The sequence below is a fragment of the Acidovorax sp. LjRoot204 genome (assembly GCF_056175785.1).
Map to the genome: position 1 here is coordinate 1 of NZ_JBGFFF010000025.1, position 40,383 is coordinate 40,383.

Genomic DNA, 40,383 nt, shown 5'->3' on the forward strand with positions numbered 1-40,383 from the left:
GTCTTGATATCGCGCCGGATATTGATCATGCGCTCCACGTGCTCCGCGGCTTCGCCCAGCATGCGGTCCAGAGTACCTGTCTGGTCCCCGATGGAGATGAGGTTACGCACCGTCTCAGGGAACACATTGGGGTGCCGGTTGAAAGCTTCGGTCATGCCCACACCCGCGTTCAGGTCGTCCAGCATGTTGCGTGCAACGGACGCCATGGCAGGGTTGCCAACACTATGGCTTTCTTCCACCAGGGTGGTCAGCGCATCGAGGGCGGGAACGCCTGCGCGCATCATGAGGCCCAGGTCGCGAAGGAAGCCCGCAAGGTCTTCGCCACGCACTTGCTTTCGGAACAGATGCAACAGCGCATCGGCCACCACTGCAAGCCAGGCAGGAAAACGCCAGAGGCTGATCACCGTGCCGTCAGTGTCGGCCTCCAGCCGCATGCGAGCCGATAAGTCGCGCTTGACTGCCAGGCGCAACAGACCCGAGCGCACCCCGCCATGGGGCAGCAGTACGCGGTAGTAATAAGTGTTGAGATTGGCCATGCAATGCTTCCGCCAAAGCGGCTCAGTCCTCGCCCACGGTGCGGAGGATTTCCTCCATCGTGGTCTCACCTGCCAACACGCGGTGTCGCGCCAACGTCAAGATGGGGCGCATGCCCGCTGCCAGTGCGCGTTGCCGCATTTCGGCCCGCGTGGCATCAGAGGCGATGGCGTCCGCCAGATCACGGTTGACCACCAGCATTTCGTACACCGGCAGGCGGCCCAGATACCCCGTGTCGCGGCAGTGATGGCAGCCGGCACCATGGAACACCTGCAGCATTTCGCCCGCAGCGCCCTGCCCCAGCCAGCGGCGCTCATCGTCAGTCGCAAGACGTGGCTTGGCGCAGTGTGGACAAATGCGGCGCACAAGGCGCTGGTTGATCACTGCCACCAGGTTTTCGGCAATCGTTTCCGTGTCCACGCCCAGCAGCTTGAGGCGAGGCATCACCCCAAAAATGCTGCCCACGTGCAAGGTCGACAACACCAGGTGACCTGTAGAGGAAGCGTCCAACGCAGCACGAGCAGTCTCAGAGTCCCGGATTTCGCCCACCAGGATGATGTCGGGGTCATGCCGAAGAAAGTGCCGCATGGCATTGGCGAACTCATAGCCCGCACGGCGGTTCACTTCGGTCTGGCAGGCGACCGGGACGCGGTACTCCACCGGGTCCTCCACGGTCAGCACATTGCGCTCAATCAAGGGCTGCATGCGCAGCGCGGCATGCAGCGTCGTGCTCTTGCCTGAGCCGGTAGGGCCCGTGATCAGGATGAGGCCGTGCGGACGCGAGAACGCCTTGGCCATGACAGCAACATCCTCCTCCAGAAAACCGAGGTCTGCCAGCTTGTCCAGGTTGCTGCGTTCGGGCAAAAGGCGCAGCACCATGCGCTCGCCAAATTCAGAGATCAAGGTGGAGACACGGATGGTGAAGTTGTGCTCCATCACCTGTGCCGTAAAGCTACCGTCCTGGGGCAGGCGCTGTTCGCTGGCATCCATGTCGGCCTGCAGCTTGACGTAGACCACCAGGCGGTCCAGGGCCGGCGAGAGCGCGAACACCGGACGCAAAACACCGTCTACGCGCAGCAGCACCGAACGGCTACGCGCCGTGGGCGCCAGATGGATATCCGTCGCCCGTTCGCGCACCGCCAGGTGGAGCATGTGTTCCAGCAAACGGGCGGGGCTGTAAGCACGATCTACGTCGGCTTCAAGCTTGCGGACCTCGCTCTCTATCAGGCGTGCCGGCGGGTGCTCTGCGAAGTAATAGTGCTGCTGGATGGCCTGGGCAACACTATCGAATTCACCTTGGAAAAAATGGCATCCCTTGCCCAGCTTGCGCTGCACAAGTTCGGTCACCGTATCAGGCTGTGCGTCGCCAAGCACTACCTCGATCAGGCCCTCGTCGTTTTCCCGCACAGGCAGGAAGCCATAAGTCAGGCACAACGATCGGTTAAAGATGCCGGCTACGGCCGTATCGGGCTCCGGCATTTCATCGGCGTTGACAAAGCGCAGTCCGCGCTGGCCAGCAAGCTGGCGTGCGACCTCGTTGGCACTTGCGAAACCCAGCTCCACCAGAAGGTTGCCCATAGGCACCTTCTCGATCTTCTGTTTTTGCAACACATAGTCGATGGCGACTGCAGACACAAGGCCGGCATTGACCAATGCAGCGCCCAGGGAAGGACTCTTGTCACGCAGCACCGCCAGGCGATCCTCGGCCGTAGGGCCTGCGGGCTGCAACTGGCCCGAGGCCTCTAGCAATGATTCAGCGGGGGGATGCATCCTGATGCTCCAGAAGTAAGAAGGTCAGTTCGTCGGGCTTGCCAGTCGGCGGCAGACCCTGCTGCAGTTGAAAGCGGGCGAACGCCTCTCCAGTCTTCGAACCAAAAAAACCGTCGTCAGGCTCACGCTTGTCCAGAAGGCCCATGCCCTTGAGCTTGCCCTGCACCTTGCGCGTGACCTGCTCGGCGGCCTCGATATTGCGCGTGTTGTTGCGACTCAGCCATGCGACCCAGGACTCCTTGTCCACATTGAAGCGGCACAGGCGAGTCGACGGTTTCAGGCTGTCGGCCATGCCATCGGGCAGGCGGTAAACATGCACCACCTCGTCAGCAGCAGCTGCCGCCTTGAGCTGGTTTTCACAGGCTTGGCGAGCAGGTACCGCAGCCGCAGGCTGCGCCTTGGGTGTCGGTGCAGTCGCCACGAAGGCGGTCGCAGAGCTGCCATTGGGCGGTAATGCTGAGGCCTCGCCCGACACCGTTGGCCGAACTACCTCGGGGGCGGGAGCTGCCACCACGGGGGCTGCTGGCGATACATGCTCGCTGGGTTGGGTAGCCAACCCCCAGCTGGCCAACGCGACTGTTGCTGTCGTGCCCGCCAGCAGGCCAGCGAGCACCCAGGCCTTGCGACCGCGATGGCCACCAGTCACCTTGGCGATCACTGCGGCTTCATCCCCCAATGCAGGCAGATCGGCCACCGCACGCTGAACAAGGGGCTCGGTCACCACAGATGCCCTGGTACTCGCCAAACCGTACAGACAACGGTCCAGCACCAAGTGAATGCGTCGCAGGTTTCCCTGCGTGGCCCGGTGCAAAACGTCCGCAGCTGCAGGTTCGATGGAGAGGCGCCCCTCTGCGCCCGCAGCGTTCACGCGAAAGTCGAAGTAACGGGTGACTTCATCCTTTTGCAGACCCGACAGCCGAGCGTGTTTGATGATGCGACTCTTGAGCTGACGCAACTCCGGCGTCGCCAGGGTTTCCTCAAGCTCGGGCTGTCCGACCAGCAGGATCTGCAACAGCTTTTCCTGGCCGGTTTCCAGATTGCACAACAAGCGCACCAGCTCGAGCGATTCCACACTGAGGTTCTGCGCATCATCGATCACCAGCAAGCTGATCTCGCCTGCCTGATGCCCCGCGATTAGGAACTCGGTCAGTCGCGCCAGTCCCTGCTCCACGGAGTCCGAGGGTGGCAAACCGAAGTCCGACTGTATGGCCGACAACAGAGCGCTGTCTTGCAAAAAGGTGTTCAGGATCAGCGCTGAGTGGCAGTTCTTGCCACTGAGGGTGTCCAGCAGGCGCCGCACCAAAGTGCTCTTGCCCAGCCCCACTTCTCCTGTCAGAAGAACAAAGCCCTTGCGCGCCTCGATGCAGTGCACGATCTCCGCGAAATCCTCCTCCAGCCGAGGCGTGAAGAAGTACGAACCCGCATCCGGCGTCGGCGGAAACGGGTTGCGTGACAACCCCAGCGTGGCATAGATGGAATTGGCCGTCATTGGCGTGCAGCAGGGGTGAACTGGGCCAATGCGGCCCGCAACGCAGCCGAATCTGGTTGCAGTCGCGATGCGGCATCAAGGGTTGCGCGGGCTTCTTCAGTCTTTTGCTGGCGCGACTGGATGCTGGCCAGGTTGATGGCAGCTTCTTCATCGCCTGGCAGCCGCTCAAGGATGGCGCGATAACCGTCTGCAGCAGCAGCATCGCGGCCGGCGCGCAGGTCAAACCAGGCTTGCGCGCGCAACAGTCCCAAAGACCCTGCCGGCAGACGCTCCTTCAACGCAGCTAATTCACGTTCAGCATCGGCCGTACGCGACTCTTTCATGGCGGCGACGAAACGGGCAAAGCGCAGCTCCACCGGAGTGTCATCCACGGCCGGGGCCGTCGCCACTGCGGGCGCAGCCGGCGTACTGGAGCGGTTGGCACCATGCGCCTGTCGCGTCGCACTGCTGCGGGTCACCGCGGCGGGTGCGGGCGTAGCAGCATCACTGCGTGGGCTGGTCGCCACGACCATCTTGGGCGCAGCAGGCTCCATGGCAACTGCCGGAGCGGGAGTCGCTGACTGCACGGGCGCAGCTGCGGGAGCCGCCACAGCGACTGCGGGAACTGGCACGGCAACAGGCGCAGGAACTACCGGTGCAGGAGCAGCAGCCATGGCAGAGTTGGCGGCCGCAGCAGGGTCAGCAGCGGATACCGTCACTGGCGTTGGCAATGCCGCAGCAGGCGCAGCCGTTTCAGCGACGGGCGAAGCGACCGCCACCGGGGCTGGCGTTGCAGCGGGGGCCGGACTTGGCGCAGCAGCCATCGGCGGCGGCAGTGCCTTGGGCTTCATCTGGGTCTGCCAGACAAACCACCCCAGAATCCCCGCCCCCAATACGACGGCGAAAGCCAGCATGGCATCCAGCCATGCAGGACGGCCACGCACCGCCGCCTTGGAAGCCCTTGCCATGGCAGGCTTGGAATCTTGAGGCGCATCCATGGATTTCAGCGCGTCGTGGATGAGGCTCATAGCACACGCACCCGCAAGACGATCACCAGCTCACGGCTTCCGTGCACTTTGTTCTCATTGCCGAACAGCTTGCCCAGCAAAGGCACGTCAGACACCCCAGGTGCTCCACGGTCGTTATTGGAGCTGCGCTGGTCGATCAACCCCCCGACCACCACCACGTCGCCATCGCCCACGTTCAAGGTCGTGGTCAGCCCCTTGTAGCTCACCTTGGGAAGAGAGACGAGATTGTCTCCCCCCACAGCCACCAGTTGCAGGCTGGCAGGGTCGACATCGCTCTGCATGGGATTCAGCAACAGCTCGATGCGGCCATCGTCACGGACCATGGGCAGCACCCCCACCATGACACCGGAGAACACGGTGTCAGTCTGTACGCTGGAAGATGTAGTGGACGCACCGCCACCAGGAACGGTTTGCGTGGATGCGGACTGCGACACGTAGCGCGAGCTAGTGCCAACGGACAGCAATGCAGGCGTGCCGTTGCGCACTTGCACGTTGGGATTGGACAGTACCTTCAGATTTCCGTAGGAGCGCAGTGCATTGATCACAATGCCATAGTTGCTGCCTTGGTAAGACACGCCCAGTGCAGGCCCAGCCACGCTACCGATCAGCGCTGCGGGGATGGAAATGGCCCGCGAAGGGTAGCCCGTGCCGGCATTCGGCAACGTACCCGAGCTGCCACCCAGCTGCATGGGCGACGAACCAAAGCCTGCCGCCAGACGGCTGCGCAAGGACGTCCAGTCCACACCAAACTCGAAGTTGTCAGACAGCTGTACATCGATCAGCTGAGCCTCGACATACACCTGCTTGCCCAGCACCTTGTGCACCTGGGCCAACATCTTCTCGACGGCGCGCATCTTGGAGGGACGGGCTTTCACGTACAGCGTGCCAGTCATCTTGTTCAATGTGAAGCCGCTGTCTTCATTCATCGTGGCCAAGGGCGCCTGCGGCAACTGGGCGGGACGTGTTGGGTTAGCCCCACTCCCAATCCAAGGCGACGAGGACGAGCCCGGGGTCGTCATGGTCAGGTTCTGCTGCTGCATTTGCTGCTGCTGGGCCAGGCGGTCTTGGTGCGAGTCACCCAATACCGACTTGAGGGCGGTTTCGATTTCCAGGTACGGATCCGTACTTCCGCCGCCAGAGCCCGACATGGTCAGGCTGCCCTGTTGGGCACCCGATCCGCCGCCCCCGCTGCTTCCACTCCCGCTTCCGCCCCCGCCGCCCGAATTGGAGSTGCCGAAAACGTTACCGCCAGAGCCCATCTGGATGCTGGTCTTGGTATTGAGAAAGTTCAATGAAAAGAACTTCTCCTCGGTAAGGTTCACGCGCAGCGTATTGCCGCGGAATTCGCCAGCCACGTCATAGGTGCGCAGCACTTCGTTGAAGCCTTCACGCAGTGTCACCTGGCGCAAGTGCATGTCGGCAAGCTGCCCGCCCTTCAGCACATTGGGATCAACGATCAGGTTCAGGTTTCCTGCGTCGGCAAACGCACTCAAGATCTGGCTGATGCTGGCTCGGGACATGGCCACATTGATCAGCTTGCCTTCCAGAGGATCGAACACCGGGGCCACCGGAGCGATGACAGGTGCCGCTGCCGTCTTGTTGATTTCGGCCAGCAACATCTGCTGATGTACCAGCAAACGCTGGGCCTCTTGCGCAGCGTGCTCGCGCATCTGGTCTGCTGCAGTGGTATCTGGCGGCGGGAGGCTGGAAGCGCTGCGGGGCGAAGGGCTGGCGCAACCAGCCAGCACCAGGGCGGCACATACCAGCGCCAATGGCTTGAAAAATGGAGGATTGTTCATGTCGCTGTCCTTGGCGCTACTAGCGTGATTTCTTGAAATGGTCATGAGGAGAAGCCAACGGGAGCCCACAACGCGATGCACGCGTCGAGCCGCGAGTCACGTTGTCTGTCTGCTGCCGGCGGGCCTTCGTGGTCATGGCAAGCTCTTGATAGGGCCAGGTTGTCCGCCCGGCAGACCCGAGCGGAACTCCTGGGTATTAATGCTTGCCAGCGATCCGTCGGGCCAGCGCAGCGTTCCCACCCGCAGTTCCCCCTGAGGCAGCGTCAAAGTCTGACGACCCAGCCGCTCGGTAACCACCGCCTCGCTGGGGCGCACCTGCACAACACGCCCACCGCCCTCCAGCCGTGCACCCTGGCGTGCCAGTTGGCCGTCAATCACCACAGACTGCCGCTCAGAGGCCAGATCGTCCAAATGCAATGACAGGGAGCGGCGCGGCATTTGCACACTGCCCACCACATCACTGCCAGGCACTGGCAGCGCGATCAGACGCTGCGGATCGGTGCCTGCCGCCATCGTCTGCGCCTGGATGCGAGACATGGCGCCAAAGGCCTCGGTCACGCGCTCCTGATCCGTGCGCAAAGCGGCTGGCAAGGGCGCCAGCTCCACGGTCATGGGACGCATCGACGGAGTGCGCGCTTGAGTGAGCTGAAACACGCCATAGAGCCCCCAGCCGAGCAAAAGAATGGCAAGCCCATTGAGAAGTAAAGCCGCGTATTTCATGGTTTCACATTTCCTGGAGCAGCTGCATTGGCCACCAGCTCATACGAGAAAGAACCTGGCAGCGTGAAGGTGGGATCCACTGCCCGGAGCGTCCAGCCAGCCGCTGCCATCTGGGAGACCCAGCGTGTCACAGAAGCCGAGGCACCGGGTGCGACCACGCCGTCTACACGGAAGGCTTTTTTACCGGGTTGTGCACTCCCTAAAGAGCTCGTCGTTTCCAGACGTACTCGCTGAATCCGAATGTCCTTGTTGGAGGCAGCTTTCAACACTGCCATGAACGCCACTGGGTCATGGCGCGCGCCCTCATCCAGCGTGCGCGAGAACTCGGCCACCGGCAGCAGCTTCCCCGGAGCTTYCACCAACGACACCGCCTGGATTCGGCTTTGCAGCGCCTCCAGCTCAGCGCGCTGGTTCATTCCCGCATTGCGCTGCTGATCCGCCAGTTGCCCGACCAGCACGCCCACGATGGCCAGAACGATGCCGACGAGCGCGGTTACCACGGTGATAGGAGCCACCCAGCGCTCGGCACGCCACGCCACCCGCTCCAGACTAGGATTCAGTGCATGGCGGCCTGCAGCCTTGCGCGCCAATGTCGGCATCACGGTATGTACCCGCTCAGCAGCCAGCGTCATCTCTTGCGCATGCATGACCACTGGCGCCCCGCCCACTACGCTGCGTACAGCTGCGAGGCAGGTGTCCACATCCGCAGGCTGCGTAGACCACAGCGTGCACCACTCCACAGCCTCCGCACCCAGCCGCATCAACAAGGTACTGTGGTTGCTGGTCAGCACCTGGGCCGCACTGGCCATGGCAGATGGCCCAGAACCCAGCGCCTGGGTTGAGCCAAAAACCATGCCTTCTTCGGATTGCACAAAACACATCAGCCGCCGCTGGGACAGCACGACGCGCGCACTGCCAGACGCCACGCCGTCACACAGGAGCCCGCCAGCCATCATCACCAGGCAATGGTCGTCCTGCTCCTTGGCCCATTGCGTGCAACGCTGCCACAGATCCAGCGAAATCGCCGAGAAGAACACCTGAAAGCCGCCCGGCAATTTGACCAGCCGGTGCACCACGACATGGGCCGCGCCTTCGACGAGGCCTTGCGTACGCACACGCTTTTCAACCAAAGCGGCTGCGTATTCGGTCTTGCCCTCGAAACGCCAGACGTCGGTATAGACGTCGTCCATGTCCAACACCACCAGCGCGCTGTGGGTCAGACGCGGCCATGCAGGAACTTCTTCGACCTGATGCCCGTGGCAGTGCAACCAGCCGGAGCTGGCGACGCGATACACATGTTCTGCACTCATGGAGTCACCTTCGGCGATGGAGAGACAGACGCCGTCTGAAAGTGCAGCGTGCCCGTGACACCCAGCAAAAGCCCTTGGTCGCCGGGCATCGGGGGTTGGAACAGGCTGGCTTCAGGCGACACAGTAGCGATCTCGAAAACATCAGCCACGAATATCTGCCCTGCTCCGCCACGGCCCAGTTCACCCAGGAACTGAGCAGCCTCGACCCGCGTCGCGGGGGCTACGGCCCGGCGTAAGCGACGTTCACCCCATTGGGACGGGTCAAAGCCCATGCGTTCCACCTGTTGGGAAACGTCTTTGATAGAACGCACCAGTTGCTCGCGCCGCTGCACTTCAGGCACAAGACTGCGGGCGCTTTCGAGCCCCTGTTGCAACTGAGCGAATTGCTGGCGCTCCCAAGCCAGTTGCTTGAGACCGCGCTGCGCCAACCAGGCTCCACCGCCGAGCAGGGCAGTGGCCAGTGCCAGACAGGCCAGCTTGAGCGTACGGGTGCCGTTCAATTACTGCTCCATGATCCAGTGGGCGGTCAGCAAGATGACCTGGTCTTCGTCGAAGGTGCGGCCTCCAGCCGTGCCTCCCGCGTTCCCAGCGGCATTGACTACGGGCGAGCGCGCATCACTGGTGTTCATCTGAGTGCTGTTGCCGCCCACATTGATGGCAACGCCCTGCGTGTTGTTGGCCTCCCACTGGGTGCCGGGTGCATTGGCTTCGGTGGATGCCGTCTGCTGGGGGCGGCCCTGGATGCGGAAGCGGCCTTCGCGGGAATCCGGCTTGCCATCGATCACCTGGTCCATGAAACGCGCAAGATCGGGCGTCAGTCCACGAATCACCATGACGTTCCCCGCCCCGCTTGCGACGCCCGCGTTGTTGAACTGGAAGCAAACTTGCAGCTCAGCCGGGTTGCCATTGGAGTCGATGTAGAGGAAGCGGTCTTCGTGTCCTTCACCACGGCCAGGGGGCATACGCACACCAGCACGGGTCATCAGTTCGCGCAGGTTCAGTGTTGCCAGCGTAGTGTCGCCAGCACCGACCGTGTCTGCAGCGTAGCCCTGGCCAGAGCAGATTTTGCGACCACGGTCTGTGAAGCTGGCTGGAATGCCGGGAACAGCCATGGAACCCGCACGCGTACAAGCGTTGCCGCCGTTGATAGAGGTTTCAGAGCCATCCACCATGTAGGTTGGCGCCTGCTGGCAATCACCCACCACCACGCCGGTGCGCTGGTAGTACTGGTCATAGGCCATCTTCCACTGATAGGCAAACTTGTTGACGGCCTTCTGGTATTCAGCATTGCGCTGGACGTCCTTGGCGATGGCCACGGCACCGATGATCAGGCCGATGACGGCCAGCACTATAGCCAGCTCAACCAGAGTAAAACCTTGCTGGACCTTGCGGCCCAGCCCACGAAACGAATGCATCTTTTTCATTGAAACCTCCGACGAGGGGAATAAGTTGTGTAAAGGGTCAAGGGTGGAAGGGCTCAAGCCACATCACTGATTCATGCGATAGATGGCCGTGACGATGGCAATCTGGTCTTCGTCAAAAGCACGATCATTGGTCGTGCCGATCTGGTCACGGTTGGAGGCTTGCCACTCCTGCCCCGGCGCATTGGGATTGGTGCCGCCAGCGTTGTTCAGCACGCCCTGGCGACGGAAACGGCCTTCACGCTCGTCCGGCTTGCCGTCGATCATTTGATCCAGCGCGCGTGCCAAGTCAGGCGTCAGGCCGGTGATGACCATCACGTTGCCCATGCCATCACCCACTGCATTCGCGGCAGAGCCATTACCGAGCGGCACGTTCCACTGGAAGCACACCTGGACTTCTTGCGGGTTGCCATTGGTGTCCAGATAGACATAGCGGTCTTCCAGACCTTCCGCACGGCCGGGAGGCATGCGGATACCGGCACGCGTCATCAGGGCGCGCAGGTCAGGATCCGTACCAGCGGTGAATCCTCGCGTCATGCCCTGCCCTGCTGCCGCACGGCAAATGGCGTTGGGCGGGGTAACACCGGTCATGTCGCGGCCAGAGCGTGTACCAGCTGCCAGAAAACGCTCGCCGTTGACCATGTTCTGAGGTGCAGTCTGGTTGTCTCCCAGAACGACGCCCGTGCGCTGGTAATACTGGTTGTACGCCTGCTCCCACTGGTCAATGAACTTGTTCTTGATCTTGGTGTACTCGGCGTTGCGCTGCACATCCTTGCCGATGGCCACGGCACCGATGATGAGACCGATAACTGCCAGCACAACCGCCAGCTCGACCAGCGTGAAACCCTGCTGACGCGTTGATGGCGAGCGGCGGGCCAGGTTCTTGAATACTTGGTTCATGATGTTGTTTTCCTCGCCCTGATTACTGGTTCATCTTGTAGATGGCGGTCAGGGTGATGACCTGCTCTTCGTCACGGGTGTTGCCCGCGCCGGTGGCCGTGGTGGCGCCTGCGCCGCGGCCGAAGGAGTTGTTGGCAGACCATTCCACACCAGGCCCATTCGGCGTGCCGTTGGCAATGCCCCGCAGGCGGAAGCGACCTTCTTGCGCGTCAGGCTTGCCATCAATCATCTGGTCCAGCATGCGTGCTAGGTCGGGAGTCAGGCCAGAGATGACCATGACATTGCCCGAGCCCTCGGGTGTCGTGGGTCGGTTCCACTGAAAGCACACCTGGATTTCCTGCGGCGAGCCGTTGGTATCGGTGTAGACATACAGGTCTTCCTGCCCCTCTGCACGACCAGGCGGCATGCGGATGCCTGCGCGCGTCATGTAGGCACGAAGGTCATTCACATTGACCGTAAAAGGAGAGTCTGAGCGCATGGTCCCGGTTTCAGGATTGCGCGAGCAAACGGGGACTGGCTCGGAGCCAACTGCGACCAGTGCAGCCATGTCACCACCCGAAGTGGGAGAACCCGCTGCTGCCACGTAAGCAGTCCCGTTCACCATGATGCGGGGCGCGGTCTGGCTATCGCCCACCACCACGCCGGTGCGCTGGTAGTACTGGTTGTACGCCTGCTCCCACTGGTCAATGAACTTGTTCTTGATCTTCGTGTACTCGGCATTGCGCTGCACATCCTTGCCGATGGCCACGGCGCCGATGATCAAGCCGATGACGGCCAGCACAACAGCCAATTCCACCAGGGTAAAACCACCCTGCGTCGCTCGGGAACCGGGAGAACAGTGTGCGCGCCGAGCAGGCAGGACGGAGAAAAGTGATCGCATGATTTCCTCAGGCGTTGAAAGAAGAGTGAGCGCGGAGATTACTAAACGTAACGAAAGTAAACAATTAAAAATTGGCGTCAGCGATCCACGCGTTTTGCATCCCTCAACTGCCTTGCGGCACTGCTGGCAACGCTTGCTTGGTGGCGTCCGACCCGCATCCCATCCATCTATTTTTTTGATATGAATCAATGGCTTACTGCCACTCTTTGTTTAATCACCAACTTCAAAAGATGGTGCGCAAGCATCGCGCAAGTGCCCTCGCTTAGCCATAGTGCGTATGTATTAGTGACACAACAGCAACAAAAACAAACAATTAGTCACCATTTCCAATAGCTCAAAGCTATCGAAAAAATAGGGGTTTTCCTGGCTCGGAAATTGAGGACATTCGGAGCTTGACGCTAGCCTTGGCATGGGGCTGGTCGAGCACAGACACGTGTACGAAGCCGCTCCGCGGCGTAAGCTTGATTCAGCCAACCCAGAAGACTCCGCCGAAGGTCGGGATAGCGGTTATCGCGGCAACCCAACCTTCGGAGGGATACGCGACGAGCGCACTCCGTCCAGGGCTGCGGCCCGTGCAGCCTAAATCAGAGTCGCATGCGAGTTGCGCCCCTTATCAACGCTGTTTCATCGCTTGGATCGTAGAGCTACAGTTTCCATGCGCCGCGACGCGAGCGTTGCTTACCCCACCGCCGTCCACTTCTGCTCACTGGCCGCAGAAGCCAACACCCGCTCGATAAATTGCACCCCACGCGCCCCGTCTTCCACACGCGGGTAGTCGGCGTGCAGCGAGTCGGCCGCCGTGCCTGCCTGCCGCGCGCGGATGTCGGCAGCAACACCCAGGTAGACGTTGGCGAACGCTTCGATGAAGGCCTCGGGGTGGCCCGCAGGAATGCGCCCGGCCTGCAGCGCCGCCGGGCTGAGCCACGGTGAGCCGCGCGTGAGGATGCGGCGCGGGCCGTCCACCGGGGAGTGGATGAGCTGGTTGGGTTCTTCTTGCCGCCAGGTGATGGTGCCCAGCGTGCCCGACACCTGCAGGCGCAGGTCGTTCTCCAGCCCCGCTGCCACCTGCGATGCCACGATGAAGCCACGTGCACCGCTGTCGTAGCGCAGCAGCAGCTGGGCGTCGTCGTCCAGCTGCCGCCCGGCGCCAAAGGTGGTGAGGTCGGCGCACACCCAGGCGGGGTGCTGGCCGGTGACGGTGGCGGCCAGGTTTTCGGCGTGTGATCCGATGTCGCCCAGCGTGCCTGCGCTGCCGCTGCGCGCCGGGTCCAGCCGCCAGTCGGCCTGCTTGTTGGCGCCGCCCTCTTCCACTGCGGTGGCCAGCCAGCCCTGGTTGTATTCGACGGTGATCTTGCGGAGCTGGCCCAGAGCGCCGCTGTGCACCAGGTGGCGCGCCTCGCGCACCATSGGRTAGCCGGTGTAGTTGTAGGTCACGCCGAACASSGTGCCCKSCTTCTTCACGGCCGCSACCAGYKCRTCGGCCTGSGCGCKSGTGTGCACCAGCGGCTTGTCGCACACCACRTGGAAGCCSGCYTSSACGAAMGCCWGCGCSACCGGGWRGTGCACATGGTTGGGSGTGACGATGCTCACCAGGTCGATGCGCTCATGCGCCGGGCGGCGCAGTTCGTCTGCCAGCAGGTCCTGCCAGCTGCCGTGATTGCGGTCGTCCGCCAGGCCCAGTTCGACGCCGGATGCGCGCGCCCGCTCGGGCGAGGATGACAGCGCGCCCGCCACCAGTTCAAACTGGCCGTCGAGCGCCATGGCCTTTCGGTGCACCGCGCCGATGAAGGCGCCCTGGCCGCCGCCGACCATGGCGTAGCGGAGCTTTCTTTCACTGGACATACGAAACGCCTTTGCTCGCTGTGTGTTGTTGTTATCGGTTTTATGCAGGGGTGCGGCTAGGCCTGCTTGTCGCGCGCAAACACGGCGTCGAATGCGCCGGCTGCCGGCTTGAAATCCAGCCGTTTGCAGAACGCCGCGCTCTCCGTTGCGCCGTGCACGCGGTCCATGCGGCTGTCTTCCCACTCCACCGACAGCGGGCCCTGGTAGCCGATGTCGTTGAGCGCGACGATGATGGATTCGAAGTCGATCATCCCGCGCCCCACGCTGCGAAAGTCCCAGTTGCGCCGCGCATCGCCAAAGCTGGTGTGCCCGCCAAAGGTGCCCACCGTGCCATCGCCCTTGCCCCACCACACGTCCTTCATGTGGGCGTTGTAGATGCGGCCGGCAAACTGGCGGATGAACTTCACGTAGTCCACGCCCTGGTAAGCCAGGTGGCTGGGGTCGTAGTTGAAGCCGAAGCGCTTGTTACCGCCCACCGCCGTAATCGCGCGCTCGGCCGATGCGATGTCGAACGCGATTTCGGTGGGGTGCACCTCCAGCGCGAAGTTGATGTCGTGCTGCTCGAACACATCGAGGATGGGGCCAAAGCGCTTCGCAAAATCGGCAAAGCCCTTGTCCCAGTATTCCTGCGTGGTGGGCGGAAAGGCATAGATCGAATGCCACACCGACGAGCCGGTAAACCCCGTCACCGTCTTCACGCCAAACTTCGCGGCAGCGCGCGCCGTGTCTGCCAGCTCGGCCGCAGCCCGCTGACGCACGCCCTCGGGCTCGCCATCGCCCCACACATGGGGTGGCAGGATGGACTGGTGGCGCTCGTCGATCAGATCGCACACGGCCTGGCCCACCAGGTGGTTGCCGATGGCAAAACACTGCAGGCCGTGCTGGGCCAGCAATGCGTGTTTGTCTTTGACGTACTGGGGCGACGACAGCGCCTCCTGCACGTTGAAATGGTCGCCCCAGCACGCCAGCTCCAGGCCATCGTAGCCCATGCTTTTGGCCAGGGGCGCGAGTTGCGCCAAAGGCAGGTCGGCCCACTGGCCGGTGAAGAGGGTGACGGGTCTTGGCATGGCGGCTCCAAGGGCGTGTGGTTGCGGATGTACAAGCGGCAAGCAGCTATCTTTTCAATAGCTGCTTGCGCTTGATGAATAAGCGCTACAGGCCTATTTGATTCAAAACACCATCAGAACGGCGAGTCCGGGAAGTAGAAGTCCTTCGCCGTTTCCTTGGTGATCAGCACCGACGGAATGATGGTGTTGGCGGGCAGCTTCTCGCCTTTGATCCGCGCCTCGGCCGTGAGCTTGATCGAGTCGTAGATGAACTTGGGGCTGTACGACACGTTGGCCTGGATGAGCGGGTTGCTGCCGTCCATCAGCGTCTTGATCATGCCCTTGGCACCCGCGCCGCCAAACACCAGCTTGATGTCCTTGCGCTTGGCCTGCTCGATGGCCTTGAGCACGCCCACGGCCATGTCGTCATCGGCCGCCCACACGGCGTCGATCTGCGGAAAGCGCGTCAGGTAGTCCTGCATCACCTTGAAGGCGTCGTCGCGGTTCCAGTTGGCGTACTTGGCGTCSAGCAGCTTGATGCCGGGGTGGTTCTTCAGCACGCTGTTGAASGCGTCCATGCGCTCGTTGTCCAGCGTGGTGGCAATGCCGCGCAKSGCCACCACGTTGCCCTTGCCGCCSAGCKSCTTGGCGATGTACTCGGCCGGAATSYKGCCGAAGGCGGTGTTGTCRCCSGCCACRTASGCGTCCTGCGCGCTGGTGTCGGTCAGGCCSCGGTCSACCACSGTCACGTASRCGCCCTTGGCCTTGACCTGGGCTACGGGCTTGGTCAGCGCGGCGGATTCAAACGGGAAGATAACCAGTGCGTTGATTTTGTTCACCGTCACCAGGTCTTGCAGCTGGTTGGCTTGCTCGGGTGCGCCGCCTGCCGTCTTCACGATCACCTGCAGGCCGGGGTGGGCCTTTTCCAGGTCCTTCTTGGCCTGGTTGGCCCAGTACACGATGCCGCCGGTGAAGCCGTGCGTGGCCGACGGAATGGCCACGCCCACCACCGTCTTGTTGGCCTGCGCCACGGCGGGGCCGGCCAATGCGAAGGCGGCGGCGCCCACGGCCGAGAGGGCCAGGCGGCGGGTGAAAGAAGAAAGTTGGCTGTTCATGCGTTGTCTCCTGTTGCTTTGGAATATGGCCATGGAAGCTGGCCGGCTGGGGAACACCTTGAAAAAAACAAATGCGCRCAAAGAGTGGCTGGAAAACTCAGCGAAGCGGCCCTGGCTAGGCGCTGTGTCGCAGACAGTGCGAGTAGCACGGCAAGACACAGCAACAACGCCAGGAGAGTTGTTCCAGCCACTCCATCACCGCTTGCCGCGCTGCATGAAGGCCACGGCAATAATCACGAACCCCTGCACCGCCGCATTCAGGTACACACTGATGATGCTGGTGAGGTTGAGGATGTTGCTGATGACCGAGAGCAGGATGGCCCCCACCACCGTGCCGGTGATGCTGCCCGCCCCGCCCTTCAACACCGTGCCGCCCACGATGACGGCGGCAATCGCCTCCAGCTCCCACAACAGGCCCGTGGTGGGCGATGCGGACCCCAGGCGTGGCACATACAGCAGCGTGGCAATGCCCACGCACACGCCGAGCAGCATGTACGTGAGGATCTTGATCTTGTGCACGTCCACCGCCGCGTACTGCGCCACCTGCTCGTTGGAGCCGATGGCCTGCACATAGCGGCCATAGGCCGTGCGGTTCAGGATCACGCCGCCGATGACAGCCACCAGCAGGAAGATCCACACGGGGATCGGCACACCCAGCAGGTTGGCGTAGTACACCGGGCTATAAATGTCCGACAGATCGTTCTCGAGCGTGATGGCCCCGCCGTTGGAGAAGTACGTGAGGTACGCGCGGAAGATGCCCAGCGTGCCCAGCGTCACGATGAAGGGCTCGATGCGGCCCTTGGTGATGAGCAGGCCATGCACCAGACCGAACACCGCGCCCAGCAACACCGCCAGCAGCATGCCCACCACCACGGCCGCCATGGGCGAGCCCAGCACGGGCGCCATCGCGTTCATGAACAAGATGACCGAACCCGCGATCAGCGCCGCCATCGACCCCACCGACAGGTCGATGCCGCCCGAGATGATCACAAAGCACATGCCCACCGCGATGATGCCGATGAACGCCGTGCGCGTGAGCACGTTCATCRCGTTGTCGWAGGTSGCGAAGTTGCTGTTGAGCAGCGTGCCGGCAAAACACAGCAGCACCAGCCCGATGACCGGGCCCAGCCCGTGCAGCTTGCCCGACCAGGCCGTAGCGCCGCCGTGGCGGCCCGCTGCAGTGGTGGCGTTTTCAGCGGGTACCTGTGGCATGTGCGATCAACTCCTCTTCGGTCAAATGAGGCTCTTGGAGCGTGGTCTGCAGCCGCCCGGCGCGCATCACCGCGACGCGGTGGCACAGGCCGATCAGCTCCATCAGTTCAGACGAGATCACCACAACAGCAAGCCCCTGCTCTGCCAGGCGCTGCACCAGGTGATAAATCTCGCGCTTGGCGCCCACGTCCACGCCGCGCGTGGGCTCGTCCAGCACCACCACGCTGGGGCCGGGGTGCAGCACCTTGGCCAGCGCCAGCTTTTGCTGGTTGCCGCCCGACAGCGATGAGGCGCGCACGTCTAGCGAGCCCGTGCGGATGCCGAACTCGTGCACCGCATCGCGCAGCGCAGCTTGCTCGGCCGCCGGGTCGAGCCAGGGCTTGGCATAGCGCTCCAGCGCCATCAGCGTCAGGTTGGGCCGCAGGCTGAAGTGCACGTGCAGGCCCTTGCCCTTGCGGTCTTCGCTCAAATACGTCAGGCCATGGCGCGCCGCATCGCGCGGGCTTTTCAAATTCACCGGCTTGCCCGCCAGCTCCACCGTGCCGGCCGAGCGCGGGCGCAGGCCCAGCAGACCTTCAAACAGCTCGGTGCGCCCGGCCCCCACCAGCCCGGCAAAGCCCAGAATCTCGCCGCGCCGCACGTCAAAGCTCACATCCTCGGCCCAGCCCGGCACCGAGAGGCCACGCACCTGAATGGCGGGCTCTCCACCCGCAGGCGCAGGCAGCTTGGGCGGGAACAAATCGGCCAGCTCGCGGCCCACCATSAGGTTGGCCATCTGCYGCCGSGTGACGCTGGCCGTGGGCTCRCGCGCCACSAGCMGGCCGTCGCGCATCACSAYCACCTCGTCCGTGGTGCGCTCCACTTCGTCRAGCTTGTGCGAKATGTAGAYGATGGTCACGCCCGCAGCCTTGAGCCCGGCCATCAGCGTGAACAGGCGCTCCGTCTCGCCCGGGGTCAGCGTGGCGGTGGGCTCGTCCATGATGAGCAAGCGCGCATTGCGGGCCAGCGCGCGGGCAATCTCCACCAGCTGCTTTTCAGCCACGATGAGCTTCTTCACGCGCGTGTCGGGGTCCAGCGGCAGGCCCACCTGTGCCAAAGCAGCGCGCGTTTTCTCGCGCATCGCCTTGTCGTCGAGGAAGGGGCCCTTCTTGATCTCGTGGCCCAAGAAGATGTTCTGCGCAATCGTCAGGTCGTCCGCCAGGTTGAACTCCTGGTGGATGAGCACAATGCCCTGCGCCTCGGCCGCGCGCGATCCGCCGCCCGGGGCACGCACCGCGCCGTCCACCACCACCTCGCCGGTGGTCGGGCTCTCGTACCCGGCCAAAATTTTCATCAGCGTGGACTTGCCCGCGCCGTTCTCGCCCAGCAGGCCATAGACGCGGCCCGGCTGCAGCGCAAAGCCCACCCCGTGCAGCACGCGCACCGGGCCAAACTCCTTGGTGACGTTGCGGAACTCGACAGCGACGCTCATCGCGCTGCCCCCACACCAACGCCCACAGCCGTTACAGAGCCCGAACGCGACAGGCTCTCCTGCATCGCCAGCACGCCTGCGCCCACCACACCGGCATCGTCGGCCAGCGGCGCGTATTGAATCTCCAGGTGCCGCGTCGACAGCGCCAGCGACCGGTGGTACACGCTCTGCCGCACCGACGCGAGGAACAGCGGCCCCATGTCCGTCACCCGCCCCGCAATGAACACATGCGACGGGTTGAAGAAGTTGACGATGGACGCCAGCATCTGCCCCACCAGGCTGCCCGCGCGCTGGATGATCGCGTTGGCCGCCACATCGCCCGTGCGGCTGGCCTGAGCCACGTCTTCAATCGTCAGCGTGCCGGTGCTTTGCAGCCGCTCAGCCAGCAGCGCGCTTTCGCCGCGCTGCGCGGCCTCCATCGCCATGCGCGCCATGGCGGGCGCTGCGGCCATCGCCTCCACACAGCCCTGGTTGCCGCAGTGGCAGCGCGGGCCGTGCTGGTCCACACAGATGTGGCCCACATCACCCGCCGAGCCATTGGCGCCCCGGTACACCTGCCCGTGGCACACAATCCCGCAGCCAATGCCGGTGCCCACCTTGATGACCAGGAAGTTGGGCAGATTGCGCTGCAGCCGGTACATCTCGCCCAGCGCCATCAGGTTCACGTCGTTGTCCACAAACACCGGCGCGGCAAACGCCTCGCGCAGGTAGTCGCGAATGGAAAAACCGTCCCAGTCGGGCATCAGCGGCGGGTTGACGAGCTGCCCGCTTTCAAAATCCACCGGCCCCGGCACGCCCATGCCAATGGCAATCACCTGATTCGGGGCCAGCCCACAGCGCGCCAACAGCTCGCGCATCAGCCCCCGCACCCGCGCCAGGATCACGCCCGGCCCCTGGCGCACATCAATCGGCTCACGGTGCCGCGCCAGCACCGTCATGTCGGGGCGCATCACCGCGATTTGCATGCTGGTCGCGCCCAGGTCTGCGCCAATCACCACGCCCAGGGTTTCGCTTAAGCGGAGGGTTTCGGCACGCCGGCCGCCGGAGGATTCTTGCAGGCCCACCTCGTCGAGCAGGCCTTCGTCCAGCAGCGCCGCGACCATGGCGTTGGCCTTGCTCTTGGAATAGGCCAGGCGCTGCGCCAGCGCATTGCGCGACGCGCCGGCGGACCAGAAGATGGTCTGCAAGACGCTCAGGTCTTCGGCGCCGCAGTGACTCCAGCGGGTGGATGGCAAGGCTTGTCTCCTGTCATGTTTTTGTGCAGCACCTCATGGGGGGTGGGTGCTTGACAGGGATGCTATGCGGTCTACTTTGGCCGGACAAGACTGAACTTTGACCAAAAACAGATCAAAGGTTATTGGAACCGATGCAATAGGAATGAGGTTTATGGCAAGACAGCACTTCCAAATAAAACCCGAAGGCGAAATATGATCTGGCCTATGCCAATGCTTGTAGCACTATAAAAAAGTGCCGCGAAACTGAGCAACAAGCCATCCTCAATACTTGCCTCGCCAATCTAAACAGCCAGCCCAGAAATGGACTGCCGATTGGGAAGGCCCATCACCTAGGCATCAGTTCCTCTATGCGCAGACTCCTTGCAACAGACCTGGGCATTTGGCCAATGATTCAAAGCCAAGAACGTGCCTCAGACATGATGGTGAATGGGCCCGCTTATTGGGCAAGGCTTGCCGACTACCTGCTCATGTATGACCAAGTAGTCATTCCGACTGGCAACTTGCAGATATTGTCTGTACTCAGATTCATGCTTGGCGACGATGTCCTCCTTGAGCTGCTCCAAACTCGAACCATCGTCCTCACTCGATTCGATCAGTGGTTTGGTTATGTGGGCACCGGAGGAGTCGTCTTTTTCAAAGTTGGAGATGGTCCAGAAAACAAACGTTTGATACCGAATCTGGCTACTAGTCACTTCCTACCATTGGACCAGGCAATTGACGCGGCATTCATGGCAATGAACCCAGCTTCAACGTCCGTAACGAGGCAGCAGTACAAGGGATTGCTGCTGGATCACACAGCTCAACTTTCAACGGAATCGCTTTTGGAGGGGGTTAGAGCAGAAGCATACCGAGACATCCAGGACAGCCCATATCTGCAGGCAATGCTATCTATTCGCAATGGTGGCCGAGCGATTGAAAATTTGGTCGGCAGTAAGGCGAACACCATTAATATCTTTAACCCTCATGTTCCGCCTGAAAAGCATGATTCTCCTGAAATTCGCGCGGTTTTGCGGGTCGTATTCGAGAACTTTCTGCTTAGTGTCGGCAGCCAGATAGAAGCGGGAGAGCTTACAGGCGATGCTTCAACTCTCTCCGTCCTACAGGCAAAAGGGCAAAGGCTGGGCTTCTCACCTCACGGCCGTACGGCCTTCGCGCAGATTCAGCAAGTGTCAGGCGTTCCTGATCTGGGGCTAGCTTTCGCAAATAAGCAGTTGACTGCTCGTCAAATTATCGATTTGCGTCAATCCAAGCACGCACAGTCTTTCCGCGATTGGCTAGCGGCAGGGAGTCCGGCAGCAGCTGCTCAAGAGACGCTACGGCGATACGTTGAGAGTGTTGGAAAGCCAACTCTGGTGGATTCACTTCCCGCAAAGCTGCTGCGCTTCGCGACAACAAGCACGTGGGGCGCGCTGGAGCCAATTTCTGGCGGGATAGTTGCCGCCACGGACACATTTCTTCTGAGCAAATGGTTTCCTGGCAACAGCCCTCGTCTATTTATGCGCCAGGCAAAAGTCGTAGCCACGAACTCGCCGGTGATTAAGGCGCCACAACAGAAAGGCCGAAACAGAAATGAGCCGTGCTCATGCGGCAGCGGAAAGAAATACAAACAATGTTGCGGCAAACTGAACTGAAGGCCTGACTCGTCGTCCCAGAGGCTGCGCTGTTGCCACGCTGAACCGCCTCCTCCTCCGGCTTCAGCACTGCCAGCTTCGCAGCAAGGAGCCCCTGGCTTCAGCCGCCGGCGGATCTCCGCGCGGCACAAAGTGAAAAATCAATAGACAGATAGCGCCAACAAACGGACCAGCCGGTGCGCTTTGCACATACCTGCGGTGCGGCGCCACGCGGTCTGACATCCCAGCGCTCTCTAGCCGCTACGCCGCCAAGTCCAGCATAGGCTGAATGGAGTCCCCACCGTCGAAACGCTAGCCGAGGATACGCCAGCGCCATGTCTTCTAGCTCCAGCCGATACCTGCGACCACCACCAGCACGCAACAGGATGGCTGTAAAGCTTGCTCTGTATTTAATAGCTATTAGCGCTTTACCAACGAGCGCTAAAGCCTTTTTTTAATCACATTGCTGCTGACATGTGCTTGCCTGCACTGCATGAAGTGCCCCCCGGCTTGGCTCCCGCAAGCTCCTAGCAAAGATCCCGCGGCGGTACACCCACCGCTTCGCACCAGCGGTGGTATTCCTCCCGCCGGTCGGCCGTGGCAATCCGCTGCAGCACCGTGTGGTGCGGCCCCAGGTATTCCACGCTGCCCTTCACCACCACATGCACCAGCAGCGTTTCGGTACCCGTCGCCTCCCACCAATCCACATTGCCAGCGGGCTCGTGGATGTAGTCGCCCGGCCGCACCACGCGGCCGTCGTTCAGGCAGCGCTCGCCCGCCAGCGTCAGGGCGTGCACTTCGCCCGTGTGCCGGTGCAGGCCCAGCCGCGTGCCGGGCGACAGGCGCATCAGCTCCACCCAACCAGCATCGTCGGGAAGGAACTGGATGGGCAGGGACCACTTGCCTTCGCCTTCGGGAATCCAGTCCGCCAGGCCCGCGCGCTCCAACGCCTGGGCCACGATCACATCGGCAAGGTGGTTGTTTGTTGTCGTCATCGTCATGTTGGTGCTCCTGGGTAAGTAGCTATTGGTGGATGGCTTGATTGATTACTTGGTTGCTTATTGCTCGGGGTGCTGGTGGCGGTATTCCTGCGTGCGGCCGCCAAAGCCGTACGCGGTGGCGCGCACGTCCTGCACGTAGACGTAGCTTTCGGGGTGCAGCGTGCCCAACAGGCCTTCAAAGGCTGCGAACGCCTCGGCGATGTAGCGCGCCTTTTCGGCCTTGGTGTTGGTCTCGTCCACCACCTTGACGTCGAAGTAGAAGCTCGACTGTTTCAGGTCGGCCAGCGACCGGCCGGCGACGTACCAGTCGGCCGGGTCCACAAAGGTGATGACGACAGCGGTGAGGTCGCGCCGCTTGCCGAGCACGCGGGTGGTCAGGTCCAGCAGGGTTTCTGCAATGCGGGCAGACAGCTCGGGCGTGCGTTGGGCAGACACTTTGACGTTGAGGATGGGCATGGAGGGCTCCTGTTGAATGCATTGGGTTGAACGAGCCTTCACTGTAGAAATTGCGCCCCGCCACGGAAACCGCCCGTGGCGATAATGGCTTTTGCTCCGCACGCAAAGGCGCGCTCGATGAAAAATCAACCCCACTCCTTCCTCCCCGATCCGGCCGACCTGCGGTGGCTGGTGCGGTCGCTCGACCTGCGCTCGTTTTCTGCAGCGGCGCGCGAGATGGATGTGGCGGTGTCGGTCGTCGCGCGCGGTGTGGACCGGCTGGAGGCCGGCTACGGCGTGCGCTTGCTGCGCCGGTCCACACACGGCCTGTCGGCCACGCCCGAGGGCGCAGAACTCGCGCAAGAAGCGCGTGCCTTGCTGGCGCAGCTGGAGGACATCGGGGCATCGCTATCGGACCAGCGCAGCCGCGTGGCGGGCACCTTGCGCCTGGCCTCCAGCCAGGAGATCTGCGAGGCGCTGGTGCTGCCCCACCTGGCGGACCTGCAGGCGCGCTACCCGGCGCTGCGGGTGGAACTGCTGGCCGATGACCTCGTGGCCGACCTGGTGACGGAGGGCATTGACGTGGCGCTGCGCACCACTGTGGGCCACAGCGACCTGGTGGTGGCGCGTGCGCTGGGGCGGTTCGAGCGGCGCCTGTACGCGGCCCCGGAGTATCTGCGCCTGCACGGCACGCCCGCCGAGCCTAGCGAGCTGCAGCAGCACCACACCGTCACGCACACCGCGCAGGGGCCTGCGGTGACCTGGGCTTTTCACAATCCAAAAGGCAATGCACAAGGCAAGCCGCTGGAGGTGACCGTGCGCTCGCGCCTGGCCGCCAGCAGTTCGGCCCTGGTGCACCACGCGCTGGTGGGCGGCGCGGGCATCGGCATGCTGTCTGCCCCGCTGGCGGCGGCCGATGTGGCGCAAGGCCGGTTGGTGGAGGTGCTTACGCCTTTTGCGTCCCGCACGGTGCACACGCTGTACGCGGTGTCGTCACCGGGCCGGCGTAATGCGGCCAGGGTGAAGGCGGTGATTGATTTTCTGGTGAAGGCGTCGAAGGACCGGTGGGCGCTGGCGCCTGTGCGTTGAGGGTTGACGCAAACGGCTGGCACGGGCGTTGGCTGCCCCGCTGCGCGGCAGCATGTGGCGGCCATTACTCCGACGGCCAGCGCTCGATGCAAGATGGGTGAAGTCCTGCGCGCAAGCTGCGGCAAACTCGGTGGGCAAAGCCCCTGTGATTTCCCACCGCGCCAGCACATCACCATGACCTTTTCATCGCTGCTTCGCCTTCGTTCCAGCTCTCCTTCACGCATCGGCCTCGGCATGCGCTGGCTATTGGCCGCAGCGCTTGGCTGCGCTGCCACCGTGGCCCAGGCTGCAGGCTTTGCCTTCATCGAGGTGCCTGCGGACAAGGACGGCCCCGCGCTGCGCGGTGCGGTGTGGTCGCCCTGCAGCATGCCACCGGGTCGCATTGACCTGGCGCCGCTGGTGCTGCAAGGCACGCGCGACTGCCCCGTTGCCGGGCAAGGCCTGCCGCTGGTGGTGGTGTCGCATGGCGCGGGCGGATCGGCCCTGGGGCACCACGATACGGCGGCTGCGTTGGCCGATGCGGGCTATGTGGTCGCCGCCATCAACCACCCGGGCGACAACTTTCAGGACATGAGCCGCCAGGGCCACCTGTCGGCCTTTGCCACGCGGCCGGTGGACATGCGGCGGCTGGCGGACTACATGCTGGGCACATGGCCCCAGCGCGCGCAGCTGGACGCGGACAAGGTGGGCTTTTTCGGCTATTCGCGCGGCGGCTACACGGGGCTGGTAGCCATCGGTGCCAAGCCAGACTGGACGCTGCGCCCGGACCTGTGCCCGCCGCTGTCCATGCGCCCCTTGTGCGGCGAGATTCGGCGCAATGAGATCCCCGCCACGCCCGCACCGGACCCACGCATCCGGGCGGCGGTCATCGTGGACCCGTTGAGCGTGTTTGATGCCAAGGGGCTGGGGCAGGTCAGCACGCCAGTGCAGCTGTGGGCCTCAGCGCTGGGTGGTGATGGCGTCACGCCCCAGAGCGTAGAGGTGGTGCGCAATGGCTTGCCCCGCGCACCCGAATGGCAGGTGGGCGCCCACGCAAGGCACTATGCCTTCCTGGCGCCCTGCTCGCCCGCGCTGGCAGAAGTGGCGCCCGATATCTGCCGCGATGCGCCGGGGTTTGACCGGGCTGCATTTCACCAAGGGTTCAATGCGCAGGTGGTGGCGTTCTTTCAGCGGCACATCGCTGTAGCCAAAGCGCCCTGAGCGCGGCTCGGCATTCTTCGGGGCCCCAACGCCCCTGGGTTGACCCAACCTCCGTCAGCCGCCTACACTGCCCCACTTGCTTCTTGATCTTTGGATCGGAAGCGAGCCGCACAGCCCTCCACCGCCGTTGAGGGCTTTTCTTTTTGGTCCATCGCATTGAAGGCTCTCCCTGCTTGCAGAGAGGGCTTTTTGCATTTCTGGAGCCTTTATCTCATGCACACCGCTTCAACCCACACCACCCACGCAACCGTTGCAGGCACCGCCCCCCGCATCCACCTGGTCATCGGGCCCGTGGGTGCGGGCAAGTCCACCTTTGTGCGCCAGCTGGTGCAGCAGCAAAGCGCCGTGCCGCTGAACCTGGACGACTGGATGGCCACACTGTTTTCGGCCGACCGGCCCCATGCGGCGGACGTCATGGCCTGGTATGTGCCCCGCACGCTGCGTTGCTTGGCGCAGATCTGGAAGACGGCCGAGGCCGTGCTGAACGCGGGTGGCGATGTGGTGCTGGAGGTGGGCCTGATCCAGCAGCACCAGCGCGATGCGTTTTACGCGCGCATGGGGCCATGGGCCGATGCCATGGTGGTGTATGTGCTGGACGCCCCGCGCGAGGTGCGGCGCGCGCGTGTGTTGCGGCGCAACGCTGAACAGGGCGCAACGTTTTCGATGGTGGTGCCGCCGCACATCTTTGAGCTGGCCAGCGACCTGTGGCAGCCGCCGGACGAAGTGGAGTGCGCGAACCACACCGTGGTGTGGGTGCCCGTGGCGGACCACGGGGCTTGAAGACATGGCGCGGGCCTGGCTGCAATTTGCAGTGCGGGCAACGGTGCAGCCCGAGCCGCGCCGTGCCAACCGCGCCGCTCAGGCCTGGGCCACCTGCTGCAGCAATGCGTCGAAGTTGCCGTGCAGGGCCTGGCTGCCCAGCACGCGGCGGCGGCCGGTGGCGGCGTCGCCCACTGCCAGTTGCGGCACGCCTTGCGCACCCAGGGCTTGCATGTCGGCCCGGGCTGCGGCCACGCGCTGCAGCATGGCGGCGCGCAGGGCATCGGTGGGCTCGCGCACCAACTCTGCGGCTGCATGCAGGCCCAGGGCGCTCAGCACGTCGGCCAGCACGGTGGGCGCCGTGGTGTCGCGCCCGTCCACATACCGTGCGTGCTGCAAGGCGTGCAGTGCCTCCAGTTCGCGCGCGGGCTCGGTCTGCGCCACGGCGGTGAGGGCCAGCGTGGCAGGGCCCGAGTCAAAACGCCCGGCCGGCTGGCCCAGCACCTGCTCTCTATAGGCCTGGCTGAACGGCTGGCCGGTGAGCTGCGCGATGCGCTGGTCGTTGGACCAGGCGTAGGCGGCAAATTGCGCGTCCATGGGCCGGGCGCCTGCGCCTGCAAACAAGCCCGTGGGTGCCAGCACCACCTGCACGCCGGGCGTGGCTTGCAAGCGGGCCAGCACGGGTGCGGCGGCGTAGCACCAGCCGCACAGGGGGTCGAACAGGTACGTCACGGTGACGGTGGGCGTGGAGGGCATGGATCAGGGTCTCTCTTCAGAATGTTCAGGATCAGGCGGTGTGGCGGCGGCCGGTGCCGCTGTGGGTGCAGCCTGGGCAAGCTGGGTAAGGTGTGCGGCCAGTGCGGCCTCAAACGCTGCGATTTCTTCGGCCAGCGTGCCCCGGCTGCGGAAATGGCGGGCGGCGCGGTCGTACCAGTTTTCGGCGTCTTCCAGGTCGCCCTCTTGCAGGTGCAGGATGCCGTGCAGCCAGGCGCCGAGCATCGTGCCGTCGTGCTGCACCAGATCGTGCGCCGCATTCCAGCGCCCGGCGTGCAGGTGCTGCAGGACTTGTTGGAGCGGGTGCGTGGTCACGGTCTGGTTCCTTTCAACAACTTGCTTTGACAGCTTTCAGCACGTCATCTCACCACTTCATCTCGCCCTTGTTCACCTTGGCGCCGATGTCCAGCGACAGGCCCATGGGCGCTGCGGGGTAGGCCTTCTTCATCGCGTCGATGAGTTCGGCGCTGGTCTTGGTGGCGGCGGCGTTCTTCTCAAACGCTTGCAGGTAGCCCTTGGTGTAGCTGATGTTGGCGGCATCCAGCGCGCCACCGGCGGGCATGTGGCCGGGCACCACCACGGTGGGCTGCAGGGCGGCCATTTCGTCGAGCTGGGCCACCCAGGCGCTGCGCTCGGCCACCGTTTGCGTGTCGGCCGTCCACACATGGGTGTTGGTGCCAAACACGCCGATGGTGCCCACCACGGCCTTGATGGACGGAATCCACGCATACGGGCGGTGCGCCAGCAGGCCGGTGGTGCCGCGGATCTCGACCGTCTGGCCGTCCACGCTCAGCGTGTTGCCAGCAATCGCCTTGGGCAGCACGGGCGTGCGCGGTGCGTTGGCGCCCATCTTGGGGCCCCAGAAGGCGAGCTTGCCAGCCAGCTTGGCGTTGATCTTCTCCAGCACGGCGGGCGTGGTCACCACGTCGGCCTTGGGGAAAATTTCTTTCAGCGTCTCGACGCCAAAGTAATAGTCGGGGTCGGCCTGGCTCACGTAGATGGTCTTGAGTTCTTTGCCGGTGTCGAGCACGTTGGCGGCAATGCGCAGCGCGTCGGCACGGGTAAAGCCGGCGTCGATGACCATGGCTTCCTTCTCGCCATAGACCAGCGTGGAGTTGACGTTGAAGCTGTTGCCGTCGGCGTTGTAGACCTTGACCTGCAGCGGCTGGGCGGCCTGGGCGCCGGTGAAGGCAACGGCGAGGGTGGCGGCAATGAGGGTGGTGCGGAACATGGTGGTTTCTCCGGTGTGTTGAGCGGTGGTGCAGATGACGGAATGAAGTTTATTTGCGCCAATCGATCCAATAAACCCGATAATTCGCGCATATTTGTTTCACCAATCGATCAAATAACCCCTTATGGACCGCCTGACCGCCATGCATGTGTTTGCCGAAGTTGCCACCAGCGGCAGCTTCAGCGCCACGGCCGACAAACTGGAGATGTCGCGGGCCATGGTCACGCGCTACGTGGGCGAGATGGAGCAGTGGCTGCAGGCCCGCCTGCTGCAGCGCACCACCCGCAGCGTGACGCTGACCGATGCGGGCGAACACGCGCTGCGCCGCTGCCAGCAGATGCTCGCGCTGTCGCAAGACCTGGAAGAAGAAACCGCCACCACCACCGAAGGCGCATTGCGCGGCCAGCTGCGGCTGACCTGCAGCGTCTCGTTTGCGTTTGCGCAGATGGGTGCGGCGATTGCGGACTTTCTGGCGCAACACCCGCAGCTCAAGATCGACCTCCATGCCAGCGAAGAGTCGCTGAACCTGGTGGAAAAGCGCATCGACCTGGCCATCCGCATCAGCGCCGAGCCCGACCCGTTGCTGATCGGCCGGCCGCTGGCGCGGTGCGATTCGGCCCTGGTGGCATCCCCCGCCTACCTGGCCGCCCACGGCGTGCCGCAGCAACCTGCCGACCTGGCGCAGCACCGGTGCCTGAGCTACGCCAACTTTGGCAAAAGCGTGTGGCAGCTGACGCGCGGCGAGGTGGTGGAGCGTGTGGGCGTGAGCGGCCATTTCAGCGCCAACGAGGCCACCACGCTGATGCGCGCCGCGATGGCGGGCGGTGGCATTGCGATGCAGCCGACGTATCTGGTCAACCCCTACCTGCACAGCGGCGAGCTGCAGGCTGTGTTGCCGGGCTGGGACTTGCCGGTGATGACGATCTATGCGCTGTACCCGTCGCGCCGTCACTTGTCGCCTGCGGTGCGGGCGTTGCTGGATTTTTTGGTGGCCCGGTTTGCGGGGGTGCCGTGGTGAGGGTGGCAGAACGGCCAGAAAACGCTACGCTTTTGATAGCTGCTCAGGCATATTCCTCTAGCGCATCCGGCCACTTTGGCTAAAAAAATGCCCCCAACCCTCTTGCGAGAGGGTTTGGGGGCCTGCAGGGGACAGCACGGCACGGGGCCGTGCGTGCAGTCACTTCACCTCAGGGCAGCACGGCAGTGGCCTTGGCGCGCGCAATCTGCAGGTCCGCATCGCGCTGCAGCAGCAGGCGCTGGGCCACCAGGTCGTTCGCGGCCTGCGTCACCGCAGCCACATACCCATCCTGCGTGCCATACAGCTCCTCCAGCGACGGCCGTGCATCGCCCGCTGCCAACCGCGCTGCACGCGTCTTGTGGAAGGGGATAAAGCTGCCCGTGAGGTTGGCCAGGTCGGTGATGCCGGGCGTGGCCACGTAGTTGAACTCGATGCTGGTGCCCAGCGGCGCACGCGCCTCCACGCTTCGGATGCCTGCGCGGGTGAGGCCCGTGGATGCATCGACCTGCGGCACCAGGATGGCGTAGTCGCGGCCCAGGTTGCGCGGAGGCAGCACGGTGGCAATGCCGGCCTCGTCCTGCGGGATGTACTGCGGGCCAAAGTCAAAAAGCGGGAAGTTGTTGTACAGGCCGCGGTAGCTGAAGTCCGGGATGGGTGTCTGCACGCCGCCCACCGCCCAGGTCAGCCCCTTCATGGCCGGGAAGGCCAGCGCGTCGGGCCGCACCAGCGTGCCGTCGGCCAGCTTGGGCACCTGGCTGGCGGGCGGCAACGTGCCGCGCACCACCCAGTCTTCGAGGTTCAGGAACAGCGCGCGGAAGGTGTCGTTGAACTGCACCACCGTGCCCGTGGGGTACGTGGCGCGCGTGGGTGCATAGGCAATGCTGGCCGTGCCCCCTGCCCCGCCGTGCTGGGTGCTGGAGTAGTAGTAGATGCGGGCGTTGTCGGGCTGCGCCAGGTCCTTGGTGCCATTGGCGTCGGTCAGCACGGGCGAGCCCTGCAGCTGCCAGAACTCCGTGCCCGACAGGCCCAGGAAGAACTTGGGGCAGGTGTTGGTGGCAGCGCAGCGCTTCATCACGCCGCCCTGGCGGCCGCTGATGTCGTCCTGGTAGTCCTTGTCCAGCCCGCGCGGTGCCGTCTGGCCGAAGGCGGTGTGGTCGGTGCGCAGGCCACCACCGCCGCCGGGCACGGCAAAGCGGGTGTTGATGTTGGTTTGGCGCGCCGCCACGTGGGCATACATGCCGTCAAACACCTTGCCGCCATCCAGCGCCTGGTTGAAGCCCAGGTGCAGGAAGGTCTTCATGGCGTTGCCTGACTGCGAGGTTCCCTGCCCCAGCGTGTGCGTGATGCGGCCTGCGAGGGGGTTGGGGGTGCCGCTGGAATCGGCCGCCTTGCTGCGAAAGAAGCTGACGGTGTCGCGCAGCGCAGCCAGGCCCACACCCATCACCTTGGGGTCTTTGGCAACATAGACCAGCTCGTACAGATAGGCTGGGTCAAACCCGCCCTTCAGGCACACGCTGGTGGGGCTGGGCGTGCCGGGGAAGGCGTTGGTGCCCGTGTCGCAGGTGGCGAACTTCCAGTCGCTGGCGGGCACAGGCACGCGCGCATCCGTCTCGTTGGCACGGCGGGTGAGTGAATAGCCGGGCTGCGTGTTGTCCAGGCTGGCGGGTTCGTACGGAATCATGGTGCCGTTGAACACGCCGCCGGGCAGCGTCATTGAGGGGCTGGCGGCGGTGGGCACCAGCTCGGCGCGGTAGGGGCCGGTGATGCTGCTGCCGTCCTTGTTCTTGGCCACGGGCACCGTCACCGTCAGGCGCGCAGCGGTGCTCTTGGGCACATCGCCCTGCCAGGCCGAATACAGCATCACATAGCCGCGCTCCAGGTACACCGCATCGCTGGGCGTGGCCGTGGGGTTGAGCATGGTGAGGATGTTGCCGCGATTGGGTGCGTCGTAACGCAGCACGCCGCTGGCCTTGGCCATGTTCTTGGGCTTGAGCATGACGAAGTCGGCCTGGTATTCGACCATACCGTTGCCGTTGGTGGGCGCCAGGGCCAGATCCTGGATGACGGCGTTCTTGGGGTCCTTGGGGTCCACCTCGCCGCTGATGGTGCCGGTCACGCGCTCGTATTCGCCCACGTCGCCATAGGTGCCTGGGAAGGCCTCGGTGGCGGTGATGGCCAGCTTGAGCGCGGGGCCCTTGGGCGCATCGTTGCTGGAGCCCCCGCAGGCCGTGATGGCGGCTGCAGCGGCGGCCGTGAGCGCGAGTTTTCCGAATGCACGAAGAGGTTTCATGGTGTCTGTCTCCTTGGATGGATGTGGGTGCGGGCCGCTGGAACGGCTCTGGAACAAAAACGGCAGCGTCTGTTGCGCTGCGCGCGGGCAAGGCTTCGCCCAGACCTGCCAGCAAAGGCAGGCTGCGAGAAGCGCGAAAGGGGTTGAGACGGCCCGGCGGATGGGCCGGTGGCTTATTCGGCCTCGATACCTGCGGCCTTGATCACCTTGCCCCACTTCTGGGTTTCGGTGGCCTGGAACTTGGCGAGTTCATCGGGCGTGGTGGTCCAGGCTTCGGAGCCCGCGTTGTCAAAGAAGCTCTTGGCCGCGGCGCTCTTGGTGGCGGCAGTCAGCAGCTCGTTCAAGCGCGCCACCACCGGCGCGGGCGTGCCCGCTGGCACGTAGGCCGCAAACCAGTAGCCCATGTCGTAGCCCTTCACACCGGCTTCGTCGATGGTGGGCACGTCGGGCAGCTGGGTGCTGCGCTTTTGCGTGGAATAGCCCAGCGCACGCAGCTTGCCCGCCTTGACCTGTGGCACGCCGGTGGAGGTGTCGGTGATCATCAAATCGATCTGCCCACCCAGCAGGTCGGTGATGGCCAGCGGGTTGCTCTTGTAGGGCACGTGCAGGATGTCCACGGCCGCCAGCTGCTTGAGCATTTCGCCCGCCATGCGGCTCGATGAGCTGCCGCTGCCAAAGCTGAGCTTGCCGGGGTTCTTCTTGGCAAAGGCCAGCAGCTCGCCCACGTTTTTGTAGGGTGCGCTGGCGTTGACCACCAGCACCTGCCCCCCTTTGCCCAGGCCGGTGACGGGGGCGAAGTCCTTCACCGGGTCGTACGAGAGCTTTTTGTACAGGTGCTCGTTGGCGGCGTGTGTGGTGTTGGTGGTGATGAGCACGCTGTAGCCATCGGCCGCAGCCTTGGCCACGGCCGACGCGGCGATCATGCCGCTGGCACCCGCCTTGTTGTCGATGACCACGGGCTGCTTGGTGTCGTTGGTGATGGACTGGCCCAGCGCGCGCGCCAGCTGGTCGGTGGCGCTGCCTGCGGCAAAGGGCACGACAAAGGTGATGGCCTTGGCCGGGTAGGCACCGGTCGCCTGGGCGAGCGCAGCGGGGGCGTGCAATGCGCCCAGCGCCAGTGCGGCGGCAGTGGCGAGCAGAGCGCGGCGGGGGGATGAATGGGTCATGTTGTCTCCTGGTGTTGGTATGAATGAAAAAGCGAAACGGGAGGTCTAGGCCGTGGGACCGCCAAAGTGCGGCGACAGGTGCGCGGGCACGGTGATGGGCATATCGAGCAGCAGGTAGCTCAGTGCCTTGCCGTGGCTGTCGAGGTTGAGCGAGTCGTTCACGCCACCGTCGAGCACATCGTCCAGCACGAGGTTCATGGCCTGCAGCTGGGGCAGCAGGTAGCGTGTGACCTGGCGCGGGCGGCGCTGCGCAAACTGCTGCGCCACCGCGGCCTCGGTGACCTGATCGACCAGCACATCCCACAGCGCGGGGTGCCAGGCGATGACGCTGATGTTGGAGCGGTTGCCTTTGTCGCCGGTGCGGCTGTGGGCCAGGCGATACAAGGGAACAGTGACGGTAAGGTTTGTAGTGGTCATGGCTTGAGTCCTCAATCCACCATCTCGAAGTAAACGGACACGGCCTCGCGCGGCACCAGGCACGAGACGGTACCCAGGCGCGGCCGCATCGCCGTGCGCACGCCACCACCGCCTGCGGGGCCGCAGGTGTAGAGCGCGGTCACCTCGCGCACCAGGCGCTGGGCGATGGCGTGGTCGCGGTGTTGCAGGGCCACGCGCAGGCGCACATCGCGGGTGTCATTGTGGGCATCGCCCGCTGCGGGGTCGTCCAGCCAGCGGCTGGTGTCGTCGCCAAAGATGCTGGTCACGCCGATCAGGTCGATGCGCAGCGGGCCCAGGCCCTGCAAGCGCTCGCGCAGCACCTCGCCCGCCAGGCGCGCACGGGCTTCGGCGCGCGGGCCGGCGTAGGAGATTTCGCCCTCGGCAAACCAGCCCGATTCAAAACACACGTTGACCTTGAGCGTGGCGGGCCGCGCATGGCCCTGCACGCCCTCCAGCCGCACCGCGTCAGCGCCCACCGTGGTCACGCGGGCGGTGGTGATGTCGGCCACCACATCGGGCGTGAGGTACGCCGCCGGGTCGTGCAGCTCGTACAGCAGCTGTTCCTTCACCGTGCGGTCGGTGATGCAGCCGCCCGTGCCCGGGGGCTTGGTGATGGTGCAGTGGCCGTCGGCGTCGATCTCGGCAATGGGGTAGCCCAGGTGCGCCAGGCCCGCCACCTCCTTATAGCCAGGGTCGGCAAAGTAGCCGCCTGTAACCTGCGCGCCGCATTCCAGCAGATGCCCGGCCATGGTGGCGCGCGCCAGCCGGTCCCAGTCGTCCAATGCCCATCCGTAGTGCGCCAGCGCGGGGCCCAGCACCAGCGACGGGTCGGCCACACGGCCGCAGACCACGATGTCGGCGCCTGCGCGCAGCGCATCGGCAATGGCCTGCGCGCCGATGTAGGCGTTGGCGCTGACGATGGGCTCGGTGGGCATCGCTGCGCCCAGTGCCCCCTGCAGCAGCGCGCGGTGTTCGGGGCCGCTCAGGTCGTCGCCCTGCAGCACGGCAATGCGCGGGCGGGCCAGGCCCAGCTCGGCCGCCAGCGCGTGGATGCGACGCGCGGCACCGTGCGGGTTGGCCGCGCCAAAGTTGCTGACGATGCGCACGCGGTGCGCCAGGCACTGCGCCAGCACGGGGCGCAGCAGGTCCACCAGCAGGGGTTCATAACCTGCATCGGGGTCAGTGCGGCGCGCCAGCTGGGCCAGCGCCAGCGTGCGCTCGGCCAGCGTCTCGAAGATGAGCACCGCAGGCTGACCGCTGGCGATGAGCGCCTGCACCACGGGCAGGGCCGCGTCGGTGCGGTCGCCCGAGAAGCCGGCGGCGCAGCCCACCAGCAGGTTGGTTTTTTGGTCGTTCGGCATGAATCCGTTGTCTCCTGACCGTGAATGTAGGAACATGGCTGTATTCTGTGAAATCGATTGTTACGATGAATCCATCTGAAAATCAGATGAATCACACCCACCCCGCATGAGCGCCCCCCACCTCTCCAGTCGCCAGCTCGATGCCTTCCTCGCGCTGGCCGAGCAGCGCAGCTTCACGCGCGCCGCCACGTTGTGCCATTTGTCGCAGCCCGCGTTCAGCGCCCTCATCCGCGCGCTGGAGGACGACCTGGGCCTGCGGCTGTTCGACCGCAGCACGCGGCATGTGGACCTCACGCCCGAGGGACAGAACTTTCTGGAGTCGGCCCGCCGCATCCGCGCCGAAATCACCAGCGCCCTGGCCGCCGTGCGCAGCGCCGCCACACTGCAGCGCGGGCGTGTGGCCGTGGCGCTGCTGCCGTCACTGGCGGCGGGCTGGCTGCCCGGTGTGCTCGCGCAGTACCGCACGGCGCACCCGGGCATCGAGATCGACATTGCCGATGTGCTGTCCGAGCCCTGCATCGACCGCGTGGCCAGCGGCCATGCCGACTTTGCACTGGCCGCCATCCGCGCCGACACGCCCGCGCTGCAGGCCGAGCCGTTTTGCAGCGACAACTTCTACCTGGTGTGCCCGGCCGACCACCCGCTGGCGCGCAGGCGCAAGGCCATCACTGCGCAGGACCTGGCCGCCTGGCCCTTCATCCACCTCGCGCGCACCAGCAGCGTGCGCCAGTACCTGGAGGCCGCCCTGCACCCGCAAGCCATGCACACGCTGATGGAGGTGGAGCAGCTCGCCACCGTGATGGGCATGGTGCGCGCGGGGCTGGGCATCAGCGTGGTGCCGGMACTCACGCTSTTCCACTTTGACCAGCCGGGGCTGGTCACACGGCCGCTGTCGCTGCCGGGGCTGACGCGACAGATCTATCTGGTGCGGCGGCGGGACGAGAGCCTGTCGGTGGCGGCGCAGGCGCTGTATGCGCTGGTGATGGCGCAGCGGCCTTGAGGCGGCCTGCCATCTGCTATCTATTCAATAGCTTCCAGGGCATATTGAATAAGCGCCTAGCGGCCATTCGGCTCAAAATTTTGCAGCGATGGCGCCGCAGCACTCCATGCGCTGCTCAATCCGGATCACGGTCGCGCGCCAGCACCGCCAGCTCCTGGTGCAGCAGCAGTTCCACCTCCGCCGGTTCAAACTGGTCCTGGAGCAGCGGGATGGCAAAGCGGTATTCACCGCCCTCGTGTTTGCGCAGCACATAGGCCAGCTGCAGGCGTGCCAGTGACTGGCGCAGGGCCTGCGCGTCGCCCGCGATGCCGTGGCTTTGCAGCAGCTGGGCCAGGGTGACCAGGCTGGACTGGCCCGCCTGGGCCGTGTGGTAGACCACGATGCGGTCGAGGCGGCAGGCGGCTTCGTCGTGGCTCAGGCGGCCCCAGCCGGCCAGTGCGTCCTGCACGGCCTGCGAGGCCAGGGCCTGGTCGAGATGGCGCTTTTCGATCACGCGTTCGCCGGGCGCCAGCGCCTCCAGGCATTCCTGGCACAGGATGGCGACCAGGTTGGCGCGCTGGCCGCTGGCGTCTACCAGGCGGTTCACCAGGTGCTCGTTGTCAAAACCCAGCCGCAGCTTGCGCAGTGGCTCGGTGGCCAGTTCGCGGCAGGCATCGCGCTCCAGGCCGCCGATGGTCAGCACCTCGCCAAAGTTGCGCAGCGGGCTCTGATAGTCCAGCACGGCGGTGGCGTACAAATCCCAGAAGCCCGCGAGCATGAACCAGCAGCGGCCCTCTTCGCTGAGCGCGCGCAGGGTGGACAGCTGCACGTAGCCGTTGGCCGATTCGTCACGGAAGAACAGGTCGGCCTCGTCGATGAGCAGCACCAGGCGCTTGCCCTGGTACTGCGCCTGCAGGTGGTCCACGATGGCTTCGAGCGGTGTGTCGGCGGGCAGGCCAAACTGCAACGCCATGCGTGGCGCCAGGCGGTGGTCGCGCAGCGAGACGTAGTGGCACACAGTGTGCGGGTGGCCCGCCATGCGGCGCTGCACGGCCTTGAGCAGGCTGCTTTTGCCCAGCTGGCGCCCACCCACCACCAGGTAGTTGGCGGGCTCGCGGTTGATGACGCGGGCCAGCAGTTGCGCACGGCCGAAGAAGGCGCCTTCGCGCGTGACACCGCCGCGTGTCTGGTAGGGCGAGATGCGGGTGATGCGCAGCTGCGCGGCCAGCAGGCGCAGCAGCACTTGCAGGGCGTCGCCACCAATCAGCCATTCGGTCTGGCTGGCGCTGTCGGCCATCACATGCAGGTTGGCGCGGTCTTGTGCGTGGGCGTGCAGCAGCGGCCAGGGGGTGTCCACGCTGTGCTCGCTCAGGATCAACAGCACATCGCTGCCGGTCTGCACGGCGCGCAGCTGGCGCAGCACGGTGGCTTCGTCGATGCCGTGCGTGGGCACAAAGACCAGGCAACGGTCCAGCGACACGGGCAGGTCGGGCGGGAACGACCACTCAAACACCGCACCGGGCAGCGCCCAGTCGGTGCTGGGCTGGCAGCGGGCGGACACGCGTTCGGCCAGCGCGCGGGCCAGGGCCGGGGCGCGCTCGCTGCCCGTGGCCTGGGCGCAGGCCACCGCGCGGCGCCAGTCCACCAGGCGAATGTCGGCGGCCTGCAGCGTGGGTTCCAGCCGCCGCAGCCAGCGCAGCAGCCGGTCGATGTGCGGCAGTCGCGCCAGCGGCGTGCGGCGCAGGCGCGCAGGGCGCAGCTGGCCCGCACCGATGAGCGGGTGGCGCACCACCCACAGCACGGCCCCCACCCCAAAGATCACTGCGCACCATGCAATCAGCGAGCGCATCCAGCCGAAGGGGTCGGCGTCCGGCACCGGCTTGGCGGGCTCGAAATCGTCGGTGCTGCCTTGCTGGCAGTTGATGGGCAGGTAGCCCTGCGGGATGGGCGGGTTGCCGGGGCGGCAGGTCCAGGTGTGGGTGCCGGGCTGCAGCTCCACCACCACCTGCGTGCCCGCCAGCTTGCCAAATTCGGGGTTGTGGGCAATGTCGGCCTGCAGCACATTGGGGCGCGGGGAAGTAACGCGCAGCTGCGGGTTGGCAATGGGCGGCGCGTACTTCTGAATGTCCGTGGGCCAGGCATCCAGCTCGTTGCGGGCGTTGACCATCGCCACACGCCACTGCACAAGCTCGCCCCACAGCGGCCCCACATTCATCGCCGCCATGAACCTGCCCCGCGTGGCCGGGTTGTGCTGGGGCGTGAACACGGCGCTGGCCACAAACAGCGTGACCAGCGCAATGACCACGGCGCGCACCACGGGCCGGGACAGCCAGGGCGTCAGTCGGCCGAGCATGAATCCAGCACCATCCAGCCGGCCTCGCGCACCGTGGGGCTGCGCCAGTGCAGCCGCGCTGCGTCCCCCACGCCGCGCGCAAGTATGAGGTTGCCCCAGAACAGGCTGCGCAGGTCGTCGTCCTGCAGGTAGGGCCGTGCGCGGCCGAGGTCGTCCGCGCCCAGCAACTGCTGCAGGCGCGCCCGGCTGGCTGGCACCTGCGCCAGCGGCAGAAACGTTTGCCACAGGCGCGGGCTGCTGGCCAGGTGGGTGCGCAAGGCGCTGAAGGCGGGCTGGCCTTCGTGCAGGCTGGCACCCGCGCCGGGGTGGTCCACCAGCCATTGCAGGCCTTCTTCAAACAACGCGGGATGGCCGCCGCTCAGGGCCTGCAGTGCAGCCACCACCGGCTCGGACCAGGGCTGCTCGGGCCAGCGGTGGCGGGCCAGTTGCAGCAGGTCGGCAAGCGACGGGTCGGGCCAGTGGTGGACCTGGGCGATGTTGAGCAGCGACAGGTCGCCACTGCGGTACTTGAGGTCGGCCAGCGCCTGCCCTCCGCACAGCAGCAGGTGCAGGCGGCCGCTGTGCATTTCGCTCAGGCTGCGCAAAATGCCCGCCAGGGTTTCGCGCAGCGCGGGCGTGCCCTGCTCGAATCGGCTGACCAGGCAGAAGATGCGCTCGCCCGCCAGCAGGCGGCGCTCCAGCGCGGATTCAAACTCGTAGTCCGACGCCACATCGCCCAGCCCGCATTGGCGGCCGATGGCCGCGAAGTATTCGGCAGGCACCGTGCTCACGCTGTAGGGCGGCTGGATGTGCAGCACCGAGCCTTCGCCGTATTGCGCGCGGGCGCGCTGCAGCAGCTCGTGCCGGAACGGCGGCTGCCCCCAGTGCGCGGGCGACAACAGCAGCGAGATGGGGTATGGCACCGCCTGGGCCAGTTGCGCAAACACCTTGTCCTGGAACGCGGCAAACGGCTGCGCACCGGTGGATTCGGCCTGCAGGGGAAATTCTGGCGCAAACCCTGCGGCGCTGAGCAGGCGGTTGGCCTCACTCTCCGTCAGGCGCAGGTACCGGGTGCAGGCCACCAGCTTGTCGCGCGAGCGCGGGTTGGGCACCGAGATGCCGTTGCGCCAGTTGTTGACGGCCTCACGGCTCAGGCCAATTTCGGTGGCCACGCCGGAGGCGCTGGCGCGGATGCGGCGCATGTAGACCGACAGAAGATCGGCAAAGGAATCGGGGGACATGGAGTTGTGGACTAACGAAGGCGGGTACACCGAGCCAAAACCAAGGGCTGCGAAAAACATGGGGATGGTGGGCAGGCATTGTCAGCCTTGCCAGACCACCGCCATCCCACTGCGCACTGCGGATGCACTACGCCAGGCGCTGCACCATGGGCCAGGCCTTGTAGCTGGCGAGGCCACAGGCCGTGAGTACCGGGCTGTACAGCACAATGGCGCCGACCACCGACATCAGCCAGCCGGGCTCCTCGTACTCTTCAGCCTCGGCTGTCGCGCCCTCCTTCAAGGGCTCCTTGCTGCGCCCCTCTTCTTGGCCCTCGCCCGAATCGCCGGTCATCTCCTGCACCAGCATCACGGCCACCACCAGCAGCGAGACGGCCAGCAGCGCCAGGTAGCCGTATTGCAGCGCGGGCTGCGTGAGCGGGTAGAAGTAGCCCGCCAGCAGAGCGGCCGGGGCCAGAAAGAACACGTGCATCATGAGCCGATACCAGGGAATGCCGTCCGTCGGCCTTTCCAGCGCCCCCATGACCATGCGGTAGGTCAGCGCCCCCAGCACAAAGATCACCCCACCCCACCATTCAATTTGCGTCAGCATGTTGTTGTTCTCCTGAGATGCTTTTACTGCGCTGCCACCACCGTGGCGGGGCCATCGTCGCCAGGCGGGGCGGCGTCATCGTCTCCGTCGTCCCCGCGCAGCGCCTTGTGTTCGGTGGCCATGTAGTACAGCGGCAGYGCCACGGCCAGCACCAGCCCCAGGCACATCCACAGCCAGAAGCCCTTGAACAGCAGCACGGTGACCACCGTGAAGACCACTGCGTGCACCAGCCCCTTGAGCCCGGCGCGCAACAGCAGCACGGCCATCAGGCCCTGCACGGGCGACTTGCCGCCTTTGCCCATCGCCTTCGCCATCTCGACAAACGCTTCGGCCGCCTCCTGGGCCTCGAGCTTGCGCTTTTCTTCCTGCTGGCGCAGCTTGGCCACGGCCAGCGGCTTGGCCGGGTCTTTGGAACAGGCGTAGCGGTCTTCGGCCTCCCCGTCCTGCCCTTCGCCGTCCTGCTGCGCGGGCTCCACCACAGCGCGCCACTGCGGGTTGGCGTCCATGAACACCCGGCGGGACACCCACTGGCCCCGGTCAAAGTGCATGCGTTCGGTTTCACCGACCTGGTCGTAGAACACCTCCAGCACCGAAGCCCGCAGGCCGTGGGCAAACAGGGTCTCCAACGCGCGCAGCGGCAGGTCGTCGTGCGTGCCGGTGTCGAACCGCAGCGTGAGGTGACCGGGTTCGGCGACCGCCTCCTGGTTGAACCATTGGGCATCCCACAGCGCATCGAGATCGGCGCCGCCGAGCTTGTCGGCCCAGCGCCGTGCCTGCTCGGTGTTGCCCGTGGCAAGGTACTGGTAGACCAACTGGCCCATCTTGAGCTTGATCGGATCTTCGAAGAAGAGGTGCAGGGTATGGGTGTTTTGCGACATGGCTCTGGGGATGGGGTGGGTCCGTGTGAAAGTGCACGAATTGTTACCGCCCGATCAGGACCTGTCCCTCGCGACGTTGTCCACCCCCCACACCCTGTGCACTGGACAGGATGTCAACCGCCCACACCACCCAAGCCGCCCACGCCGCCCGCAGGTGCGGCGCACCGGGCGCGCTCAGCCCTGTGCGCGCTGGGCCTGTAGGCGCGCCCGCGTGCGCAGCGCCACGTCCTTCACCCAGGGC

Annotated in this window: 37 protein-coding genes; 6 read left to right on the plus strand and 31 right to left on the minus strand. The window is 64.7% G+C overall.

The window, feature by feature from the left end:
• The 17 genes from AC04MI_RS07250 to AC04MI_RS07330 form a co-directional block, all read right to left on the minus strand.
• On the minus strand, positions 1-536 hold a 536-nt coding region (locus tag AC04MI_RS07250), incomplete at its 3' end, for a type II secretion system F family protein (RefSeq protein WP_476497467.1).
• A 22-nt stretch (positions 537-558) separates the two neighbouring features.
• Positions 559-2,304, minus strand: coding sequence for a GspE/PulE family protein (locus tag AC04MI_RS07255; RefSeq protein ID WP_099730536.1), 1,746 nt, complete (start codon positions 2,302-2,304; stop codon positions 559-561).
• On the minus strand, positions 2,288-3,793 hold the full coding sequence (locus AC04MI_RS07260) for an ExeA family protein (protein ID WP_056063921.1): 1,506 nt from the start codon (positions 3,791-3,793) through the stop codon (positions 2,288-2,290). Before AC04MI_RS07260 ends, AC04MI_RS07255 begins: the two co-directional genes overlap by 17 nt.
• Positions 3,790-4,800, minus strand: a complete 1,011-nt coding sequence (locus tag AC04MI_RS07265) for a tetratricopeptide repeat protein (RefSeq protein WP_436077063.1) — start codon at positions 4,798-4,800, stop codon at positions 3,790-3,792. The genes AC04MI_RS07260 and AC04MI_RS07265 overlap by 4 nt, the downstream gene beginning before the upstream one ends.
• The gene (gene mshL / locus AC04MI_RS07270; RefSeq protein ID WP_476497469.1) at positions 4,797-6,599 is read right to left on the minus strand and encodes a pilus (MSHA type) biogenesis protein MshL; all 1,803 of its coding nucleotides are present in this window, start codon (positions 6,597-6,599) and stop codon (positions 4,797-4,799) included. The genes AC04MI_RS07265 and mshL overlap by 4 nt, the downstream gene beginning before the upstream one ends.
• A gap of 132 nt (positions 6,600-6,731) precedes the next feature.
• Positions 6,732-7,319, minus strand: coding sequence for a hypothetical protein (locus tag AC04MI_RS07275; protein ID WP_099730540.1), 588 nt, complete (start codon positions 7,317-7,319; stop codon positions 6,732-6,734).
• Positions 7,316-8,629 (minus strand): hypothetical protein, encoded by a 1,314-nt coding sequence (locus AC04MI_RS07280; protein ID WP_476497471.1) that lies wholly within the window; start codon positions 8,627-8,629, stop codon positions 7,316-7,318. Before AC04MI_RS07280 ends, AC04MI_RS07275 begins: the two co-directional genes overlap by 4 nt.
• Positions 8,626-9,129: a hypothetical protein gene (locus AC04MI_RS07285; RefSeq protein ID WP_056063937.1), complete on the minus strand. Its 504-nt coding sequence runs from the start codon at positions 9,127-9,129 to the stop codon at positions 8,626-8,628. The genes AC04MI_RS07280 and AC04MI_RS07285 overlap by 4 nt, the downstream gene beginning before the upstream one ends.
• The gene (locus AC04MI_RS07290; RefSeq protein WP_056063940.1) at positions 9,130-10,053 is read right to left on the minus strand and encodes a type II secretion system protein; all 924 of its coding nucleotides are present in this window, start codon (positions 10,051-10,053) and stop codon (positions 9,130-9,132) included. It abuts the gene before it with no gap.
• A gap of 63 nt (positions 10,054-10,116) precedes the next feature.
• Positions 10,117-10,950: a type II secretion system protein gene (locus AC04MI_RS07295; protein ID WP_056063942.1), complete on the minus strand. Its 834-nt coding sequence runs from the start codon at positions 10,948-10,950 to the stop codon at positions 10,117-10,119.
• Positions 10,951-10,972: 22 nt separating this feature from the next.
• The gene (locus AC04MI_RS07300) at positions 10,973-11,830 is read right to left on the minus strand and encodes a type II secretion system protein (protein ID WP_288851255.1); all 858 of its coding nucleotides are present in this window, start codon (positions 11,828-11,830) and stop codon (positions 10,973-10,975) included.
• A 678-nt stretch (positions 11,831-12,508) separates the two neighbouring features.
• The gene (locus tag AC04MI_RS07305) at positions 12,509-13,672 is read right to left on the minus strand and encodes a Gfo/Idh/MocA family protein (protein ID WP_476497473.1); all 1,164 of its coding nucleotides are present in this window, start codon (positions 13,670-13,672) and stop codon (positions 12,509-12,511) included.
• 56 nt (positions 13,673-13,728) lie between these two features.
• Entirely contained in the window at positions 13,729-14,739 is a 1,011-nt protein-coding gene (locus tag AC04MI_RS07310; protein WP_436077060.1) for a sugar phosphate isomerase/epimerase family protein, read from the minus strand.
• A gap of 113 nt (positions 14,740-14,852) precedes the next feature.
• Entirely contained in the window at positions 14,853-15,833 is a 981-nt protein-coding gene (locus AC04MI_RS07315) for a substrate-binding domain-containing protein (RefSeq protein WP_476497474.1), read from the minus strand.
• Between the two features lie 195 nt (positions 15,834-16,028).
• Positions 16,029-17,045: an ABC transporter permease gene (locus tag AC04MI_RS07320; protein ID WP_476497475.1), complete on the minus strand. Its 1,017-nt coding sequence runs from the start codon at positions 17,043-17,045 to the stop codon at positions 16,029-16,031.
• Complete coding sequence (locus tag AC04MI_RS07325; protein WP_476497477.1) at positions 17,026-18,516, minus strand: sugar ABC transporter ATP-binding protein; 1,491 nt, start codon at positions 18,514-18,516, stop codon at positions 17,026-17,028. The genes AC04MI_RS07320 and AC04MI_RS07325 overlap by 20 nt, the downstream gene beginning before the upstream one ends.
• The gene (locus AC04MI_RS07330; protein WP_436077056.1) at positions 18,513-19,751 is read right to left on the minus strand and encodes an ROK family transcriptional regulator; all 1,239 of its coding nucleotides are present in this window, start codon (positions 19,749-19,751) and stop codon (positions 18,513-18,515) included. Before AC04MI_RS07330 ends, AC04MI_RS07325 begins: the two co-directional genes overlap by 4 nt.
• A gap of 347 nt (positions 19,752-20,098) precedes the next feature.
• Here AC04MI_RS07330 and AC04MI_RS07335 point away from each other — a divergent pair, with 347 nt between their 5' ends.
• Positions 20,099-21,382, plus strand: coding sequence for an SEC-C metal-binding domain-containing protein (locus tag AC04MI_RS07335; RefSeq protein ID WP_436077055.1), 1,284 nt, complete (start codon positions 20,099-20,101; stop codon positions 21,380-21,382).
• A gap of 506 nt (positions 21,383-21,888) precedes the next feature.
• Here the strand turns inward: AC04MI_RS07335 and AC04MI_RS07340 are convergent.
• Positions 21,889-22,362 carry a cupin domain-containing protein gene (locus AC04MI_RS07340; protein ID WP_436077054.1) on the minus strand — a complete coding sequence of 158 codons (474 nt, stop codon included), beginning with the start codon at positions 22,360-22,362 and terminating at the stop codon, positions 21,889-21,891.
• 57 nt (positions 22,363-22,419) lie between these two features.
• Positions 22,420-22,818: a tautomerase family protein gene (locus AC04MI_RS07345; protein WP_121942668.1), complete on the minus strand. Its 399-nt coding sequence runs from the start codon at positions 22,816-22,818 to the stop codon at positions 22,420-22,422.
• Between the two features lie 117 nt (positions 22,819-22,935).
• On the opposite strand from AC04MI_RS07345, the gene AC04MI_RS07350 reads away from it, so the two are divergent.
• The 3 genes from AC04MI_RS07350 (at position 22,936) to AC04MI_RS07360 (ending at position 25,866) form a co-directional block, all read left to right on the plus strand.
• Positions 22,936-23,886, plus strand: coding sequence for a LysR family transcriptional regulator (locus AC04MI_RS07350; protein WP_436077053.1), 951 nt, complete (start codon positions 22,936-22,938; stop codon positions 23,884-23,886).
• 234 nt (positions 23,887-24,120) lie between these two features.
• On the plus strand, positions 24,121-25,086 hold the full coding sequence (locus AC04MI_RS07355; protein ID WP_192421929.1) for an alpha/beta hydrolase family protein: 966 nt from the start codon (positions 24,121-24,123) through the stop codon (positions 25,084-25,086).
• Between the two features lie 213 nt (positions 25,087-25,299).
• Entirely contained in the window at positions 25,300-25,866 is a 567-nt protein-coding gene (locus AC04MI_RS07360; protein ID WP_436077052.1) for a P-loop nucleotide/nucleoside kinase family protein, read from the plus strand.
• A 78-nt stretch (positions 25,867-25,944) separates the two neighbouring features.
• Here AC04MI_RS07360 and AC04MI_RS07365 read toward each other — a convergent pair whose 3' ends face one another.
• From AC04MI_RS07365 to AC04MI_RS07375, 3 genes are read right to left on the minus strand one after another with little or no spacing between them, the layout of a single operon-like run.
• Entirely contained in the window at positions 25,945-26,601 is a 657-nt protein-coding gene (locus AC04MI_RS07365) for a DsbA family protein (protein ID WP_436077051.1), read from the minus strand.
• Positions 26,602-26,604: 3 nt separating this feature from the next.
• Positions 26,605-26,934 carry a hypothetical protein gene (locus AC04MI_RS07370; protein WP_436077050.1) on the minus strand — a complete coding sequence of 110 codons (330 nt, stop codon included), beginning with the start codon at positions 26,932-26,934 and terminating at the stop codon, positions 26,605-26,607.
• A gap of 49 nt (positions 26,935-26,983) precedes the next feature.
• On the minus strand, positions 26,984-27,850 hold the full coding sequence (locus AC04MI_RS07375; RefSeq protein ID WP_228894821.1) for an MBL fold metallo-hydrolase: 867 nt from the start codon (positions 27,848-27,850) through the stop codon (positions 26,984-26,986).
• Positions 27,851-27,974: 124 nt separating this feature from the next.
• Between AC04MI_RS07375 and AC04MI_RS07380 the strand changes: the two genes are divergently transcribed.
• The gene (locus AC04MI_RS07380) at positions 27,975-28,868 is read left to right on the plus strand and encodes a LysR family transcriptional regulator (protein ID WP_436077049.1); all 894 of its coding nucleotides are present in this window, start codon (positions 27,975-27,977) and stop codon (positions 28,866-28,868) included.
• 169 nt (positions 28,869-29,037) lie between these two features.
• Here the strand turns inward: AC04MI_RS07380 and AC04MI_RS07385 are convergent, their stop codons facing one another.
• From AC04MI_RS07385 to AC04MI_RS07400, 4 genes are all read right to left on the minus strand, one after another.
• The gene (locus AC04MI_RS07385; RefSeq protein WP_436077048.1) at positions 29,038-31,158 is read right to left on the minus strand and encodes an alpha/beta hydrolase domain-containing protein; all 2,121 of its coding nucleotides are present in this window, start codon (positions 31,156-31,158) and stop codon (positions 29,038-29,040) included.
• Positions 31,159-31,331: 173 nt separating this feature from the next.
• Positions 31,332-32,324, minus strand: coding sequence for a Bug family tripartite tricarboxylate transporter substrate binding protein (locus AC04MI_RS07390; protein WP_436077047.1), 993 nt, complete (start codon positions 32,322-32,324; stop codon positions 31,332-31,334).
• 45 nt (positions 32,325-32,369) lie between these two features.
• Positions 32,370-32,741: an AtuA-related protein gene (locus AC04MI_RS07395; RefSeq protein ID WP_436077046.1), complete on the minus strand. Its 372-nt coding sequence runs from the start codon at positions 32,739-32,741 to the stop codon at positions 32,370-32,372.
• 11 nt (positions 32,742-32,752) lie between these two features.
• Positions 32,753-34,123 (minus strand): acyclic terpene utilization AtuA family protein, encoded by a 1,371-nt coding sequence (locus AC04MI_RS07400; RefSeq protein ID WP_436077045.1) that lies wholly within the window; start codon positions 34,121-34,123, stop codon positions 32,753-32,755.
• Positions 34,124-34,229: 106 nt separating this feature from the next.
• Between AC04MI_RS07400 and AC04MI_RS07405 the strand changes: the two genes are divergently transcribed.
• Entirely contained in the window at positions 34,230-35,123 is an 894-nt protein-coding gene (locus AC04MI_RS07405) for a LysR family transcriptional regulator (RefSeq protein WP_476497479.1), read from the plus strand.
• Between the two features lie 115 nt (positions 35,124-35,238).
• Here AC04MI_RS07405 and AC04MI_RS07410 read toward each other — a convergent pair whose 3' ends face one another.
• From AC04MI_RS07410 to AC04MI_RS07430, 5 genes are all read right to left on the minus strand, one after another.
• Entirely contained in the window at positions 35,239-37,455 is a 2,217-nt protein-coding gene (locus AC04MI_RS07410) for an ATP-binding protein (protein ID WP_436077044.1), read from the minus strand.
• The gene (locus AC04MI_RS07415; RefSeq protein ID WP_192421859.1) at positions 37,440-38,675 is read right to left on the minus strand and encodes a hypothetical protein; all 1,236 of its coding nucleotides are present in this window, start codon (positions 38,673-38,675) and stop codon (positions 37,440-37,442) included. The genes AC04MI_RS07410 and AC04MI_RS07415 overlap by 16 nt, the downstream gene beginning before the upstream one ends.
• Before the next feature lie 127 nt (positions 38,676-38,802).
• Entirely contained in the window at positions 38,803-39,264 is a 462-nt protein-coding gene (locus AC04MI_RS07420) for a hypothetical protein (RefSeq protein WP_056746559.1), read from the minus strand.
• Positions 39,265-39,287: 23 nt separating this feature from the next.
• Positions 39,288-40,142 carry a hypothetical protein gene (locus tag AC04MI_RS07425; RefSeq protein ID WP_056746561.1) on the minus strand — a complete coding sequence of 285 codons (855 nt, stop codon included), beginning with the start codon at positions 40,140-40,142 and terminating at the stop codon, positions 39,288-39,290.
• A 43-nt stretch (positions 40,143-40,185) separates the two neighbouring features.
• The coding region (locus tag AC04MI_RS07430; RefSeq protein WP_476497480.1) for a hypothetical protein at positions 40,186-40,383 on the minus strand (198 nt) is incomplete at its 5' end.

Bases quoted from the DNA above. Each gene is read 5' to 3' on its own strand.
- AC04MI_RS07360 (WP_436077052.1), top strand. From the start codon at position 25,300: ATGCACACCGCTTCAACCCACACCACCCACGCAACCGTTGCAGGCACC.
- AC04MI_RS07390 (WP_436077047.1), bottom strand. From the start codon at position 32,324: ATGACCCATTCATCCCCCCGCCGCGCTCTGCTCGCCACTGCCGCCGCA.
- AC04MI_RS07385 (WP_436077048.1), bottom strand. From the start codon at position 31,158: ATGAAACCTCTTCGTGCATTCGGAAAACTCGCGCTCACGGCCGCCGCT.
- AC04MI_RS07420 (WP_056746559.1), bottom strand. From the start codon at position 39,264: ATGCTGACGCAAATTGAATGGTGGGGTGGGGTGATCTTTGTGCTGGGG.
- AC04MI_RS07295 (WP_056063942.1), bottom strand. From the start codon at position 10,950: ATGAACCAAGTATTCAAGAACCTGGCCCGCCGCTCGCCATCAACGCGT.
- AC04MI_RS07300 (WP_288851255.1), bottom strand. From the start codon at position 11,830: ATGCGATCACTTTTCTCCGTCCTGCCTGCTCGGCGCGCACACTGTTCT.
- AC04MI_RS07310 (WP_436077060.1), bottom strand. From the start codon at position 14,739: ATGCCAAGACCCGTCACCCTCTTCACCGGCCAGTGGGCCGACCTGCCT.
- AC04MI_RS07255 (WP_099730536.1), bottom strand. From the start codon at position 2,304: ATGCATCCCCCCGCTGAATCATTGCTAGAGGCCTCGGGCCAGTTGCAG.
- AC04MI_RS07350 (WP_436077053.1), top strand. From the start codon at position 22,936: ATGAAAAATCAACCCCACTCCTTCCTCCCCGATCCGGCCGACCTGCGG.
- AC04MI_RS07365 (WP_436077051.1), bottom strand. From the start codon at position 26,601: ATGCCCTCCACGCCCACCGTCACCGTGACGTACCTGTTCGACCCCCTG.
- AC04MI_RS07355 (WP_192421929.1), top strand. From the start codon at position 24,121: ATGCGCTGGCTATTGGCCGCAGCGCTTGGCTGCGCTGCCACCGTGGCC.
- AC04MI_RS07265 (WP_436077063.1), bottom strand. From the start codon at position 4,800: ATGAGCCTCATCCACGACGCGCTGAAATCCATGGATGCGCCTCAAGAT.
- AC04MI_RS07345 (WP_121942668.1), bottom strand. From the start codon at position 22,818: ATGCCCATCCTCAACGTCAAAGTGTCTGCCCAACGCACGCCCGAGCTG.
- AC04MI_RS07400 (WP_436077045.1), bottom strand. From the start codon at position 34,123: ATGCCGAACGACCAAAAAACCAACCTGCTGGTGGGCTGCGCCGCCGGC.
- AC04MI_RS07335 (WP_436077055.1), top strand. From the start codon at position 20,099: ATGCGCAGACTCCTTGCAACAGACCTGGGCATTTGGCCAATGATTCAA.
- AC04MI_RS07340 (WP_436077054.1), bottom strand. From the start codon at position 22,362: ATGACGATGACGACAACAAACAACCACCTTGCCGATGTGATCGTGGCC.
- AC04MI_RS07410 (WP_436077044.1), bottom strand. From the start codon at position 37,455: ATGCTCGGCCGACTGACGCCCTGGCTGTCCCGGCCCGTGGTGCGCGCC.
- AC04MI_RS07290 (WP_056063940.1), bottom strand. From the start codon at position 10,053: ATGAAAAAGATGCATTCGTTTCGTGGGCTGGGCCGCAAGGTCCAGCAA.
- AC04MI_RS07260 (WP_056063921.1), bottom strand. From the start codon at position 3,793: ATGACGGCCAATTCCATCTATGCCACGCTGGGGTTGTCACGCAACCCG.
- AC04MI_RS07415 (WP_192421859.1), bottom strand. From the start codon at position 38,675: ATGTCCCCCGATTCCTTTGCCGATCTTCTGTCGGTCTACATGCGCCGC.
- AC04MI_RS07380 (WP_436077049.1), top strand. From the start codon at position 27,975: ATGGACCGCCTGACCGCCATGCATGTGTTTGCCGAAGTTGCCACCAGC.
- AC04MI_RS07275 (WP_099730540.1), bottom strand. From the start codon at position 7,319: ATGAAATACGCGGCTTTACTTCTCAATGGGCTTGCCATTCTTTTGCTC.
- AC04MI_RS07395 (WP_436077046.1), bottom strand. From the start codon at position 32,741: ATGACCACTACAAACCTTACCGTCACTGTTCCCTTGTATCGCCTGGCC.
- AC04MI_RS07375 (WP_228894821.1), bottom strand. From the start codon at position 27,850: ATGTTCCGCACCACCCTCATTGCCGCCACCCTCGCCGTTGCCTTCACC.